This is a genomic window from Streptomyces sp. CNT372 (assembly GCF_000377145.1).
This window is the reverse complement of the sequence record NZ_KB897787.1, coordinates 1-57,102: the sequence shown is the minus strand read 5'-3', so window position 1 is coordinate 57,102 and position 57,102 is coordinate 1. Positions and strand designations below refer to the sequence as shown.

Below are 57,102 nucleotides of genomic sequence, written 5' to 3'. Positions count from 1 at the left end.
CCCGTGCCACCGCGGCCGGATACCGACCGGACGGTTGACAGAGCGCCCGGGGGCTGACTGCATGGTCCGACTCGCCCCGCCCGCAGTCCTGTTGGGAGGCACGTTGTTGTTCCGGACCCGCTTCCGGCCGCTCGCCCTGGCCGGGGTCGCCCTGGCCACCGTCGCGACCGCGCTCTCACCACCGGCCGCCGCCGACGGCCGTGACCGGCACCCCTCCGGTGGCGGGCTGTCCGCCGTCATCCGCTACACCGAGTACGGCGTCCCGCACATCCTGGCCCGCGGCTACGCCGAGCTGGGCTTCGGCACCGGCTGGGCACAGGCCGCCGACCAGGTGTGCGTGCTCGCGGAGGGGTTCGTGACGGTGCGCGGTGAGCGCTCGCGCCACTTCGGGCCGGACGGGCCGCCCGACGCCGCCCTGTCGTCGGCGAGCACGAATCTCGGCAGCGACCTGTACTTCCGGGGCGTGCGCGAGGCCCGGACGGTGGAGAGACTGCTCGCCACCCCGGCGCCCGCCGGGCCCGGCCGGGACGTGAAGGAGCTGATGCGCGGCTGGGCGGCCGGCTACAACGCCTGGCTGCGGCAGAACCGGATCACCGACCCCGCCTGCCGGCGCGCCGCGTGGGTGGGTCCGGTGACGGCGCTGGACGTCGCCCGGCGGGGGTACGCCGTCTCGGTGCTCGGCGGCCAGGGCCGGGCCGTCGACGGCATCACCGCCGCCCATCCGCCCACCGCCACCGCCCAGCCGCCCGCCGCCGCCACCGCGCCCGGCCCGCAGCGGAACACCGGCGCGGGCGCGGCTCCTGGGACCCGTGGGCCCGGGGAGCGGGCGTGGGCCGAGGCCGCCCGGAAGGCGTTCGACCCGGCGGAGGCCGACATGGGGTCGAACGCCGTCGCGTTCAGCGGGGAGGTGACGGCGAGCGGGCGGGGGCTGCTGCTGGGCAACCCGCACTACCCCTGGCACGGCGGCCGCCGCTTCTGGCAGTCGCAGCAGACCATTCCCGGTGAGCTGAACGTCTCGGGCGCCTCGCTGCTCGGGACGGTGGGCATCAGCATCGGCTTCAACGAGAGGGTCGCCTGGAGCCATACGGTGGCGACCGGTGTCCCGCTCAGCGTCCACCAGCTGACCCTGGACCCCGCCGACCCCACGGTGTACACGGTCGACGGCAAGCGGGAGCGGATGACCCGGCGGACCGTGACCGTGCCGGTGCAGGACGGGCCGCGTGTGACCCGGACCCAGTACTGGACCCGCTACGGCCCGGTCGTCACCTCCCTCGGCCCGGCCCTGCCGCTGCCGTGGTCCGCGACGACCGCGTACGCGCTGCACGACCCCAACGCGGCCAATCTGCGGGCCGCGGACACGGCTTTGGCGTTCTCCCGGGCGCGGTCCACGGGGGACATCGAGCGGGGGCTGCGCCGCACCCAGGGGCTGCCGTGGGTGAACACGATCGCGGCGGACGCGTCGGGCGGTTCGCTGTTCACGCAGTCGCAGGTGCTGCCCCGCATCACGGACGAGCTGGCCGCCCGGTGCTCGACGCCACTCGGGCGGCTCACCTACCCGCTCGCGGGGGTGGCGGTGCTGGACGGCGCCCGCGGGGAGTGCGCGCTCGGCCGGGACCGGGACGCGGTGCAGCCGGGCATCTTCGGCCCCTCGCGGATGCCGGTGCTCCGGGACGCCCCGTACGCGGAGAACTCCAACGACAGCGCGTGGCTGGCGAACGCCGACACGCCGGTGACCGGCTACGAGAGGGTCTTCGGGAACGTCGGCACACCGCGCTCGCTGCGGACGCGCGGTGCGGTCGAGGACGTGGCCGCGATGGCGGACCGGGGCGGGCTGACGGTACGGGACCTGACGCGGCAGCAGTTCGCCAACCGGGTGCCCGCGGCGGACCTGGCCCGCGCCGACACCGTCCGGGCCTGCCGTGACCTGCCCGGGCTCACCGATGCGTGCGGAGTGCTTCAGCGGTGGGACGGGCGGATGGACACCGGCAGCCGGGGCGCCCTGCTCTTCGACCGGTTCTGGCGCAAGCTCACGGCCTCGGTCCCGGCGGCGGAGCTGTGGCGCACGCCGTTCTCGGCGGCCGAGCCGGTGACCACGCCGAACACCCTGAACACGGCCGCGCCCGGCTTCGCGGCTGCGCTGACCGCCGCGGTCGGTGAACTCCGCGCCGCGGGGATCGCGTTGGACGCGCCGCTCGGGCGGCACCAGTCGGTGGAGCGGGGCGGGAAGACGTACCCCGTGCACGGCGGGACGGAGAGCCTGGGCGTCTGGAACAAGACCGAGGCGGTGTGGGACACGGGCCGGGGCGGGTACCGGGAGGTCGCGGCCGGGTCCAGCCACATCCAGGCGGTGGGCTGGGACGGCGGGCGCTGCCCGGTGGCGCGCACCCTGCTCACCTACGCGCAGTCCTCGAACCCGGCCTCGGACCACTACCGGGACCAGACCGCGCTGTACGCGGGTGAGCGCTGGGTGACCGCGCGGTTCTGCGAGCGGGACATCCTCTCCTCGCCGGCGCTGGAGGTGGTGCGCGTGCGCGAACGGCGCTGAGCCGGCCGGCAGCGGCGGGGGCGGGGTGCGGCGAGGCGCACCCCGCCCCCGTCGGCGTGCGCTGACGTTCCGTCACATCTGCTCGGGTGGTTGACAGTCCAGGGACTCGGCAAGAAAGTTTCACCTGTCGCGGAAGATCCGAAAGATTCTTTCAGGGAGGATTCCGTATGACCGAGGATTCCGGGGCTTCAGAGGACGTGGGGAGCAGGGCCATCAGCCGTCGAGGACTGGGACGCGGGGTGCTGGCGCTGGGCGGTGCGCTCACGCTCGCCTCCGTTCCCTTCGCCGACACCGTCGCCGAGGCGGCCGGCTCCTCCGGCGGCGCCGGGGGCGGTGGCCGTCCCCGGCCCACCCTGCGGCACGGTTCGCCGGAGCGGGCAGGCCTGCTCGCGCCCCATCTGGACCAGTTGGTGGCCGATGCCGAGACCTTTCTGCACCCCTCCCCCGACCACCCGTGGTACGCGGGCGCGGTGCTGCTCGCGGGCCGGGGCGGCACGGTGGCCCTGCACCGGGCGATCGGGCAGGCGCTGCGCTACTCGGCGTACGACGAGGTGACCGACACGGCCGTCGAGCTGCCGGCCGCGGAGCAGATCCCGATGCGCCGGGACACCGTCTTCGACCTGGCGTCGGTGTCCAAGCTGTTCACCTCGATCCTGGCGGTGCAGCAGATCGAGCGCGGGACGCTGGAGCTGGAGGCTCCCGTCGCCGCGTATCTGCCGGAGTTCGCCGGGGCGGGCAAGCAGGACGTCACCCTGCGGCAGCTGCTCACGCACACCTCCGGCTTCCGGTCCTGGATCCCGCTGTTCAAGGAGCCGACGCAGGAGGGCCGGCTGCGGCTGCTGTGGAACGAGGCCCCGGCGCACGCCCCGGGCACCCGCTATCTGTACTCGGATCTCAACCTGATCTCCCTCCAGCTGGTGCTGGAGAAGGTCACCGGCCGGCCGCTGGACGCACTGCTCCGGGACGAGATCACCGCTCCGCTCGGCATGGACCGCACCCGTTTCAACCCGCCCGCCGAGTGGCGGCCCCGGATCGCCGCCACCGAGGACGCCCGCCTGCCCTGGTCGGGTCTGGAACGCGGGCTGGTGTGGGGCGAGGTCCACGACGAGAACGCGTACAGCTTCGGCGGGGTCGCGGGGCACGCGGGGGTGTTCTCCTGCGCCTGGGACCTCGCGGTCCTGGCCCGGACCCTGCTCAACGGCGGTTCCTACGGCCGGGCGCGCATCCTCTCCGCCGCGTCCGTGGAGCTGATGTTCACCGACTTCAACACGGACTTCCCCGGCGATGAGCACGGCCTCGGCTTCGAGCTCTACCAGCACTGGTACATGGGCGCGATGGCCACTCCGCGCAGCGCCGGCCACACCGGGTTCACGGGCACCAGCATGGTCCTGGACCCGACGACCGACTCCTTCCTGATCGTGCTGGGCAACTCCGTGCACCCGGTGCGCTCCTGGCGTTCCGGCAGTGCGCCACGGGTGGCGGCGGCCGACCACATGGCACGGGCCGTGCCCGTCCGGCCGGTGCACGGGCGCACCGCGTGGTTCGCCGCGCCGAGAGGGCAGGCGGAGGCGACCCTGACCCTGCCGGCGCTCGGTCCGGACGCGGACCGGCTGCGCTGCTCACTGTGGTGGGACACCGAACCGGGCGCGGACGTCTGCTTCCTGGAGGTCTCGGCGGACGGCGGCGCGACCTGGCGCCCGGTGCCGTTCCACAGCACCGCGCCGGACGGCACCGGGCGGGACCACCCGGCCGGTACGGTCTCGGGCTGGTCGGGCCGCGTGTGGCACCGGGTCCGCGCAGGCCTCGGCCAACCGGGCATTCTCGGAGGGGGCCTCGGCGGAGCCGGCGTCGGCGGACGGGACGCGGCGCCCCTCGTGCTGCGCTGGCGGTACGCGACGGACCGGCGGTACGCGGGGCGCGGGGTGTACGTGGACGGGCTGCGGGTGGAGGACGCGCGGGGCCGGGCGCTCTTCGACGGGTCACGGCCCGGGGACGCGGCGCGGCTGACGGCGGCGGGCTGGACGGCGTCCCGGGACTGAGCGGGCACGGGCGGGACCGGGCCGGGGCTCCGGCCCGGCCCCGCGGATGCGTCAGTGGCCGAGGACCGCCATGGCCGCGTTGTGGCCGGGCACCCCGCTGACACCGCCACCGCGTGCCGCGCCCGCCCCGCACAGCAGCACGTTGGCGTGCGCGGTCTCCACGCCCCAGCGGCCGGTCTCCGTCGTGGCGTAGGGCCAGGACAGGTCGCGGTGGAAGATGTGCCCGCCGGGCAGGCGCAGTTCGCGTTCCAGGTCCAGCGGGGTCTTGGCCTCGATGCACGGCTCGCCGTTCTCGTCGAGGGCGAGGCAGTCGGCGATCGGCTCGTCGAGGTGGGAGTCGAGTTCGGCGAGCGTGGCCGCGAGCAGGGCGGACCGGGCCGACTCGTTGTCCTCGGCGAACAGCCGGGCGGGGGTGTGCAGCCCGAACAGGGTCAGGGTCTGGTGGCCCCGGGCCACCAGCTCCGGGCCGAGGATGGACGGGTCGGTCAGCGAGTGGCAGTAGATCTCCGACGGCGGGTGGGAGGGCAGCCGGCCGGCCGACGCCTCCCGGTGGGCCGCGGCCAGCTGCTCGTACCCCTCGGAGACATGGAAGGTGCCGGCGAAGGCGTCCGCCGGGTCGACCGAGCGGTCCCGCAGGCGCGGCAGGCGGCGCAGCAGCATGTTGACCTTGAGCTGCGCGCCCTCGGGCGGCTCCGGGGCCGGTTCGCCGAGGAGTTCCGCGAGCGCCTGCGGTGCGGCGCCGACCAGGACGTGCCGGGCGCCGACCGTGCCCTCGGCGTCGCCGGTGCGGAAGGTGACCTCGGCGCGGGTGCCGTCGGTCGCGATGCCGGTCACCTCGTGGCCGGTGGCCAGCTCGGCCCCGGCGGCACGGGCCGTGCCCGCGAGGGCGTCGGTCAGGGCGCCCATCCCGCCCACCGGCACGTCCCAGTCGCCGGTGCCGCCGCCGATGACGTGGTAGAGGAAGCAGCGGTTCTGGCGCAGGTCCGGATCATGGGCGTCGGCGAAGGTGCCGATCAGGGCGTCGGTGAGCACCACGCCGCGCACCAGGTCGTGGCGGAAGCGCTCTTCGACGGCCGTGCCGAGGGGTTCCTCGAACAGCATCCGCCAGGCACTCTCGTCACCGACCCGGGCCCGTAGTCCGTCACGGTCCGGCAGCGGCTCGGTGAGGGTCGGGAAGACGCGCTCGGCCACGCGGCGGGCCGTCCCGTAGAACTCCTCCCAGGCCGCGTACTCCCGGTCGCCGCCGGTCAGCCGGGCGAAGGAGTCCGCCGTGCCGGGGCCGCCGACGAGGAGGCCGCCGCTGCCGTGCGGGGTGTAGGAGGAGACCGTGCGCTTGCGCACGGCGAAGTCCAGGCCGAGGTCGCGGACGATCTTCCCGGGGAGGAGCGAGACGAGGTACGAGTACCGGGAGAGACGGGCGTCGACTCCGGCGAACGGCCGGGTGGAGACGGCGGCCCCGCCGGTGTTCTCCCGGCGCTCCAGCAGGAGCACGGACCGCCCGGCGCGGGCGAGATAGGCGGCGGAGACCAGGCCGTTGTGGCCGCCTCCGACGATGACGGCGTCGTACGTGGCGTGTGCGGGCATGGCGGGACCCTAGGGCATGCCGTCCGCTCCCGCCGGGCCCGCTCCCGCCGGCCGCGGTCCGCCGCGGCCGGGGGGCGTCGCGGCCGGGTGCGTCACGGCCGGGGCGGGGGCGGGGCGGCGCGGAGGGTGGCGACGTGGCGGTAGACGTCGACCGCCTCGGCGTGGCGGCCGAGCTGCTCCAGGCAGTGGGCCTCGTCGTTCCGGCTGGCGAGGGTGTCCGGGTGCCCGGGCCCGAGGACGCGTTCGCGCGCCGCCGCGACCTCCCGGTACAGGGCGTACGCGTCGTGCCAGCGGCCCAGCCAGCCGAGCCCGACGGCCACCTCCCGGCGGCTGACCAGGGTGTCCGGGTGCTCCGGGCCCAGGACCCGCTCCCGCAGCACGCTCACCTCGCGCGCCTGGGCCAGGGCCTCCTGCCAGCGGGCGAGCCGGCCGAGGTTGACGCCCAGGGTGTGCCGGGCGCGCAGGGTCTCCGGGTGCAGGGGGCCGTCGATCCGGGTGCGGTCGTCGACCAGTACCCGGAACAGGTCCAGGGCCTCGGCGCTGCGTCCCAGCCGGCCGAGGCTGATGCCCGTCTCGTAGCGGGCGGCGAGGGTGTCGGGGTGGTCGGGTCCCAGGGTGCCGGCGCGCGCGGCGGCGACATCGCGGTAGGCGCCGAGGGCCTCGGCCCAGCGGCCGAGGCGGCCGAGGGCGTGGGCGACCTCGTAGCGGGTGGCCAGAGTGTCGGGGTGGGCCGGGCCGAGGACCCGGGCGCGTGCCTCGGCGACCTGGTGCGCCATGCGGTGCGCCTCCTCGATCCGGCCCAGCCGGCCGAGGGTGAAGGCGAGGTTGTGGCGGCAGCGCAGGGTGTCGGGGTGGTCGGGCCCGGCGCCGCGCTCGCGCGCCGCGACGACCTGCTCGTACACCCGGTGGGCCTCCTCGTGGCGGCCCGTCTGGCCGAGTACGTAGGCGGTCTCCTGGCGGGCGGCGAGGGTGGCCGGGTGGTCCGGGCCGAGGGCCCGCTCCCGGCCGGCGACGACCTCGGCGAACTCGCCCAGGGCGGCGGCCGCCCGGCCGGTGCGGCTGAGGGCGACGCCGATCTCGTAGCGGCCGGCCAGGGTGTCGGGGTGGTCGGCGCCGAGGAGTACGGCGCGTTCGGCGACGACCGCGCGGTGCACCTCCTCCGCCTCGGCCCAGCGTCCGAGGCGGCCCAGGCTGACACCGGCGGCATGGCGGTTGGCGAGCGCGGCCAGCAGCTCCGGCGGTGGGGTGCCCCGGCCGGGCCCGTACGCGGCGGTGGCGGCGGGCGCGACGGCCGCCGCGGGGGTGCCGTGGCTGCCGTCCGGGGCCGGGATGCCGTGGTTTGCGGGGTTTCCGGGGGTGCTCCGCGTCAGAGCGGGGCCGTGGGAGCCGGTCGCGGCGGGGCCGGGGTGGGCCGTGCCGTCGCCGGGGGTGCCGGAGCCGCCGGCGGTCGCCGGGGCGGAGCGGCCCCCCGCGCCCGTGTCGCGGTCCCCCGCGCCCGTGTCCGGGCCGCCGCCGGCCCCGTGCGACGGCGTGGGCGCGCCCGCCCCGGCGACCGCGGCCGGGTGGTGCGCGGTGTGCCGGGCGTCGGGGCCCGGGGGCGGGAGTGAGCCGTCCTGGGTGGCGGGGCGGGGCAGGCCGGGGGCGGGCCCGGCGGGCGGACCGGTCCAGGGACCGGTCAGGACTGCCGCGCCCGCCGTGTCCACGGGGACCGCGCCGGATCCGCCGAGGGCCTTGGGCCCGCCCGTCATCCCCCGCGCCCAGGCGGGCAGTGCGCCGGACCCGTCCGGACCGGTGGCCCGCGGGCCGGGCACCGCCGGCCCGCCGCCCGCGCCGGACGGGCGGCCCTCGGCGATCCGGCGGCGCAGCACCCCGGCGTCGGCGGGCCGGTCCTCCGGCGTCTTGCCCAGCAGGTCGAGGACGGCCCGCTCCAGGTAGTCGGGGATCTCCCCGCGGAGGTCGCGCAGCGGCGCGGGCGGGGTGTCGCGGTGGCCGACCAGGATGGACCAGGTGTCCTCCAGGTCGAACGGCGGTGCGCCGGTGGCGAGTTCGTAGAGGACGCAGCCGAGCGAGTACAGGTCGCTGCGGTGGTCGACACAGCCGCCGCCGATCTGTTCGGGCGACATGTAGTGGGGCGTGCCCATGGCGATGCCGGTGCCGGTGAGCTTGGCGCTGAAGCCGATGTCCTCGCCGAGGCGCGCGATGCCGAAGTCGCAGATCTTCACCGTGCCGCCGGTCAGGCGCATGATGTTGGCAGGCTTCAGGTCGCGGTGCACGATGCCCTGTTCGTGTGTGTAGGCGAGGGCGCCGGCGAGCTGGTCGGCGATGTCGACGACGTCCTCGACGGGCAGCGGGCGCTGCTTCTGCTCCTCCATCAGCTGGCTGAGGTTCCGTCCCTCCAGCAGTTCCATCACCAGGTACAGGACGCCGTCGTCCTCGCCGAAGTCGTGGACCACGGTCACCCCGGGGTGCTGGAGGGCCGCGGCGACCCGGGCCTCACGACGGAACCGGGCGCGCAGGACGTCGCCGAAGGCCTGGTCGGGCTGACGGCCCATGGGCTTGAGGCACTTGACGGCGACGTGCCGCCCGAGGGACTCGTCGCGTGCCCGCCACACCTCGCCCATGCCCCCGCGCCCGATGAGATCGAGCAGCCGGTACCGGCCCTGGACCAGCCTGGTTTCCGCCATCTCCTGCCGCCGCCCCCGTCGCCGCCGTTCGCCCTCCCGTGACCGTCCAGTATGGCGGCCCTGCCCTCGCAGTCTGTACGGGGTCGGCCCGCGCGCCGAGCCCCGGGGCGCCATCGCCGTCCAAACGTGACCCGGCGGCGGGGCCGGAGTCTCCGCGCACGTCCCGGCGAAGGCGGCACGCGCGGCACGGCGGTACGCACGGCCCGCGCCGGAGGGCCGGCACGCCGACGCCCGCGCCCCGCTCGACGGCTGCTTCGCGGCGGACACGGCCGGGGAGATCACCGGCCGCCTCCTCGTCCCACGGCGGCGACGGCCCTGCCGGGGCGCGTGCGGGGGTCAGCCGGCGGAGCCGGCGGCGAGGGCGCGCGAGCGGGGTCGTGCCGGCGGGCCGGTGGACGCGAACGGGACGGCGGCCCGGGGCCCGGCCGTCACCAGCGGGGCGGTCCCGCCCGTCGCACGAGAGGCCCCCGGCGTCGGAAGCACCGTCACCGTGACCTCGGTGGCGGTCCCGTTCACCCTCACGGTGAGGGTGAACACGCCCCGGCGCAGGGCGGTGAGGCGGCCCGTGGACGGGTCGAAGGAGGCGACGTGGCGGCGGTGCGCGTCGGAGGGGCGCGGGCCGAGGTGGAGGGTGGGTGAGCCCGTCCAGTCGGTGCTGAGGGGCCAGTGGGCAGGGACCGCGCGGGCGCCCTGGAGGACGGTCGCGGTCACGGTGGCCGTGTCCCCGGGGCGCAGGGAGGGCGGCGCGTTGAGCCGGAGTCCGTCCGTGTGGGCGCGGGTCTGGACGGAAATCCAGTCGGGTCCGGGTCCCCACGGGGTGCGCCGGACCGCCGCCTGTTCCGCGGGGCTCACCCGGTCGACGCCCACGAGGGACCAGCCCGTGAAGCCGCCCTCCCCCGCCGGGCCGGCGGGGTTCTTTCCCGCGTTGCCGTTGATCAGGTACGGCACACCGTCCACCCGCGCCGCGTGGAAGACGCCCACATGGCTGCCGATCAGCGCGGCCCCCTTCCCCGTGGCGCGGCGGAACGCGGCGAGCCAGTCCTCGATCAGCGCCGCCTCCTTGCGGTCGCCGAGCCGGCTGCCCTTCTGGACGGTCGGGTCGCGCGGCGGTACGTGCTGCACGACCACGACCGAGGAGACGGTCCGGTCCCGGGCGGCCGCGTCCAGCTGGGTGCGCAGGGCGGCGATCTGGCCGATTCCGCCGCCGAGCAGGGTCAGCCGGGAGGTGTCCAGGGTGACGAACCGGGTGCCCCGGTGGTCGAACACCCGGTGCGCGGGCCCGAACTCGGCGGTGAAGTCGTCGATCCGGCCGCCCATCACCTCATGGTTGCCGGGCACATAGGTCCAGGGCACATGGTCGCCGAGTTCCTCGGTGAGGACCCGGCGGGCGAAGGCCAGGTCCTGCGGGGAGCCCTCGTCGACGAGATCGCCGTTGACGAGCAGCAGGTCCGGCCCGGCCGCCCGGATCTCGCGGAGGGTGCGGCGGGCCTGGCGCACGAGCTCGCTGCCGGGGTCGCGGGCGACGAACTGCGCGTCCGACATCACGGCGAAGCGCCAGTCCCGGTCACGGGTGGCGGCCCCGGACGTGATCAGCGCATCGGTGACGCGCGGCGGTTCGGGGACGGAGACGTCCGGCGGGACATCGGCGTCGAGCCCGTCGATCACGATGCGCCCGGTGTACTGGCGGGCGGGCGCGGTCTCGGCGAGGTAGAAGCGCTGCACGGCGACGGGGAAGGCCGCGCCCTCCGGCACCGGGAAGGTGATCCGCTGCCAGCCGGTCCAGGTGACGTACGGGCCGCGCAGCAGCTGGTCGGAGCCGGCGGCGTCCCTGAGGTGGAGCGTCGGCCAGGCGCCGTTGCCGTCGCCCTTGATCCACAGGGAGAAGGACTGGGGCCGGCCGGGCGCGGGGACCGGCGCGGGCGGAGCCGCGTAGGCGGCGCGGGTGGCGGTGGACCGGGTGAAGTCGTAGGTGAGTTCCAGTCCGGTGCCGGTGTGGCCGTCGGGGGTGGCGGCGAGGGCGCCGTCCGCGCGGGCGTGGCTGAAGCGCCACGCGGCGGCGTCGTCGAAGCCGCTGACGGTCTGTTCGGTGAGGCCGACGCTCACCCCGATCACGGTCCGGTGCCCGGCGACGGTCGCGGTGACGGTTCCGGCGGCGCCGGCGGCGGCCCGTGCCCGCACGGTGAACGAGCCCTGGCCGTCCGGTCGGACGTCGAAGAGGAGCCGGTCGTAGCCGAGACGGACGTCGTCCGGTTCGACGGGGGCGCTGTTGCCCTGGGCGTCGTGGCCGAGGACGCCGAAGGCGCCGGTCGCGCCGGTGCCGGCGAGGGCGACGCGCCGCGTGGTGGGCTCGATCCGGGCGAGGGGGCCGAGGACGGTGAGCCGGGTGCCGCCGCGGGCCGCGCCCCTTGCGGCGGTGATCTCGGTGCCGCCGCTGCGGCGGGCGCGGAAGACCCCGTCCTCGTCGACGCGTCCGACGGAAGGGGTGTGGACGCGCCAGCGGGGTGCGCCGGCGGCGGGGCCGTAGGTCTCGTCGTGGCCGGCGGCGGTGAGGCGGCGGGTGAGGCCGGGGAAGACGCGCTCGGGGTGGCCGCCGCGGACGGGGTCGGCGGTGGGTGCGGTGGCGGCGGGCATCGCGGTCTCCACGTGGTAGCCGCGCAGCCGGCCGCTTCCGTCGGGGGCGGTGAGGGCCAGGCCGTTGGGCACGGTCCGTTCGCTGCCGTCCGAGGGGCTGTTCTCGGTGCGGAGGGTGTCGGTGCCGGGGGCGCGGGCGAGGAGGGTGGAGGAGCCGCCGCCGTCGAGGTTGAGGGCGTTGTGGGCGCCGGCCTGCCGCATCATCCGGCCGAGTTCGGTGAGGGTGACCCCGCCGCTGTCGGCCTGGCGGCCGTCGACGGTGACGACGTGCATCCGCCGCCCGTCGGCGGAGAAACCGACGGCCGTGCGGGGCGCGGTGGCGTTGTTGCCGGTGCCCTCGTGGTCCTGCGGGACGCCGTCGACGACGAGGAGTTCGCGTCCGCCGACGGCGGTGCGGGGTACCGGGCCGCCGTCGGTGCGGGGCCGGTACCCCGTGGTGACGGGGTCGCCTGGGCGCAGGGCGAGGAGCGCGGTGGCGCCGGCCTCGCGGCCGGTCAGGACGGTCGCCCCGGCGGGGACCGGTCCGCTGCCGGGGCGGTCGGCGACGGAGACCACGCGGCCGTCGCGGACGAGGACTTCGGCGACGGGGGTCGCCCTGTCGACGGTGAGCGCGCGGTCCGCCTCGCCCCAGTCGGGGGTGTAGAGGCCGATGCCGCCGGGCGGGACGTTGGCCGCGTTGTAGCCGGCGAGGGGGCGGGTGACGCCGCCGGGCAGGGTGAGGGTGCCGTCGAAGTAGAGCCGGAGGACGCGTCCGGCGCCGCCGGGTCCGATGCCGACGGCCCGGTGGGCGCCGGGGGCGGGCGACTGGGTGAGGCGCCCGTCGCGGATGCCGGCGCCCTGGGGTGCGCCGGTCTCGTTGATGTCGAAGAAGTCGGCGTTGAACGCGGCGACGGTGCGCCGGCCCGGGCCGGGGTCGTGCGCCGCGGCGAGTTCGCCGACGGTGCGCCGGTCGCTGACCCTGCCGGAGGAGAGGTAGTCGGCCCGGACGCCGGCGCCGCCGAGGTCGACGGAGAGTTCGTCGACGCGCAGCCACTTGGCCGCCTCCAGCCGGTCGTAGGAGGTCAGGCGCACACCGGGGGCGACGGGCCGGCTGCTGCGGGCGGTCTCGACGCCGTCCGGCCCGGCGACGGGGGCGGAGACGGCACCCGGGTCACTGGCGGGCGGCGGGGCGACGGGCCGCAGGGCGTCGGCGGCGTCACGGGGCGGCGGACCGGGGACACCGGACGCGGTGGCGGGCCCGGCCCCCGCGACGAGCGCGGCCAGCGCGGCGAGCAGTACCGCGCCGTGTCTTGCCCTGCCGAGACCCAGGCCCACAACTACTCCCGTGACGAGGCTGCTTGAGCATCCGGTAAGCGCTGTCCGCGCACAGCATCGCGGCGCGGGGAGGACCGCGCCAGGGGGCGCGGGCGACGGACCGGAGAACACGTGCCGTCGATCGGGTGCCCCCGCCCCGCCATCCTGCGCGGCCCCACGCCCGGCCCACCGGCCCCACGCCGGTACGCGCCTGACGTTCCGTCACCTGCTCCAGCGGCACGGGGCACCAACCGAGGCCGGGCGCCGGTGCCGGCCCGGGGCACGCTGCCGCCTACGCCCCCGGCGGGGCCCCGGCCTCGGCCGCCCCCGGGGCACGGCAAGAGCCGAAGCCCGCCGCACCCCGGCCGGCACCACGCACTGCGCGCCGCGCGGAGCCGCTCGGCGAACTCCTCGGGCCGGAGCGGGCCGCACCGGGGCCGGGGCGCGCACAGCCCACCGCGCGGAACCGGACGCGACGCGCGCCGGAGCCGCGGCACACGGCGGCGCGCCTACCCGGCCCGGCGGGGGAGGTCTGCCGCCGCATGCCGGCGAACCCACCGGGGGCGGGTCGTCAGGGCACGGCCCTGGCCCATCAGCCCCGGTGCCGGGAGTACGCGGGACACGGCAGGCGCCGCGCCGGCCGCCGGGACGGCTGCGGGGCGGCCCTGCCCGACGGGCCACCGGCGCACCCGCCCGCACGGCGAAGGCCCGCCCGGCCGTTTTGGGACGGGCGCCCCCGGAGACGGCGGAGCGGCCGGCGCCCTCGGCACCGGCCGCTCCGCGGCTCTACGCGCGAGACGCGCGCAAGCGCGTCAGTTCTGCGTGCCGCGGCGCTTGCGCGCGGCCCACATGATGCCGCCGCCGGCGGCGAGAACCACCGCGGCCGCGCCCGCGATCAGCGGGGTGGAGCTGGAGGAACCGGTCTCGGCGAGGCCCGGGGAGGTCTCGCTCGGGGTCGGCGTGGGCGCCGGGGCCTCGGAGCTCGGGGTCTCGCTGGGCTTCTCGCTCGGCGCGGGGCTCGACTCGGTCGGCGTCGGGGCCGGCGTCGTCGTCGACTCGCTCGGCGTCGGGGCCGGCGTCGTCGTCGACTCGCTCGGGCTCGGCGTCGGCTCGGTCGGCTTCACGCACGGCGGAGCCGTCTTGGTCTCGTCGCGGTTGTACTGCTCGCCGTCCTGCGCCTTGATGACGATGCGGACCTGGCGCTCCTTGTCGACGTCCGGGAGGTCCAGCTTCGTCGCGAAGTTGTCCTCGAACTCCTTGGTCGGGAGCAGGTCCTTGCCGTCCACCGTCACGACCACCGTGTTCACGGTGTTCTTGCCGTAGTGCGTCAGGTTGATGTCGACCGTGTCGCAGGTGACCGACCAGTTGGGGTTGTGCGCCAGGGCCGGGCCGGCCGCCAGGCCGACGCCGAGCACACCGGCCGCGGCGGCCGCGACAAGGGCCGCCGAACGCCGGAGCGTTCCGTTGCTGTTTCTCACTTGGGTTCCTCCACGAAGACACGCCACCACTGCTGGCGGTGCGCGCACCCTACCGCCGCCGCGCGGCGCGCGGGCAGCCGCCCCAAACATCGCAGTCGGGTGAACGGCTGAAATCGCGTCACCGGCCCCGGCGTTCCCTGGCGCGCAGCCAGAGGGGAAGAACGATCCACAGCAGGGCGAACAGGAGGAACATGCCCACGACCATCCAGAAGGCGTCGCCGTTGTCGACGACGAGGCGGAGGATGAGCAGCAGCGCGGACACCACCGTGCACAGCATCAGTCCCAGGCCGAGGGCGGTGAGACGCGAGGCCCAGCCGACGGCGGCCGGTTTGATCCGCCTGCCGGTCACGATGCGGTGAATGGCCACCGGGCTCACGAGCACACCCGTCGTGGCGGCGCCCAGCAGGACGGTGACGGTGTAGATGGCCTGGTCGGTTCCCGACAGCTCGTCGAACCGGGGCTGAAAAGCCACGGCGAGGAGGAAGCCGAAGAGGATCTGGACACCGGTCTGGGCGACGCGCAGTTCCTGGAGCAGGTCGGTCCAGCGCCGGTCCGCCCGCTCGTCCTCCGTCTCGTCCCGCCCGAGGAACTGCTGTCCGTTCCCGTCCGGGCTCTGCCCGCCCCCGCCCGGTCTGTCCGGGCTCGTCGCGTCCGGCACGCCGTCGCCACGGGCGTCCGGTCCACCGCCGGCGCCGGCGGACCGGACGCGCGGTCCTCCGCCGGCGTCCGGTCCGCCGCCGTCACGCGGCTCCTCGCTCACGGTGCCACCATCGCCTCGGCGACAAGCAGCCGCACCGCCGCTGCGATCGACTCCGCGTCGATCCCGGCCGCATGGAGCTGCTCGGGCCCGGTCGCGGAGGCGGGCACCCCGCGGACTCCGAGCCGCACCAGCCGCGGCACCGGCCGCCCGTCGGCGAACGCCTCGGCCACCGCGTCCCCCAGGCCGCCCTCCAGCCGGTGGTCCTCCACGGTGACGAGACAGCCGGTGTCGTCGGCGGCCTCCTGGAGGGTGGCGGTGTCGACCGGCTTGACGGAGTACGCGTCGACGACGCGCACGGCGATGCCCTCCCGTTCGAGGATCCGCGCGGCTCCCAGCGCCTCGTGGACGGTGATGCCGGCCGCGACCAGAGTCGCGCGGTCCCGGTCGCCGGAGCGCAGCACCTTGGACCCGCCGACCGGGAACTCCTCCTCCGGTCCGTAGACGACCGGCGTGCCGGAGCGCGTGGTGCGCAGATAGCTGATGCCGGGGAGGTCGGCCATGGCGGCGACCAGCCGGGCGGTCTGCGGGGCGTCGCACGGGTAGAGCACGGTGCTGCCGGGGATCGCGCGGAACATCGCCAGGTCCTCCAGGCCCATCTGGGACGGCCCGTCCTCCCCGATCGAGACGCCGGCGTGGGAGCCGACGAGCCGGATCGAGGCGCGGCTGACCGCGGCCATCCGGACGATGTCGTGGGCACGGGTCAGGAAGGCGGCGAAGGAGCAGGCGAACGGGGTCCAGCCGCGCGCGGCCATGCCGACCGCGCCCGCGACGAGCTGCTGTTCCGCGATGTAGAACTCGAAGTAGCGCTCGGGGTGCTCCTTCTCGAAGAGCTCGGTGCGGGTGGAGTCCCCGACTTCGGCGTCCAGGGCGACGACGTCGGTGCGGGCGGTGCCGAGAGCGGCGAGCGCCCGCCCGTAGGCGTCGCGGGTGGCGACCTCCTCACCCTTCTCGAAGACGGGAAGCTCCGGACCGCCCCGCGGGGGCTCGGGCCGCCGTACGCGCACCTCGGGCGGCGGGGCGACGTCGACGGTCAGCTCGCGGGCGCCGCCGAGTTCCGCGATCGCGGCCGCCGCGTCGGGCAGCGGCTTGCCGTGCTTGCCCTCCTGATCCGCGACGGCGGCCACCCCGTGGCCCTTCTCGGTGCCGGCGAGGATCGCGGTGGGCCGGCCCGCGGTGGCGGCGGCGTCGCTCAGCGCGGCGTCCACCGCGGCGATGTCATGGCCGTCGACGCGCAGGGTGTGCCAGCCGAAGGCCTCCAGCCGGCGGGCGTAGGCGTCCAGGTCCCGGCCGAAGCGGGTGGGGCCGCGCTGGCCGAGCCGGTTGACGTCCACGATCAGGGTCAGGTTGTCCAGATGCTCGTACGCGGCCTGCTCCACGGCCTCCCAGACCGAGCCCTCCGCCATCTCGCTGTCGCCGGAGAGCACCCAGACCCGGTACGGGACCTGGTCCAGGCGCTTGCCGGCGAGCGCCATGCCGACGCCCACGGGCAGCCCCTGTCCGAGGGATCCGGTGGCCGTGTCGACCCAGGGCAGCCGGGGCGTGGGGTGGCCCTCCAGGCGGCTGTCGCGTTGGCGGAAGGTGAGCAGTTCGGCGTCGTCGATCGCGCCGGCGGCCTTGTACATGGCGTACAGCAGCGGGGAGGCGTGGCCCTTGGAGAGCACCAGCCGGTCGTTGCCGGGATGCTCGGGCCGGTCGAAGTCGTACCGCAGGTGGCGGGCGAGGAGCACGGCGCCGAGGTCGGCGGCCGACATGGACGAGGTCGGGTGCCCGGAGCCGGCCGCGTCGGCGGCGCGTACCGCGTCGACGCGCAGCTGCTGTCCGAGCTGTGCCAGGTGTTCGTGGTCGGCCGCTGATACTCGCATCGGTGCGCTCCCGGTTCCGTGTCGCAGGACGTGTGCGGGGGTCTCACGCGGCGGGCGCGGCGGGCCGGGGCCGCCGTGCGTGAGGGCGGCGGGGCAGGGCTGCCGAGCGGGTGCGTGAGCCCCTGGCCGGGTGCCCGGGGCGGGCCGGCCCAAACGCGGGGCGGCGGGCGGCAGCCGGCCGTCACACGCGGGGAGAGCGCCTCGCACGGGGTCGCCTCACACAGGCGGGGCGGGCGACGGCGCGGGCCCGCCGACGGCACGGACCCGGGCGGCGGCGCACAGCCCGCCGGTCCCGGTCCGTACCCGTCCATACCCGCCCGCGCCCGCCACCGCCCCCGCCGGCGGTCACCGGTACGGACGGTCGGGCCGCTCCTCCACCACCGGGGCCTGGCCCGGCACGACCACACGGCGCCGCTTGGCGATGCTCGTGAAGGTCGCCACGCCGATCAGGCCGACGGCCATCAGGATGATCCCGACCACGTCGAGGTTGGCACCCTCGACCTTCCAGTCCGTGCCGAACGTGAGAATGGCTCCCGCGGCGATCAGGATGATGCATCCGCCGATCCCCATCTCCTCCACCTTCTTCCGTCATACGTCGGTGCGGTGCGCGGTGGGTCCCGTACGCGCCGTGCACCCCGGCTACCCCTGGATGGCGTGGGCATGTCTTGACGGAAGGCGAATAGTGCACGGAGCGCGGTCGATCAAGTGCGGTCCGGAGAGGGCAAGGTCACAGCCCTGTCCTCTCCGCTCTTCGGTGCCGCTGTCCTAGCATCTGAGCATGACGGTCCTCCCCGATGACGGGTTCCCACTGGCCGCCGAATTCCCGGATGCGACGCACGAGCAGTGGCAGCGCCTCGTGGAAGGCGTGCTCCGCAAGTCCGGCAAGGACGCACAGGGTTCGGCCGCCGAGGACGCGCTGTCCACGGCTCTGGAGGACGGGATCACGACCCGTCCCCTGTACACGGCCGGTGACGGCCCGGCCTCCGCCGGTTTCCCCGGGTTCGCCCCGTACACCCGTGGCGGGCGCGCCGAGGGCGGCGCGCTCTCCGGCTGGGACGTGCGGCAGCGCCACGACCGGCCCGATCCCGTGCGGACCAACGAGGCGGTCCTCGCCGACCTGGAGAACGGCGTCACCTCCCTCTGGCTGACCGTGGGCGCGGCCGGGGTGCCGGTCGACGGCCTGGGTACGGCGCTGGACGGTGTGCTGCTGGACCTGGCGCCCGTCGTCCTGGACGCGGGTGCCGCATTCCGGAGCGCAGCCGAGGAACTGCTCGCCCTGTACGCGAAGCGGGGCGTCGAGCCCGGCGCGGCGCTGGGGAACCTGGGCGCGGACCCCTTCGGGCTGGCCGCCCGCACCGGTGACCACGACGGCCTGGCGCAACGGCTGGCCGACGCGGCGGCGCTCGCCGGCCGCTGCGCGGCGGGCTACCCGGGGCTGCGGGCCGTCACCGTCGACGCCCTGGTCCACCACGAGGCCGGGGCGACCCCGGCCCAGGAGCTCGGCTGCTCGCTGGCGACCGGGGTGGCCTGGCTGCGGGAGCTGACGGAGGCGGGGCTGACCGCCGGGGCGGCCTGCGCCCAGCTGGAGTTCCGGTACGCGGCGAGCGCCGACCAGTTCCTCACGATCGCGAAGCTGCGCGCCGCGCGCCGGCTGTGGGCGCGGGTCGCGGAGGTGTCCGGGGTGAGCGGCCCGGCGGCGGCGCAGCGCCAGCACGCGGTGACCTCACCGGTGATGATGACGCGCCGCGACCCCTGGGTGAACATGCTGCGCACCACGGTGGCCTCGCTGGCGGCCGGGGTGGGCGGCGCGGACGCGGTCACGGTGCTGCCGTTCGACCACGAGCTGGGCCTGCCGGACGCCTTCGCGCGCCGGATCGCCCGCAACACCTCGACCATCCTGCTGGAGGAGTCGCATCTGGGCCGGGTCGTCGACCCGGCGGGCGGCTCCTGGTACGTGGAGCGGCTGACCGAGGAGCTGGCGCAGGCGGGCTGGGCGTGGTTCCAGGAGATCGAGCGGGCCGGCGGTCTGGCCGCCGCGCTGCGCGAGGGCCTGATCGCCGAGCGGATCGGCGAGGCGTGGGAGAAGCGTTCCCGCCGGCTGGTGACCCGCCGGGAGCCGGTCACCGGGGTCAGCGAGTTCCCGCTGCTGTCCGAGGCGCCGGTGGAGCGCGACCCGGCGCCGGTGCGCCCGGGCGGCGGGCTGCCGGTGGTCCGGCGGGACGAGCGCTTCGAGGCGCTGCGGGCCCGCTCCGACGCCCATCTGGCGGCGACGGGCGAGCGGCCCAAGGTGTTCCTGGCGGCGCTCGGCCCGGCCTCCGCGCACACCGCGCGGGCAACCTTCGCGGCCAACCTGTTCCAGGCGGGCGGCGTCCAGCCGGTGCACGACCCGGTGACGGTGGACGCCGGGAACGCGGCGGACGCCTTCGCGGCGAGCGGTGCCCGGGTGGCGTGCCTCTGCTCCAGCGACGCGCTCTACGAGGAGCAGGCGGCGGCGGTGGCCGAGGCGCTGAAGGCGGCGGGCGCGCTGCGGGTGTTCCTCGCCGGGCGGCCGGGTGAACTGCGCAAGACGTACGAGAAGGCCGGAGTCGACGAGTTCGTCGTCGCGGGCGGCGACGCGGTCGCCGTGCTGGGTTCCGTCCTCGACCGGATCGGAGTGGCGTGATGGGCATCCCTGACTTCACGGGGATCGAGCTGGGGCCCGCCACGGCCGGCCCGGCGACCGAGGAGGAGTGGCGCGCGGCGGTCGAGTCGGCCACCGGCAAGGACGTCTCCGCGCTGGTGTGGGAGACGCCCGAGGGCATCCCGGTGAAGCCCCTCTACACCGGACGCGACCTGGCGGGCGTGGACTTCCTGGCCACGTACCCGGGGGTGGCGCCGTATCTGCGCGGCCCGTACCCGACGATGTACGTCAACCAGCCGTGGACGATCCGGCAGTACGCGGGCTTCTCCACCGCCGAGGAGTCGAACGCCTTCTACCGGCGCAATCTCGCGGCCGGCCAGAAGGGCCTCTCGGTCGCCTTCGACCTGCCGACGCACCGCGGCTACGACAGCGACCACCCCCGGGTAACCGGTGACGTCGGCATGGCCGGTGTGGCGATCGACTCGATCTACGACATGCGCCAGCTGTTCGACGGCATCCCGCTGGACCGGATGAGCGTGTCGATGACGATGAACGGCGCGGTGCTGCCGGTGCTGGCGCTGTACATCGTCGCGGCCGAGGAGCAGGGCGTGCCGCCGGAGAAACTGGCGGGGACCATCCAGAACGACATCCTCAAGGAGTTCATGGTCCGCAACACCTACATCTATCCGCCCGGCCCGTCCATGCGGATCATCTCGGACATCTTCGCGTACACCTCGCAGAGGATGCCGCGCTACAACTCCATCTCCATCTCGGGCTACCACATCCAGGAGGCCGGGGCGACGGCCGATCTGGAGCTGGCGTACACGCTGGCGGACGGCATGGAGTACCTGCGCGCCGGGATCGGGGCGGGGCTGGACGTGGACGCGTTCGCGCCCCGGCTGTCGTTCTTCTGGGCGATCGGCATGAACTTCTTCATGGAGGTCGCCAAGCTGCGGGCGGCGCGGCTGCTGTGGGCGAAGCTGGTGAAGGGCTTCGACCCGAAGAACGCCAAGTCCCTCTCCCTGCGCACCCATTCGCAGACCTCGGGCTGGTCCCTGACGGCTCAGGACGTGTTCAACAACGTCACCCGCACCTGTGTGGAGGCGATGGCGGCGACGCAGGGCCACACCCAGTCCCTGCACACCAACGCCCTCGACGAGGCGCTGGCCCTGCCGACGGACTTCTCCGCGCGCATCGCCCGCAACACCCAGCTCCTGCTCCAGCAGGAGTCGGGCACCGGACGGGTCATCGACCCGTGGGGCGGCAGCGCGTACGTGGAGCGGCTCACGCACGACCTGGCGCGCCGGGCCTGGCAGCACATCGAGGAGGTCGAGGCGGCGGGCGGCATGGCGCAGGCCATCGACGCGGGCATCCCGAAGCTGCGGGTGGAGGAGGCGGCAGCCCGTACCCAGGCGCGGATCGACTCGGGCCGGCAGCCGGTGATCGGCGTCAACAAGTACCGGGTGGACTCGGACGAGCAGATCGAGGTCCTGAAGGTCGAGAACTCGCAGGTGCGCGCCCAGCAGGTGGAGAAGCTGCGCCGGCTGCGGGCCGAGCGGGACGAGGCGGCGACGCAGGCGGCGCTGCGGGCGCTGACGGCCTCGGCCGAGGCGGGCCCCTCGGGCGGCGGTTCGCTGGACGGCAACCTGCTGGCGCTGGCCGTGGACGCGGCCCGCGCCAAGGCGACCGTCGGGGAGATCTCGGACGCCCTGGAGAAGGTGTACGGCCGGCACTCGGGCCAGATCCGTACGATCTCCGGTGTGTACCGCAACGAGGCAGGGGAGTCGCCGTCGGTGGACCGCACCCGCGCGCTGGTGGACGCGTTCGAGGAGGCCGAGGGCCGCAGGCCGCGCATCCTGGTGGCCAAGATGGGCCAGGACGGGCACGACCGCGGGCAGAAGGTCATCGCGACCGCCTTCGCCGACCTGGGTTTCGACGTGGACGTCGGCCCGCTGTTCCAGACCCCGGCCGAGGTGGCGCGGCAGGCGGTGGAGGCGGACGTGCACATCGTCGGCGTCTCCTCGCTGGCGGCGGGGCATCTGACGCTGGTGCCCGCGCTGCGCGAGGAACTGGCGGCGGAGGGCCGGGAGGACATCATGATCGTGGTGGGCGGGGTGATCCCCCCGCAGGACGTGCGGGCCCTGCACGACGCGGGCGCGGCGGCCGTGTTCCCGCCCGGCACGGTGATCCCCGACGCGGCGCGGGACCTGGTGCACACCCTCGCCCGTTCGCTCGGCCACGAGCTGGGCACCGCCGACGACCGCTGACACGCACGGCCGGGCCCGGCCCGCCGGACACTGGGGAGACATGCCGCCGAAGATCGACATCGACGCGTACGTCAAGGGCGTGCGGGACGGTTCGCGGGCGTACGTCGCCCGGTCCGTCACGCTCGTCGAGTCCACCCGGCCGGACCACCGGGTGCTCGCGCAGCAGCTCCTCACCGAGCTGCTGCCGTTCACCGGTTCGGCCCGCCGGGTGGGCATCAGCGGGGTGCCCGGGGTGGGCAAGTCCACCTTCATCGACGCGCTCGGGACGATGCTGACCGGCCTGGGGCACCGGGTGGCCGTCCTCGCGGTGGACCCGTCCTCCACCCGGACCGGCGGGTCCATCCTGGGCGACAAGACCCGGATGGACCGCCTGTCGGTGGACCCGGCGGCCTTCGTCCGCCCCTCCCCCAGCGCGGGCACCCTCGGCGGGGTGGCCAAGGCGACCCGCGAGACGATGATCGTGATGGAGGCGGCCGGGTACGACGTGGTCCTCGTCGAGACGGTGGGCGTGGGCCAGTCGGAGACCGCGGTCGCCGGCATGGTCGACTCCTTCCTGCTGCTGAGCCTGGCCCGCACAGGGGACCAGCTGCAGGGCATCAAGAAGGGCGTCCTGGAGCTGGCGGACGTCATCGCGGTCAACAAGGCGGACGGCCCGCACGAGCGGGACGCCCGGGCGGCGGCCCGTGAACTGGCGGGCGCGCTGCGGATGATGACGCCGGCGGACGCGGCCTGGACGCCCCCGGTGCTCTCGTGCAGTGCCCGGGAGGGCACGGGCCTCGACACGGTCTGGGAGCGGCTGGAGCAGCACCGGCATCTGCTGGACTCCACGGGCCGGCTGGCCGAGAAGCGCCGGGACCAGCAGATCGGCTGGACCCGGGCGATGGTCCGGGACTCGCTGCTGGACCGCCTGCACCGCCACCCGGGGGTCCGGGAGGTGGCGGCGGAGGCGGAGGCCGAGGTCCGGGCCGGGCGGCTGACGCCGACCCTGGCGGCCGAGCGGATCCTCGACGCGTTCACCCGCCAGGGCTGAGCCCGCACCCGGCGGGCCCGGACACGCTCCTGTGCCGGGACATGCCCCTGTGCCGGGACACGCTCCTGTGCGGGGCCGGACGGCCGGCGTTCCCCGGCGCACGGTGTCACGGGCAGCGGTCCGGGTACCCGTTCCGTTCCGGGCCGGCGCACCGCCGGCCGGACGGCCCCGAGACTCCGAGGAGCGGACCATGCTGATCGCATTCCTGACGGCCCACGAAGGCGTGGAGCAGGTGGAACTCACCGAGCCCTGGCAGGCGGTGAAGGACGCAGGCGACGAGCCGCGGCTGATCTCCACGCGACCGGGCACCGTCCAGGCCTTCGACCACCTCGACAAGGCCGGCACCTTCCCGGTCGACCAGGTGGTCGCGGACGCCTCCCCCGACGACTACGCCGCCCTGGTCCTGCCCGGCGGGGTGGCCAACCCGGACGCCCTGCGGATGGACGAGGACGCCGTCGCCTTCGTGAAGGCGTTCTTCGACACGGGCAAGCCGGTCGCGGCGATCTGTCACGCCCCGTGGGCCCTGGTGGAGGCGGGCGCGGTGCGTGGGCGGACCCTGACCTCCTGGCCGAGTGTGCGCACCGACATCACCAACGCGGGCGGCACCTGGGTGGACGAGGAGGCCGTGGTGTGCACCGCCGGCCCGAACACCCTGATCACCAGCCGCAAGCCGGACGACCTGAGGGCCTTCGCCAAGGCGTTCACCGCCGAGTTCGCGAAGGCGGGCGGCTGACGCCCCCGCGGCCCGCGAAAAGGGCCCGCGACGGAGCCCGCGTCCGGTCAGGGGGTCCGGCCGCGGGCTCCGTCGCGGGTGCGGCCGGCAGCCGGGGGCCGGTCGGGGTGCCGTCGCAGGTACTCCGCCTCCAGCTCGGCCATCCGCACGTCGTGCGCGGCCAGGGCCGCCGCGGAGCCGTACAGCAGTGTGTCGTGCCGGCTGCGGTGGATGGTCTCCAGTTCGCGCAGCAGATCGTGCTCGCCCAGCCTGGCGGGGTCGACTCCCCGGTGTGCCTGCTCGCTCTCGTTCACGGCGCCGGTCCCTTCTCGGTCCTGTCCTGTTCCTGTCCTGTCCCCCGGTTCGGTTCCCCGGTCCGGTCCGGAGCCACGGCCCCGGAGCGGGCGGGTGTGTCCCCTCGCCGCACGGGTACCCGGGCGGCCCGTACCCCGACCCTCCGGAGGACGTGATGCGTTCCTGTTACGAGCGTCGCGGCCATCGGCCCCGGGCGCAGTCCGGGCGCCGCCGCCCCGCCCGGGGAGGCGCCCCGTGACCGGGCGGGCCGGCACCCGCGCCGAGGAGCGGGAGGAGCTGCGCCGGCTGCTCTCCGAGCGGGGGCGCACCTACGCGGAGGAGGCCGGGATCACCCTCCGCGACAAGCCGCAGCCCCTGTACCGGCTGCTGGTCCTGGCCGACTTGCTCAGCGCCCCGATCCGCGCCGAGGCGGCCGTCGACTCGGCGCGCGAGCTGAGCGGGGCGGGGATGCGCAGTTGCCGGGCGATGACGGAGGCGAGCTGGCAGGAGCGGGTGGACGCGCTCGGCCGGGGCGGCTACCGGCGCTACGACGAGAGCACCGCAACCCGCCTCGGCGAGGCGGCGGACCTCCTCCTGGACGCCTACGGCGGCGATCTGCGCCGGCTGCGCGAGCGGGCCGACGGGGACGCGGACGCGCTGCGGGAGCTGCTCCGGGAGATCCCCGGGCTGGGTCCGACGGGTGTGGAGATCTTTCTGCGCGAGGTCCAGGCGGTGTGGCCGGAGGCCGGCCCGCTGCTGGACGGGAAGGCCCTGGACGGGGCCCGCCGGGCGGGTCTGCCCGGCGACGCCGACCGACTGCTGGCGGCCGCCCCGCGCGGCACCGAGCCGGCCCGGCTGGCGGCCGCCCTGGTCCGCACGGCCCTCGCGCCGCGGGAGCGGGGGAAGCGGGCGGCGTGAGGGGGATCGCGTGCCGGGAGGAGTGACCGGACCCCCGGGCGCCCGGTCACCCCTCCCGGCGGTCCCGCGGGACCTCCCACGACTCACCCGGCGGTCCCCCGGGGTGAGTCCCGCGACGGTCCGGGCCCGCGGACCGGGGGCTATGTGCCGAGTTCCCGCTTGAGTTCCGCCTTGTTCATCGAGGACCGGCCGTGGATGTTGCGGCGCTGGGCCTCCGCGTACAGCTGGTCGTAGGCCGGGCCCTCGGCCCCGCTGTGCGAACGCCGGCCCCCCGCCCCGGGACGAGGACATGTCCTGGGCGGACGTCTTGCTCGCCGTCCGGGACTCCCCCGCGCGGGCCCGTTCCTTGTTGACGGTGCGCGCCGCGATCTCCTCGGCGCGCCTCTCGCTCTCGCCGCGCTGTTCGGCGCTCTCCTTGATGTGCTCGTACTGGCGCTCTCGCTTGGGACTCGAACCACGGGGCATGCCGTGTCCGCTGCCGACCGGTACCGGGGCCGGGTGCGAGTGCGGCGGGCCGGTACCGGGGTCGGACCGCTACTTGGCGTGGCGGCCGTGGCGGCGGGTGCGGGTGGCTTCGCCATTCGCCTTCGCCGCCGCCTCCTCCTCCCGGCCCTGCTGGGCGAGGCGCCGGCCTTCCTGCTTCATCTGCTCGTTCTCCAGCACGATGCCGTCGGACTCCTCCATACGGCCCCGCAGCTGCTTCAGCTTGGCCTTGACCCAGCCCATCATGGTGCCTTCCTCTCCGCGGCCCGGTCTGCCGCCGGGTCGGGGGTCGGGTGCCGTGCCGTCCCGTCGGACCCGTCCGCGGGCGGGTCCGACGGGACGGTTGTCCGGCGCGGGTTCCCCGGTCCCCGGCGCCCACACGTGGGCACGCGGCATCCGGCCCCGCACTGGCCCCGTGCCCCCTCCACGAACTTCGCAAACTGACCTTTTACCCGCATAAGCGCATCAATCCTGGCACGCAGGGAAGGCCCTCATGGAGGCACACGCTGCGGTGAGCCACGCCCCGCCCCGGGGCCGCCGCCTGCCGCGCCCGTCGTCGAAAGAGGCCCCATGGTCACCACCGAGCGCACCCGCCCCGAGCCCGCAGGCCCGGTCGCCGCCCCGGCTCCGGAGTCCATGGCCGTCCCCTGCCCCGTGGACCTCTCCACCGTCGGCCCCGAGGACGCCCGGGCGCTGTCGGCGAGCCTCTTCCGACGCCTCGCGGCCCTGGAGGAGGGTTCCCCGGAGTACGCGTACGTCCGGAACACCCTGGTCGAGCTGAACCTGAACCTGGTCCGCTTCGCCGCGCGGCGCTTCGCCGGGCGCGCCGAGCCGATGGAGGACATCCTCCAGGTCGGCACGGTCGGGCTGATCAAGGCGATCAACCGCTTCGACGTGGACCGGGGCGCGGAGTTCACCTCCTTCGCCCTGCCGACCGTCGTCGGGGAGATCAAGCGGTACTTCCGGGACGCGAGCTGGTCGGTGCGGGTGCCGCGCCGGCTGCAGGAGCTGCGCATCGGCCTCGCCAAGTCGATGGAGGTCCTGGAACAGGAGCTGGGCCACCGGCCGAGCAACGCGGAACTGGCCGAGCGGCTGCACGTCAGCGAGGCCGAGGTGGTCGAGGGCGAGCGCGCCTCGAACGGCTACGCGGCTCAGTCCCTGGACGCGGGCAGCGACGAGGAGGGCGGCGCCGCGGGTCTCGCGCGGCGGCTCGGGGCGGAGGATCCCGCGTTCTCCATGGTCGAGGCGGTGGAGTCGCTCCGGCCGCTGATCGCCGGGCTGGGCGAGCGGGACAGGCTGGTCCTCTCTCTGCGGTTCTGCGGCGAACTCACCCAGTCGGAGATCGGCGAGCGGCTCGGCGTCTCCCAGATGCACGTCTCCCGGCTGCTGACCCGTATCCTCGCCGAACTGCGCGAGGGCCTCACGGCGGACGACGACACCTGAGCCACCCGGCCTCCGACTCACCCTGCGTCACGAGGCTGCCCCGACCACGGGGCCCGAGGCGCGGGGCCGCACCGCCGGGGGCCGGAGCGCCGTCACCTCGGGGCCCGCCGTCACTGCGGGGGCAGGACGACCTCCGCCCACACCACCTTGCCGTCGCCCCGGCGCTCCGCGCCCCAGCGGCGGGCCAGGCGTTCCATGACGATCAGCCCGTGCCCGCCCGGCACGGAGGGGCTGGCCCGCCGCCGGCGCCGGGGCAGCTCGGTGCTGGCGTCGGCGACCTCGATCCTCAGCCGCGCCCCGTCCCGGCGGAGCACCAGCTCCACGGGGCCACCGGCGTGCAGACAGGCGTTGGTGACGATCTCGGAGACCAGCAGCAGGACGTCCTCGGAGACCTCCGCGCCCTCGCCGCCCAGCGGCGCGGCGCCGTCGCGGGGCCAGCCCCAGTCGTCCAGCGCCTCATGGGTGAAGTCACGGCAGCGGCTCACCACCCCGCGGGTGCCGAAGAGGACCAGCCGGCGGGTCTGGGTGCGGCCGGGTGCGGGAGGCGGGGTGGTGGTCATGCGCCGGCCGCCGTCACGCCGTGGGCTCGTCCGCCAGGGCCTCGTCAAGACCGGCGTACAGGCGGAAGACGGAGTCGGCCCCCGTGATGCCGAACATGCGGGCGACCGGTGGGCGCAGCCCGGAGATCTCGATCCGGATGCCCGCCTCCCGGGCCTCCAGCCGGGCGTGCAGCAGCACGTTCAGTCCGGTGGAGTCGCAGAAGCCGAGCGAGGCGCAGTCGACGACCACACGGGCGGGCCGCGCGCCCACCGCCCGGCTCAGCTCCCGCCGCAGCGGGCCGGCCGTGTCGTGGTCGAGTTCCCCGGCGAGGGCGAGCACCTCGACGTCGCCGTGCCGCCGGTTGCGGACCCGCAGGCGGCCGTCGTGCCGCCGGTCCGGTTCCTGAGCGCTCCCGGCCCCTGCCCGGTCCATCGGCTGCCACCTTCCTCCGCGTCGGGCACGCCCCCCGGCCCGGCCCGGCCTGGTTCGGCGGGCGAGCGCGTAGGAGCACGGTCCCAGCGGGTACCCCGCGGGCCGTGCCGTACACCTGACCGCCGTTCCAGGCGCCCACTTCACCCGGATATAGGCCGTTACGAGAGATTTCTCCCGTACACGTTTCCCCCGCAACCTCCCGGGCAGCCGCGAGGTGAGCTTCCACAAAGGACATCCGGCCGGCCGTCGCGCCGGGCACCCCACCCGGCGGCGAACGGCAGCCGGCCGGCCCCGGACACGGCATCGCACCCTGCAGGAAGTCCCTCATCATGCGCCAGCACCCGCACGTCAAGCACTCGCACTCCGACGCCCCCGACACCGAGGCGGCCTTCCGGAGACTGGCGGAACTCGAGGACGGACCGGAGCGGCAGCGGCTCCGCCAGGAGGTCGTGGCCGCCTGGCTGCCGATGGCGGACCGGATCGCCGGGCGGTTCCGTGACCGGGGCGAGTCCCTGGAGGACCTGCGCCAGGTCGCGGCCCTCGGCCTGGTCAAGGCCGTGGACCGCTACGACCCCGCACGCGGCGCGTTCGAGAGCTTCGCGGTCCCGACCGTCGTCGGCGAGGTCAAGCGCCACTTCCGCGACCACATGTGGGCGCTGCACGTACCGCGACGGGTGCAGGATCTGCGCAACCGGGTCCGGGTCGCCCGCCGGGACCTGGTGGCCACCACCTCCGGACGCTCCCCCACGGTGGGCGAGGTGGCCGCGGCCGCCGGGCTGAGCGAGGAGGACACCCTGGTGGGCCTGGACGCGCTCGACAGCTTCACCGCGCTGTCCCTGGACGCCGTGGCGCCGGGAGCCGACGACGGCTACTCGCTCGGCGACACCCTCGGCTCGCCGGACCGGGCCATCGACATCCTGGTCGACCGGGAGTCGGTCAAGCCGGGTCTGCGCAGGCTGCCCGAACGCGAGCAGACCATCCTGTACATGCGCTTCTTCCGCGACATGACGCAGAGCAGCATCGCGCAGACCCTGGGCATCTCGCAGATGCACGTCTCCCGGCTGATCAGCAGGTGCTGCGACCGGCTGCGCAGCGAGGTCATGCGGGACGCGACCGTCTGAGGCCGCCCCGGGCCCCGTCCCCGGCCGGGCCCGCCGCCCTCCGTCCCCAGCCCCCCGACCCGGCCCGCGCGGGTGGATGCGGACGGGTTCCGGCTACTGGTCGGCACCGGCGCCGCGGGGCCGTTCCCGCAGCGGGGCGAGGCCGGCCCTCTCGCGCAGGGCGGAGAGCCTGGGGCGGCGGGCGCGTTCCTCGCGGGTGTGCCGGTCGAGTTCCTCCATGAGCCGGCGGGAGCGGTGGTCCAGGTCGAGTTCGTCGAGGATGCGGTCGATCTCGGTCAGCAGGGCGCCCTGGAGCTGCCACTGCCGGGGCGACTCGCGCACGCTGTCGAGAAGGAGGCCGGCCGCCCGTTCGCGGCTGGCGCGCGCGGCGGCGAGTTCGCCGGTCAGGCGCTCCTCGGCGGCGCCGGCGCTCTCGCTGTCGTTGTCGGTGACCAGCACGGCGAAGCTGACCAGGGTGTCGGCCACATGACCCAAGAGTTCCTGGAGGGCGAGGCCGACGTCGGGCGGGAAGAGGTCCTCGCCCTTGCGCTGCTTGGCGAGGTCGGTGACGGTCCGGGCGATCACCCGCAGGACCACGGCGCAGATCTCCAGGGTGTCCAGACCGGTGCGGAGCACGATCCGGTGCAGCAGGCCCTCCTTGACCCGCGGGTTCATCCGCAGGCTGTCCTCGGCCTGGCGCAGGGCGGCGTCGACCTCGGCGACGTCGTTGTCCACCCGGCGGGCCTCGTGCAGCTTCTCGGCGGCCCGTTCCACGGGGGTGGGACGGGTGAGCTCCTCGCCGATGGCCAGCAGCAGCCGGCGCATCCGGCGGGCCAGGTCCTCGATGGACTCCCCGGCGGAGCCCACCCAGACCGGGGGCACGAAGAGCACGTTGAACCCCAGGCCCACGGCGGCGCCGATCAGGGTCTCCAGGACGCGGTCCCAGGCGGTGTCCGCGACCTGCGTGACGCCGAGGACGAGCATCGCGCTGATCGCGACCTCGGGGACGAACTCGTCGACCCGGGCGAAGCGTCCGACGACCAGCGCGGACAGGATGATCAGGCCGAGGCTCCACCAGCTCAGCCCGACCAGCACGCTGAAGCCGATGGCGATGACCACCCCGACGACGACCGCGTTGACGCGGCGGATGCCGGTGGTGAGCGTCGAGTACAGGGTGACCTGGACGACCAGGAGGGCGGTCAGCGGCGCGGTGAGGGGCACGGGTTCGCGGCTCAGCCGGAGGGCCACCACATAGGCGATGGTGGCCGCCGCCGTCGACCGCAGGGTCTGTGTGACGACGGGGTCCCTGCGCCGGGCGAGGAGCCGGGCGAGGGCCCCGGGGGGCGCCGTCTTGCCGTCGGACACCTTCCGCCTCCTCATCGGTCCCACGCGCGTGTGCCCGCCCGGGGCGCGCTCATGTGCGCCCCGGGCGGGTTCCCGGCCGTCAGCAGCCGCCGGAGGCCGCCCGTTCGGCGAGGGGCTGCGCGCCCGCCAGGGGCGCGCTCGTGAGCGGCCGGCCGGCGGACCGCACGGAGCGGCGCACATAGGACTCGGCGGCGAGGACCGCCTCGCGGGCGGTGCGCTCGCACATGAGCACGCACAGCGTGTAGGCGGTGTCCTCGAACCTCCGCCGGGCGCGTTGGTCGTGCGGGGCGTCGACGAGGCGGTTCTCCTGGGCCCGGTAGCGGGCGATGAGCCTGGCGACGACGCTCGTGTCGGGCATCAGCATCGTGTGTCTCCCGGTTTCTGCGAACCCCCGGCACACGGCGGAACGATGTCCGTCCGGTGCCTCATTGTGATCCGTGACGGCGTCCGCCGCCACGCAAACGGTCACCGTCCGTCACCTGGCGGCGGACGGCGGTGCGGCGCGAACTCCGTTCAGGGGCCCACCAGCTGGGGGTCCGGGCCGGGCACGGCGTCGCCGAAGGAGGAGACGGTGAAGATCGCACCGTCGGGGTCGCGCAGGCTCGCCTCCCGGCCGCGCGCGGTGGAGCGCTCGCCGAGGAGGGTGGCGCCGTGCCGGCGGGCCGTGTGCGCGGTCTCCTCGACGTCCTTCACCGCGAAGTGGACGTGCCAGCGCGGGTGCAGCAGCGGGTTCGCGGAGGTGCCGTCGGCGCCGGAGGTCAGCTGGGCCAGGACCCGGCCGCCGTGGTGGAGCAGGACGGCGCCCTCGGAGTAGCTCACATCGCAGCAGCCGGCGCGGTCGGCGGCCCAGTCGAGGACCTCGCCGTAGAAGATGGCCGACTCGAAGGCGTCCCGGGACAGCAGGCGGATCCAGGCGGGGGCCTTGTCGCGCCAGGCGGGCCAGTCGCTGACCAGTTCGCCCTCCCAGACGCCGAACACGGCCCCGTCCCGGTCGGCGGCGAGCAGGCCGCGCCCGGTGGACAGGGACAGCGGGCCGACCGCCACGGTGCCGCTGCGCTCCCGGATACGGCCGGCGGTGACGTCCGCGTCGGGGACGGCGAAGTAGGGTGTCCAGGCGACGGCCACGGTCAGCCGGGGGGCGAGGGCACCGATACCGGCCACGGGCACGCCGTCGGCGAGGGCCACGCTGAACTCCTCCCCGAGGCGTCCCTTGCGGAACTCCCAGCCGAGTACAACGCCGTAGAAGTCCTGGGCGGCGGCGAGGTCGCGGGCCATCAGGCTCACCCAGCAGGGCGCGCCGTACATGGCCTCACTGCCGTCGGCCGGGGGCCGGGTCGTCTTGTCGTTCATCACCACGTCCGGCTGTCGGGGGTTCCGGGCCGCCGGGCGGTGCGCGGTGCGCGCCGCCCGGCGCCTGCCAGGGCCGCTGTCCGGACCATCCTCCTCCGGGCGGCGCGAACAGGCTAGCCGGTGGTCACCGTAGGTGACGGAACGCATCGTGCGTGTCGCCGCGCGGACCGCGGCGCGGTGTGCCCGGGGCCGGCGGGGGTAGACGCGCGGTATGACCGCAGCGAAGACCCCCCTCCTGGTGCTGGACGCCGCCGATTCCCGCCAACTCGCCGAGTTCTACGCGGCGTTGCTGGACGGGGAGATCCGCCCCGGGGCGGACCCGGACATGGTGGAGGTGCACGCCGGCGGCGGGGTGCGCCTGGCCGTGCGCCGGGACCACGGGTACGCCCCGCCGAGCTGGCCGCGCCCCCAGGACTCCCAGCAGTCCCATCTGTACCTCGTCGTCGCCGAGGGGGACCTCGACGAGGCGGAACGGGAGGCGGTGAGCCTCGGAGCCATGCCGGTGGACAGCGGCGGCGACCCGCGCGCGGCGGACAGCCGGGTCTACGCGGACCCGGCGGGCCACTCCTTCACCCTCCAGGTGCAGGCGCCGGCTCTGCGCTGACGGCGCGAGTACGGCACCCGCGCGCCCCGGCGAGTCCGGCACCTGCACGCCCCGGCGAGTCCGGCGGGCCCGGCGCCCGCACGCCCCGGGTTGGTCAGTTCCGGGCGAGGGCGCCCACCACCCGCCGTGCGGTGTCCGCGCTGGACTGGGGGTTCTGCCCGGTGATCAGGTTGCCGTCCTCGACGACGGTGCTGGACCAGGCCGGCCCGGTGACCACCTGGGCGCCCAGCTCCCGCAGCCGTGACTCCAGCAGGTACGGCGAGCGGTCGCCGAGGCCGCCCTGCTCCTCCTCCTCGTCGCTGAAGGCGGTGACCTCCCGGCCGGCGAAGGCGAAGGCGCCGTCGTCCGAGACGGCGCTCAGCAGCGCGGCGGCGCCGTGGCACAGGGTGGCCACGACCGCGCCCCGGCGGTCGGCCCCGGTGAGGAGCCGGCCGAGACAGGCGTCCCGGGCCAGGTCGGCGACGGGGCCGTGCCCGCCGGGCACGTAGACGGCGTCGTAGTCGTCCGCGTCGGCGGTGGCCAGGTCCAGGGGGGCGGCCAGTTCGCCGTCGATCGACTCCAGGTAGGCGGCGAACCGGCGGGCGTCGGCCTCCTCGACGCCCCCGCGGGCGTCGAGGCTGATCGGGTCCGCGGTCGGCCTCACTCCGCCCGGCGTGGCGATCACCACCTGGTGCCCGGCGCCGGTCAGCGCCTCGTGGGAGACGGCCACCTCCTCGGCCCAGTAGCCCGTGGGGTGGGCGGAGCCGTCGGCGAGCTCCAGGGAGTCGGCGCCCGAGACGACCATGAGGATCTTCGACATGACGGAAACGTCCTAACGGCAGAGAGACAGCGGCCGGCCCGGCCGCCGCAGGTGTACGGCTCCGGGGCCCGGACCCAGCTTTCACCCGTCTGCCCTCTCCGGCATCATGGAGGTCATCGGTCTTCTTATGGAACGGGTGTTGCGTGCCGGGGCTCGATCTGCTGGCGACCTTCCTGGAGATCTACCGGGCGGGTTCCCTCTCCGCCGCGGCGGAGCGGCTCGGGCTGAGCCAGCCGGCGGTCAGCGGGCAGCTCGCCAGGCTGGAGGAGGAGCTCGGGGAGACGCTGTTCCTGCGCTCCCGCCGGGGTGCGGTGCCCACGGCCCGCGCCGCCGACCTCGCCGCCCGGATCGGGACCCGTCTGGACGAGCTGCGAGCGGCCCTGGACCCCGCCGGCGGTGATATCGCGCAGGTGGGGACGGTGCGGCTGGGCGGGCCGGCCGAGCTGATGACGGTCCGGGTACTGCCCGCTCTCGCGCCGCTGTCCGCGCGCGGTCTGCGGCTGCGCGTCACCCTCGGGCTCGCCGGTGACCTGCTGGCCCGGCTATCGGCGGGCGATGTGGACCTGGTGGTCTCGGCGGTGCGCCCGATGGGGCAGGACGTCGCGGCGACACCACTGACGGACGAGGAGTTCGTCCTGGTGGGGCCGCCCGCGCTGGCCCGGACCGTGGACCGGGGGCGGCTGGCCGGCGATCCGGTGGACGCCCTGGCGCATCTGCCGCTGGTCGCCTACGCGGACGACCTGCCGATCGTGCGCCGCTACTGGCTGAGCGAGTTCGGCGCCCGCCCGCCGAACGGTGTCGCCGTCACCGTCCCCGACCTGCGGGGCGTCCTCGCCGCGGTGGTCGCGGGCGCGGGAGTGAGCGCCCTGCCCCGCTATCTGGCCGAGCCCGCCCTCGGCGCGGGCTCGGTGGAACTCCTCCACGAGCCGGCCGCCCCGCCCCTGAACACGCTCTACCTGGCGGTGCGCACGGGCGCCCTGGTGCACCCGCCCCTCGCCCTGGTCCACGATCATCTGCGGGTGCGGGCCCGGTCATGGGGAGCGCTGTAGGGCCTTCGTGGGGGCGGGGCGCTCCCGGTGGGCCGCCTCCGGGGTTCGCCAGGAGCGTCAGTCGCGCGCCTCGACCCTGGCGGCGGCGCGGTCCGTTTCCGCCGCGGGTTCCACGACGGGTTCAACGGCGGGCTCCACCGCGGGCTCCACTGCGGGTTCAACGGCGGGCGCGGGCGGCGCGGCGGAGGCGGCGCGGCGGCCCGTGAACCAGAGGCCGGCCGGCTCGGTGAAGCGGGCCGTGAGCGGGCCGACCACGACCAGGATCAGGACGTACGCGGTCGCCAGCGGGCCCAGCGAGGGTTCGATGCCGGCGGAGACGGCCAGACCCGCGATCACGATGGAGAACTCGCCGCGGGCGACCAGCGCGCCACCGGCCCGCCAGCGGCCTTTCGGTCCGACACCGGCCCGTTTGGCGGCCCAGTACCCGGTGGCGATCTTCGTCAGGGCGGTGACCACGGCCAGCGCGAGGGCGGGAAGCAGCACCGGCGGGATGCTCGCCGGGTCCGTGTGCAGGCCGAAGAAGACGAAGAACACGGCGGCGAACAGGTCCCGCAGCGGGCTGAGCAGGGTGTGGGCGCCCTCGGCGACCTCCCCGGAGAGGGCGATGCCGACGAGGAAGGCTCCGACGGCCGCCGAGACCTGGAGCTGCTGGGCGATGCCCGCGACCAGCAGGGTCAGGCCGAGGACGACCAGGAGCAGCTTCTCGGGGTCGTCGCTGCTGACGAAGCGCGAGATGAGGCGTCCGTAGCGGACGGCGACGAAGAGGACGGCTCCCGCGACGGCGAGGGCGATGGCCAGGGTGACGCTGCCCGCGGCCAGGCCCGCGCCGGCCAGCAGGGCGGTGATGATGGGCAGGTAGACGGCCATCGCCAGGTCCTCGAGGACGAGGATGCTGAGGATGACGGGGGTCTCCCGGTTGCCGAGGCGGCCGAGGTCGCCGAGCACCTTGGCGATCACACCCGAGGAGGAGATCCAGGTCACACCGGCGAGGATGACGGCGGCGACCGGGCCCCAGCCCATCAGCAGGGCCGCCGCCGCGCCGGGCAGGGCGTTGAGGCTGAAGTCGACGAGCCCGGCCGGGTACTGGGTCCTGAGGTTGGAGACCAGGTCGCTGGCGGTGTACTCCAGGCCGAGCATCAGCAGCAGGAGGATGACGCCGATCTCGGCGCCGATCGCCACGAACTCCTCGCTCGCGCCCAGCGGGAGGAGACCGCCCTCACCGAAGGCGAGACCGGCGAGCAGGTAGAGCGGGATCGGCGAGAAGCGCAGGCGTCCGGCGAACCTCCCCAGGAGCCCGAGCCCCAGGATGATCGCACCGAACTCGATCAGGAACAGAGCGGAGTGCACGTGTCACTCCTGCCCGAGGATCTCGGCGGCCGCGTCCACGCCCTCGCGGGTGCCGACGACGATGAACGTGTCACCGCCGGCCATGCGGTAGTCGGGGCCGGGCGACGGGACGGCCTCGGCGCGGCGCAGGACGGCGACGACGGAGGCGCCGGTCGCGGTGCGCAGGCGCATGTCGCCCATCACCCGCCCGTTCCACACCGAGTGGGCGGACAATTCGACGCGTTCGGCGACCAGACCGAGGTCGTTGGTGTGCAGGACGCTGGAACTGTGGTGGTCGGGCATCAGGGCGTCGATGAGCGAGGCGGCTTCGGCGCCCGTCAGACGCAGGGACTGGGCGCAGGCGTCGGGGTCGTCGGGCCGGTAGACGTTCACCGACCGGGTTCCGTCGCGGTGGGCGATCACCGAGAGATGGCGGTGCTCGCGTGTGGTGAGGTCGTACTGCACACCGATACCCGGCAGGGGCGTGGTGCTCATCCGTGGGGCGGACACGGCCCGTCCTCCTTGTTCGATCACGGTTCGTTCGCGTCGTGCGTCGCCGGCCGCGGTGCGTGGACCGGCGGGTGGCGCGGCCGGCCGGCACGTCGGCGCCGCGCGTCGCGACATGATGTCATCCCCCGCCGGTGGCGCGACACGGGTGTCCGCAGGGACGGTGCTCCCGCGCGGGCGGCCGGCGGAGCGGGCGGGGCCCCGCGGACGTCGCAGGTCACAGCCGCGGCACGAGGCGCGTGGCGGGCGGCCGCGAGGGGTGGTGCGGGCCGTCCGCCGGGACTCCCCGATTTGGTCTGGACCTTCTTCTTGCCGGGGCGTCGGCGGGCCGCCAAGCTGCGTTCATGGAACTGGAGTTGCGGCACCTCAGGACGATCAGGGCCATCGCCGAGGCGGGCAGTCTCACCAAGGCGGCCACCGCGCTGGGCCTGGCGCAGCCGGCCCTCAGTGCCCAGCTGCGCCGGATCGAGCGCTCCCTCGGCGGGGAGCTGTTCGAACGGGGGCGTTGCGGGGTGCGCGCCACGGCCCTGGGCGAACTGGTGCTGGGCCGGGCCCGGGTGGTGCTGCCCGCCGTCCATGAACTCCAGGAGGAGGCCGTCCGGTTCGCCCGCGCGGGCGGCGGCGGGCAGCGCAGCTTCCGGCTCGGCGGTACGCACGGGCCGCTCCTCGGCGGTCTGGTGGACCGGCTCGCCGGGGCCGAGCCGGAGGCGGGGATGGCGACCCACACCTCCTGGTCCGAGCGGGAGATCGCCGCCCAGGCGGTCGACGGGCGGCTCGACTACGCGCTGATCGGCACCTGCGGGGAGAGCGCGCCGCCCGAGGCGGGCCGGCTCGCGTGGACGGAGGTGGCCCGCGACCCGGTGTTCGTGATGCTGCCGACGGACCATCCGCTCGCCGCGCGCGAGGAGATCGCCCTCGCCGAACTGTCCGGCGAGGCGTGGGCGGACGTCCCGGGCGACGGCTGCTTCGGTGACTGCTTCGCCGCCGCGTGCGTCCGGGCGGGGTTCACCCCGGCCCGGGTCTACGAGACGGACACCGCCTCCTGCGTCCATCTGGTGCAGGTGGGACGGGCGGTGGGCCTGTGCCGGGCCACGTTCCCGGCGACGCCGGGGGTGGTGACCCGGGCGCTGGCCGGCACGCCTCTTGTCTGGCGCCACCTCCTCGGCTGGCACCCGGGCTCCCCGGCGGCGGCCGGGGCGCCGGAGGTCATCGCCCATGTCCGCGCGGCCCACCGCGAGGCGGCCGGGCGCAGCCCCAGCTACACCCGCTGGCTCGCCGCGGGCCGCTCCCCCGCCCTCCACGCGCCGGACACCTCCTAGTAGTGCTTTGTTAGCTGGTCTTGTCACCTTGGGTGTGTGGTAGTTCGCTGGTTGTATGAGGGCTGGGGAGCTTGCCGCGGTGCGGGGTCGGTTGGAGGAGTTCGCTTCGGAGGTGTTCACGCCGTTGGTGCGGCGGGACCAGCGGCAGAAGGGTGCTCTGTATCTGCGGGGCCTGCTGCTGGACGGTCGCAGGAAGTCGATGCAGCCGATGGCTGAACGGCTCGGGGTCGATCACCAGCAGTTACAGCAGTTCATGACGTCCTCGACCTGGCCGGTCGAGGACGTCCGGACCCGTCTGGCATGGCGGGCGGTGGCAGCGGTGCGACCGCAGGCGTGGGTGGTGGACGACACCGGCTTCCCGAAGGACGGCGTCTCCTCGCCGGGCGTGGCCCGCCAGTACTCCGGCACTCTGGGGAAGGTCGGCAACTGCCAGATCGGGGTCAGCATCCACGCCGCCTCGGACACGGCTTCATGTCCCTTGTCCTGGCGGCTGTTCCTGCCCACCGCCTGGGACGAGCCCGAAGCCGAAGCCCGCAGGCGGGCCTGCCGGATTCCCGAGACCGAGCACCACCGCCCCAAGTGGCAACTGGCGTTGGACATGCTCGACGACCTCGCCGCCACCGGCCTGCGGCCTGCCGTCCTCGTCGCGGACACCGGCTACGGCGCGAACGCCGGCTTCCGCCACGGTCTGGACGAACGCGGCCATGCCTGGGTGCTCCAGGTCAAGGGCGAGATGACCGCGCACGGTCAGGACGCGGTGCCGCACACGCCCGACTACGGCGGTCTCGGCCCCCGTCCGCTTCCCCGCTATCGGACCCGCCCGGCAGCCCTGCGCGAGCATGTGGTGGCTGCTGGACGCAGCAGCGGCCGGGCTGTGACCTGGCGCAAGGGCTCGAAGGCGGCGATGAACGCGCACTTCGTGCTCCTGCGGGTCCGTCTCGCCGGCCGTCGTCCGAAGCCGGCAGCTGACGGCACGATCCCTCTGGTCTGGTTGATCGCGCAGTGGCCCGAGGGCGAGGCGGAACCGGTGAAGTACTGGATCTCGAACTTACCCGCCGACATCCCGGCGAAGGATCTGGTCCGGCTGGCGAAGGTCCGGTGGCGGATCGAGCACGACTACCGGGAGCTGAAGACGGCTCTGGGTCTGGACCACTTCGAGGGCCGCTCGTTCACCGGTTGGCACCGGCACGTCACCCTCGTCACCGCCGCCCACCTGTTCCTGACCGAACAGCGGAGGTCCCCAAAAGTCCCTGCCAGGGCCTGACCCTCTACCAGGCCCTGGACCTCCTCCAACACCTCATCGCCACCTGGAACGGCACCTGCCCCACCTGCCGACAACCCGTCCCATGGCAGCCCTACGACACCACCTAACAAAGCACTACTAGGAGGTGCCGCGGGACGTCGGTGACACGCGGACCGGGGGCGACGTTTCCGGACGCGCGCCGGCCCCGCCGGGCGGGCGCGCCGGCCCCCATAACGCGGCGCAGGGGGCCGGTTGGGATCTGGGGCCCGCACGGGCGGGCTCCCTACGGTTTCGGGACACCTCCCACACCGAGACCGAGGGGACTCCCCATGTTCCACAGACCTGTCAGGGCGGCGTGTGCCGCGGCCGTGGCCGCGGGGGCGCTGGTGCTGGCCTCCCTCCAGGGGTACGCGGCGGCCCAGCCCTCCGCCGCGTCCCCGGGCGGCGGGACGTCCGCCGCCGGGACGCTCGCCGTGTCCGCCGCGCAGCCCGGGCTGAAGCGGGCCATGCAGCGCGACCTGGGACTGACCGCGGCCCAGGCCGAACGGCGGCTGGTCAACGAGGCGGAGGCGGGCGCGGCCGCGGCCCGTCTCCAGCAGCGCCTGGGCGCGTCGTTCGCCGGCGCCTGGGTGTCGGGGGCGGAGTCCGGGACCCTGACGGTGGCCACCACCCGGGCGGCCGACCACGCGGCCGTCCGCGCCGAGGGCGCGAAGCCGGTCGCGGCCGGGGCCTCGCTCGCCGAACTCGACCGCGCCAAGGCCGCCCTGGACCGTGCCGCGGCCCGCGCCGGCTCCCCCGCCGTCCCCGTCTGGTACGTGGACGTGCGCGAGAACACGGTCGTGGTCGGGGCGCGGAACACCGCCGCGGCCGAGGCCCTGATCGCGGCGAGCGGCGCCGACCGGGACCGGATACGGGTGGCCGCCACCGGGGAGAGCCCCCGTCCGCTGTACGACATCCGGGGCGGGGACGCCTACTACATGGGCGGCGGCGGGCGCTGCTCGGTCGGCTTCGCGGTCACCCGCGGCACCCAGCACGGCTTCGCGACGGCCGGTCACTGCGGCCGCGCGGGCACCGCGACCTCCGGGTTCAACCAGGTGGCCCAGGGCACCTTCCAGGCGTCCACCTTCCCCGGCCGCGACACGGCCTGGGTACTGACGAACAGCCAGTGGACGGCCACCCCGTACGTGAAGGGCGCGGGCGGCCAGAACGTGCAGGTGGCCGGGTCGGTGCAGCAGCCGGTCGGCGCCTCGGTCTGCCGGTCCGGGTCCACCACGGGCTGGCACTGCGGCACGATCCAGCAGCACAACACCAGCGTCACCTACCCGGAGGGCACCATCACCGGGGTGACGCGGACCTCGGTGTGCGCGGAGCCGGGCGACTCGGGCGGCTCCTACATCTCGGGCAGCCAGGCGCAGGGCGTCACCTCGGGCGGCTCGGGGAACTGCCGGACCGGCGGCACCACGTACCACCAGCCGATCAATCCGCTGCTCCAGGCATACGGACTGACCCTGCGCACGACCACGGACCCGGGTCCCGGTCCGGGCGAGCCGCCCGGGGAGCCGGGGGGCACCTGGGCGGCGGGGACGGTCTACGCGACCGGCGCCCAGGTCACCTACGGCGGCGCGACCTACCGCTGCCTCCAGGGACACCAGGCCCAGACGGGCTGGGAGCCGCCGAACGTCCCGGCGCTGTGGCAGCGTCTGTGACGGACGGGACCACGTGACCGGTGCGCGCGCCGCGGGCGAGGGGCCGCGGCGCGCGCTGCCGTCGCCGCTCCCCGGGGTCGTGGGCCCGGAAAGCGGCGGGCGGGGCCGCCGGACCGCCGGTACGGGCGGTCCGGCGGCTCACGCGTCCGCCCGGTCCGGGCCGGGGGGCCGGCCGGGACCGGGCTCCGGGTGCAGGAAGTGGACACCGGGGTGCGGGTGCATCAGGAAGTCGTGGTGGGAGATGTTCCAGGCGTAGGCGCCCGCGAGGGCGAACAGCACCCGGTCCCCCGCCCGAAGGCCCGGCAGGGGCACCCGGCGGGCGAGGACGTCCTTGGGGGTGCAGAGCTGCCCGGTGAGGGTGACGCGGCCGCTCCGGGCGGCGGGCCGGGGCCACGGGTGGGGCCAGTGGCCGACCGGGAGCACGGCACAGGGCTGGTCGTGCCCCTTGGTGGCCGGGGTGCGCAGATGGTGGGTGCCGCCGCGCAGCACGGCGAAGTCCTCGCCGTGGCTGTGCTTCACGTCCAGGACCTCGGTGGCGTACCAGCCGCAGTAGGCGGTCAGGGCGCGCCCCGGTTCGACGCGCAGCCGGAGTCCGGGGCGGTCGGCGAGGAGACGGGCGAGGCCCTGACCGTAGGCGTCCCAGTCGAAGAGGGCGCCGGGGCGGCCGTAGTCGACGGCCATACCGCCGCCGGTGTTGACCTCGTGCAGGGCGGTGCCGTGCCGGGCGGCCAGTTCCCCGGCCCAGGTGACGACGGACCGGGCGACGCGCAGGAGCTCGGGGGCTGCGGGGCCGCTGACCAGGTGGGCGTGGACGCCCCGCAGGCGGAGGCCGGGCGAGCGGGCGACCAGGGCGAGCGCCCGGTCGGCCTCGGCCGGGTCGATGCCGAACGGGGAGGGCCCGCCGCCCATGGCGAGGGCCCCGGTCGCAAAGGCCCCGGCGTCCAGGGGCAGGTTGAAGCGGAGCAGGACCTCGGCCTTGCGGCCGGGCGCGCCGTCCTCGGTGAGATGCGCCAGGGCGCGCAGTTCGGTGAGGCTCTCGACGTGGACGCGGTGGACCCCGGCGGCGAGCGCGGCGGCCAGGTCGGCGGGTGTCTTGCCGGGGCCGCCGAAGGCGAGGGGGTGGCCGGGCACGGCCCCGGCGACATGGGCGAGTTCGCCGGCCGAGGCGACCTCGTAGCCGTCGGTGTGCGGGGCGAGCGTGCGCAGGAGTTCCGGCTCCGGGTTGGCCTTTGCGGCGTAGTACAGCTCGACGCGCTCGGGCAGGGCGGCCCGGACGCGGGCCGCGTGGGCGTCCAGGGCGCCGAGGTCGTAGAGGTAGGCGGGCAGGGCGGCGGCGTCGAGGGCCAGGGCGTGGTCGCGGACGGCGGCCGGGGGCACGGGGCACGCCGGGGCGCCTTCGGGGCGGGGGGCGTCGGGGCGCGGGGTCACCGGGCGGCTCCGGGGGCGAGGGGGGCGAGGGGGGACGGCAGGTCGACATAGCCGGCCTCCCGGTCGGGGCCGCGGCCCCACCGGGTGAGCAGGTTGGTCTTGGCGGGCAGCGGCGCCCCGGCGAGCAGGGCCCCGAGGGCGGGCGGGGTGCCGTGCCCGGCCGCGTACGCGGTGAGGACCCGGCGGACCTCCTGCCACAGCGCGCGCTCGGTGTGGGGGTGCAGATCGGCGAGGGCGGCGAGGAGTTCGGCGATGTGATTGACGAACAGGCAGTAGGCGACGCGCCGCCAGCCCCGCGCCGGGTCGTAGGTGAGCGGTCCGGCGACCTCGGCGGGGAGGGCCGCGAGGGCGGCGGCGTGCGGGCCGGGGAGGAGCTTGGTGCCCTCCAGGTCGCGGAAGAGGACCCGCTCGGGCAGCCCCTCGGGGCCGGTGACCACCAGGACGTTCTGGAGGTGCGGTTCGAGGACGACGCCGTGGTCGAAGTAGGCGGCGAGGACGGGCGGGACGAGGAGGTCCAGATAGCGGCGCCACCAGTCGAGGGCGGCGGCGGGCGGGCGTCCGGTGAGCAGCCGGGAGACGTGGTGGGGTCCGGTGGGGTACTCGTCGGCGACGGCGGCGGCGAGCAGGGCGGTGCCTTCGTCGGGAAGGTGGGGGTCGAGGCCGTCGCGGACGATGACGCCGAGCCCTTCGAAGAGATCCCGGTCGGCCCGCCCGCCGGGGCCGGGGACGGCGGCGGAGCGGTAGGCGGGCTCGCGCAGCACGGCCGCGCCCGGGAAGCGGTCCGCGAGGTCGTCGAGGGCGGGGCGCAGCAGGCGGCTGAGGGCGACGGCGCCGCTGAGTTCGTAGTGGGCGTTCTTGCGGAGGCAGTTGGTGATGCGGACGTCCAGGCTGAACTTGAGGAAGGTGTCGCCGTCGTAGAGGGTGCGCACGGAGGCGGTGGGCACGAAGCGGCGGCGGCCGGTGCCCAGGTCGAGGATGTCGCCGCGGGCGAGCGCCCCGGCGAGGGCGGGCCGGGTGCGCAGCATGGCGTACTGCCAGGGATGGGCGGGCAGCAGCCGGTAGCCGGGCGGGGCCTCGCCGAGGCGGTCGAGGGGGGCGACGGCGCCGGGGCCGGCGCACTCCTCGGCGGTCAGCTCCTCGCGTACGGCGAGCAGGCGCAGGGGGAACGCGGCTCCGGACTCGGGGGCGTAGGCGGCCCAGGCGGCGGGGTCGGCGCCGTGCGCCTTGGGGGTGGGGTGGAAGCGGTGGCCGAGCGGCAGGGACTGCTCGGAGGCGAGATAGGCGGCGAGGCGTCCGGTGCCGTGGGTGCGGCGGGGCGCGGCGAGGGCGGTGGCGACGGCCCGGTGCCCGGCGGCGACCTGGCCGGTGAACTCCTCGTTGGCGACGCCGCTGCGCAGGGTGAGTTCGGCGCGGACGTGGTCGGCGAGGCGGCGCCAGCCGATGGGGGCCCAGGAGCCGTGCCGCTCCTCCTGGACGGGGCCGGTGAAGCGGTGGGCGCCGATCAGGGAGGTGCGCCGCAGGGCGACGCGCAGCCGGACGCCCCGGCGGGGCAGGCGCAGCAGCAGGTGTCCGCCGCCGGTGGCGGCCTGTCCGTCGGGTCCGGAGACCTCCCGGAGGAGGCAGTTGACGAGGGTGTGGGCGACGGCGTCGTCCGCGGTGGGGGGCGCGGCCGGGGTGGCGGCCCGGGGCGTGCCGGGGGTGCCGGGCGGGCGGGCCGGGGTGCGGGCGCCGGCGGGCACGGGCGGGCGGGGCCGGGCGCGCAGGGGGCCGGGAGTGGTGCTGGGCATCGTCGGTCATGCCTCTCGCGACGAGGGGTTGCGGTGGTGGTTCAGGTAGTTGGGGCCGGTGGTGTAGTGCTTGTTGATGTCACTCGCGCCCGAGCGGGCCTTGGTGAGCAGGGTGCCGGCGGTGACCATCGCCTTGACGGGCAGGTGCGGGGCGTGCAGGACGCGGGCGCGCAGCACCTCGCCGCCGTGTCCGTCGCCGAGCCGGGAGACGGCCTCGCGAAGCCGGTCGCGGACGAGGCCGAGCAGGGCACCCAGGGGTGCGCGGCCCGCCCGGGCGAGGCCGAAGGCGTAGGCACCCGCGCACAGATGGACGGTGACGGTGGTGAACAGGTCGGCCACCGGGGCGTCGGAGGTGCCGGTGATCCGGGGGTCGTCGAAGCCGGGGCGGGTGGCCTCCTCGGCCGCGTCGCCGAGGCGGTCGCGCAGCCGGGCGGTGTTGACGCGCGGGCCGTCGTTGTCCTTGAAGAGCAGGCGCAGCGGGTGGGGGCCCTCGGGGTCCAGGACCAGGGAGACGTTCTGCTGGTGGGACTCCAGGGCGATCCCGTAGCCGAAGAGGGCCGTCTGCCAGTCGAGCAGCAGGGTGAGCAGGGCGTCGAGGAGGGCGAGGGGGTCGCCGCCGTGGTGGCGGTCGGCGAGGTGGTCGATCACCAGCCGTCCGCCGGGGGCGGGGGCGAGGAGGGCGGCCAGGGGGACGGTCACGGCGGTGGCGGGCAGAGCCGGCAGGGTGCGGGCGAGGACGGCGAGGAGGGGGTGGCCGGCGTGGGCCCAGCGGGTCTCGTCGGCGAGCAGGACGGTGTCCCGGAAGCGGGGTTCGCGGGCGAGGACGGTCTCCAGCAGGCGCTGCCCGGCCGTCCCGTCGCGCAGGGTGCCGGGTTTGACGGTGCGCCGGTTGAGCAGGCCGAGGGTGGCGGTGGCGAGGGGCAGTTTGAGGTGGACGCGGGGGTCGGCGGCGAGGGCGACGGTCCGCATCGACAGGGTGGGTACGACCTGGCCCCAGGTGCCGTCCGCGAGGTGCGCCCGGCTGCCGGGGCCGAGGTCCGCGAGGGCTTCCCGGAGGGGCCCGGCGGCGGTGAGGGGGTGCACGGGCAGCACGGTGTGGGTGGCGTCCAGCCGCCCGGGCAGGCCGGCCTCGGAGGGGGTCGCGGGCCAGGGCCACGGCGTGCCCTCGCCGGCGGTGGTGACGGACCCGGCCGGGAGGGCGAGCAGCCGCAGCCCGAAGGCAGGGTGGAACTCTGGTGCGTGGGCGCGCAGTTCGGCGGGGCCGAGTCCGGCGCGGGCGCGGGAGGTGGGGTAGACGGGGTGGTCGGTGCGGGCGGCCAGGGTGTCGAAGGCGAGGGAGGCGGCGGGGCCGGTCCAGCCGGCGGGGTCGGGTCCGTACCGCGCGCTCAGTGCGGTCGCGGTCTCCGTCCCGGTGGCCCGGTGCAGCAGGGTCGCGGCGAGGGCCTCGCGGCATTCGGCGGCGTAGGCGAGGTAGCCGGGCCGGTCGGCGGGGTCGGCCAGGGCGGCGAGCGCGGCGAGGATCTCGTCGGCGCCGGTCAGGTCGGTGCCGTCGGCCTCGCGGCGGAGCAGCGGCAGCCGGGCGGTCCAGCTGCTCTGGAAGCCGTCCTCGCGCACCGGCAGCAGAAGTGCGCCGGGGCCCTGGGCGAGCCGGAGCCAGTGGCCGTCGGCGGCCCGGTGGAGGGTGCTCCGGCTGCGCAGACCGGCGACGTCCTCCCGCAGCAGGGCGCCGAGGACGCGCCGCAGCAGCTCCCCGGCGGGGCCGGCGGCCCCGGGGCCGGGGTCCGCGCTCACGGGGTGATCTCCCAGTGCTGGGCGGCGAGGAAGTCCTCCACGGCCCGGTCCACGGCGCGCTGGTCGTCACCGATGGCGCGGACCACGCCGAGGAAGTCCCGGTTGGTGCGCCGCACCTCGTGGTGGCTGCCCGGGGCGCGCAGCGGACGGTACGTCAGACGCACCTGCCCGACGTTCTGTTCGAGGGGGCCGGGGGCGGCGGTGAGGGTGCCGTCCCGTTCGGCGACGGGGTAGTCCATGCGGGCGGCCAGGCCGGTGCGGAGGCCGAGGTTGCCGGGCAGCGGGCGGCCGAGGTGCGGGGCGAGGATCAGCTCGAACAGGGGGATGCCCAGCAGTTCGGCGAGGAGGAGGTCGCAACGGTCGCCGATGGCCCGGTAGTTGACCTCCACCAGCCGGGCGCGCCCCTCGTGCACGGTGAACTCGGTGTGGCACGCCCCGAACCCCGCACCCAGGGCGTCGAGCTGGGCGAGGACCTGCGCGACGACCGGCTCGGGGTGGGCGGGGACCCACGTCAGGCTCTCCTCGATGAAGTGCGGCGGCGGGGAGAGCCGGGTGCGGAAGCCGCCGAGCACATGGCGCCGCCGCCCGTCGCCGAGGGTCTCCAGGGTGCACAGCTCCCCGGGCAGGTACTCCTCCACGACCAGCGCCTCCCCGGGGCGGCGGTCCCGTATACCGGCGCAGAGGGCGGCGAGTTCCCCGGCGTCCCCCGCCAGCGCGACGTCCTCACTGGCCACGCCCTCGCGGGGTTTGACCACGCACGGGAACGGCCAGTCCGGTTCCGCGGCGAGGAGTCCGGACGCATCCCGGCCCGGCGGCAGTTCGGCGGCGCGGACGGAGTCGAGCCCGGCGGCCGCCAGGGCGCGCCGCATCTGGGCCTTGTCCTTGGTCCGCAGGGCGGCTCGCCAGTCCTTGCCGGGCAGGCCGAACCAGTCGGCGGTGAGGGCGGCCTGCACCTGGAGGTGGTCGCTGTTGGTGAAGACCGCGTCCGGGGCCGGTCCGGTGCTCAGCCGGCTGATGACGGCCCGGAAGTCGCGCACCTCGCACGGCAGTACACGCGTCCCCGGGCAGGCGGCGAGGTGCGCGTCCGGCTGGTCGGTCAGCACGGTGACGTCGAGGCCCAGCCGGCGGGCGGCGGGGAGGAAGCCCTCGGTGACGGAGTCCGTGGGGTTGAGGGCGAGCAGGGAGAGCTGCATGGGGTTCCGTTTCCGCGACGGCGCCGTGCCCTGCGCGGCGCTCGGCTCCGCGCAGGGCGCCGGACGGCCCCCTGACGCGGGTCCGTTCCAGGTCATGACGGGTGAGCTTAGGTTAGGCAAGCCTAAAAGCACCAACTCGCCACACCTGCACCCCGGTTCACACGGACCACAGCCGGGAGCGAGTAAGGTGAGCCTTCCCTCGCCCCGGCGGCGGCCGTCGCCGGGCGTGTGCCGCGCTGCCGTGCCCGCGCTACCCGCCCCCGGCCCGCGGACCCCGCCCAGCCCTGCACGTCCCAAGGAGTTCCCGTGACCCCGGCCCCGGCGTCGGCGACCGTCCGACCCGCCGCGAGCTGCTCCGCCCTGCTCGCCTCGGCCTACCGCCGCCTCGGCGCGCTCTGCCCGGCGCTCGGCCTCACCGTCGCCGAACCGCCCGCGCCCGCCGGGCAGGGCTGGGCGGACGGCGCCGAACTGGTCCTGCGGCCGCCGCTGCTGGAGGCGCTGCTGGTCGCGGAGGCCGAGGGAATCCGCGAGCGCTACGGGGTCGGCCCCCGGCCGGATGTGGCCGCGACCCGCATCCTGCACGGGTGGCTGTGGTCCGTCTGCCTGCTCGTCAGCGGGCCCTGGTATCTGGAGCGCCGGGTTCCGCGGCTGCGCGCCGACGAAGTACGGGTCCATCTGTCCTCCGGCGCCTGGCAGGTGGTCCCGGGGGCGTTCACCTGTCTGCCCGGCGACCCGGCCGCGGGACTGCCCGGGGTTCGGACGGTCCCGGACGAGGACGCGCTGCGGGCGGAGGTGCGCGAGACGGCCGCCCGGCTGGCCCGCCCGCTGCTCGGGGCGCTCGGGCCGCGGCTGCGCCGGGGGCCGCGGGCGCTGTGGGGCATGGTCGGCGACGACCTGGTGTCCGGGGTCTGGTACCTCGGGCGGATGCTGGGCGAGGAGGAGGCCGCGGTGGGCGCCGCGGGCGAACTCCTCCCGGGCCGGGTGGGGCCGTTCCCCGGCGGCGCGGACTTCCGGACGCTGACCGGGCGCGGCGGCGCCCGCCATCCCACGCGCACCCGGCTGGGCTGCTGTCTGCACTACACGGTCCGCCCGCTGGAGGCGTGCGCGACCTGCCCGCGTACCTGCGACACGGAGCGCCTGCGGCGGCTGGAGGAGGAGGCCGCGGGGGGCTGAGCCGGAGGCCGGCCGGGGCGGCGCGCCACCGGGCCGGCTCCCGGCAGGCCGCCGGCCGGCCGAACGGCTCCCCCCGGACCGGCGGAGCGCCGAACGGCCCCCGGCAGCTCGTGGGTCCGCCGAACGGCCCCCGGCAGCCGGTCAGCCGGTCGCGCGGGCGATCAGCAGGGCGACGTCGTCGGGGGTGTCGGGCCGCCGCAGGGCCCTCAGCAGCCGGTCGCACGTCTCCCCCAGGGTCGCGTCCGCCGTGTGCAGCAGCCCGGTCAGGGTGCCGAGCCGGGTGTCGATGTCCTGGTCGCGGGTCTCCACGAGCCCGTCCGTGTAGAAGACCAGCACGTCCCCGGGATCGATGCCGACGGTGATGCTGCGCAGTCCCGTCCCGCCGACCGCGCCGACACCCAGCGGCGCGCCCGGCGGCAGGTCCAGCAGCCTCGGGGTGCCGCCCCGCCGCACCAGGACCGGCGGCAGATGCCCCGCGTTGGCGATGCAGACCTGCGCGCGGTGCGGGTCGTAGACGGCGTAGATGCAGGTCGCGATGTACGGGTCGAGACCGGCGGTGATCTCGTCGAGGTGGCGCAGCACCACGGCCGGGTCGAGGCCGAGGCGGGTCAGGGTCTGGGTGGCGGTGCGCAGCCGGCCCATCGCGGTGGCCGCGTTGATGCCGCTGCCCATCACGTCCCCGACGACCAGGGCCGTGCGCTCGCGGTCCATGGGGACGACGTCGAACCAGTCACCGCCGATCTCGCTCCCGGCGCGGGCCGGCTGGTACCGGGAGGCGGCTTCCAGCCCGACGAGGTGCTGGGGCATCGCGGGCAGCATGCTGCGCTGGAGGAGGAGCGCGGTCTCCCGCTGCTGCCGGTACCAGCGCGCGTTGTCGATGCAGACCGCGGCACGGGAGGCGAACTCGGTCGCCAGCAGGACGTCGTCCTCGCTGAACGGTTCCTGGTTGCGGGTCCGTTTGAGGTCGAGCGCGCCCAGGACCTCGCCGCGCGCGATCAGCGGGACGGCCAGGTAGGAGTGGACCCCGGCCCGGGCGAGGAGTCCGGCCGCCCGGTCGTCGCGGGCGATGTCACGGAGGTCGCCGGGGCCCAGCACGTCGATCCGCACCGGCTGGGCGGTCCGTACGCACCGGGTGACCAGGCGTCCGGCGCCGTAGCGGGCGAGTTCCCCGGGCCGGTCGGCCGCCTCGACGGCGACCGTGGGGTACGCGGCGGTGACGGCGAGCGCCCGGATGAGGACGTCCCCGTCACCCTCGTCCCGGTCCGGGCCAGCGCCGGGGGCGGCGAGGATCCGGTCCAGCACGTCCACGGCGGCCACGTCGGCGAGGCTGGGCACGGCGACGTCGGCCAGTTCGCGGGCGGTCTGCTCCAGGTCGAGGGTGGTGCCGATGCGCATGGACGCGTCGGCGACCAGGGCGAGGCGGTGGCGCGCCCGTTCGGCCTCGGTCGCCGCCCGGTGCCGGTCGGTGACGTCCACGACGGAGACGGCGACGCCGATGACCCGGCCGCCGGGGTCGTCCAGCCGGTACAGGGAGAGCGACCAGGCACGCTCCCCCGCCTCGGGCGGCAGCGGCCCGAGCACATGGCGGTCCACCAGCGGTTCCCCGGTCGCGAGGACGCTGCGCATGGCGGCCTCCAGGCGGTCGGCGTCGCCGAAGTGCAGGGTCTCGCGGATGCCCCGGCCGAGGAGTTCCCCGGCGGGCAGGCGGCCGATCCGCTCCAGGGCGGGGTTCACGGACACGTAGCGCAGGTCGGTGTCGAGGACCGCGAGGCCGATGGGCGACTGGTCGACGAGCCGGACCGAGAGGGCGAGGTCGCGCTCCACCCGGTGCAGGGTGGCCCGGTCGGTGGTCAGGCCGAGGGCGTAGTAGCCGCCGAGGTCGTCCTGGAGGCGCATGTTCCGCCACTCCAGGAGGCGGGTGGAGCCGTCCTTGTGGCGGACCCGGAAGACGCCCTCCCAGCCCTCGCCGCTCTCCATGACCCGGCGGAAGAGGTTCAGCACCAGGTGCAGGTGCTCGTCGGCGACGAGCAGTTGGGCGGCGTACCGGCCGAGGACCTCTTCGGTGGTCCAGCCGAGGAGGTCCTCCGCCTGCGGGCTCCACAGTACGATCCGGCCCTCGGCGTCCACGACCACGGCGGCGACGCCGAGGAGTTCCATCAGCCCGCCGGGCGGGGACAGGGCGAGGTCCGCGCCGCCGTCGTCGGCGAGGCTGCCGTCGTCGGCGAGACCCGCACGGAACACGTCAGCGCTGCCCACCGTGGCTCCTTCCGCTGTCACGGCTCGGGGCGCACCCGGCCGCTCGCGCCCTCTCGCCGGGATGACGGGTACCCCCATACTCCCCCGGCAGGGGCTCGGACCGCAGCCCTTCGGACGGAACCGGGCGCCCCGGAAACGCGCGGGGGCGGGTCGGGCGGCGGTACCGGGGCGAGCCGGGTGGGTCAGGCGGTGCTCGTGGGGCGAGCCAGGTGGGTCAGGCAGTGCTCGTGGGGCGGTAGGCGGCCAGCGCCCAGATCACGAAGACGTCGATCGCGATCATGATCACGGCCCAGACCGGCGCGTAGGGCAGGAACAGGAACTGGGTGATCAGGGAGAGGGAGGCGAGCAGGATGCCGGTGAGGCGGGCCCATTCCGCGCCCTTGAGGACACCCGCTCCGGTGACGGCCACCAGCACGCCGACGACCAGGTGGATCCAGCCCCAGCCGCTGAGGCTGATGCGGTACACGTAGTCGCCGACCCGGGTGTACCAGTCGTCCTCGGCGATCCCCGCGATGCCCTGGAGGACGGAGAGAATCCCGCCGCACAGCATCAGCACACCGGCGAACACGACTCCGCCGGCCACCCAGGCGCTGTCGGGGTCGGGGACGGGCGGCCTGGCGCCGACCGGGGGCGTTTCCTGTGTCATCGAGCGCTCCTTCCGGATGCGCGCACCGGGTGCGCGCGGGAGGTTCGAGCGTCCGGCCCGCCCGGGCCGGTGCGCCAACCGGGCGCGGCCGAACGGGGTGGGCCGGGCCTGGCGCCTCCCGGTCCGGGCGGGCCTTGCCGGGGGTGTCCCGGGGCGCGCCTCCCGGCCCGGGCGCGTCCCCCGCGGATGCCCCGGTCGGGTGCGCACCCGGGAGCGTCCCGGGGCGCGCGTGTCCTGGTGCGCGAGCGTCCCCCGGTGGCGTCCCGGCGCCCGGGTGCGGCCCGCCGACGTTCACCCGGTCCGCGCAGCACACCGGGCAGCGGGGCGGGCGGCGGGCGTTGACTGAAGGGTGCCCGGCGGTCCCCGAGCCGCCGGGCACCCCTGCGGGGGACGCCGAGCGCGGGAGGACCCATGGCGGAGGAGGCGACCGGCCTGCGGGAGCTCCTGCGCAGCCGCGGCTACGCCAAGCTGCTGGCGCTCTCGGTTCTGATGGGCGTCCCCATCGCCCTGGCCTGCTTCTTCTTCGTCAGCCTCCAGCACCAGCTCCAGCACTGGGTGTGGGAGTCCCTGCCCGAGGCGGCGGGCTACGAGGAGGCCCCCTGGTGGTGGCCGCTGCCCTGCCTCCTGCTCGCCGGACTGCTGCTGGCGCCCGTGGTCACCCGGGCGCCGGGGCGCGGCGGGCACATCCCGGTGAACGGGCTCGGTGGGCCGATGCTGGGCCCGCGCGAGCTGCCGGGGGTGGCGTTCGCGGCGCTGGCGACGCTGCCCCTGGGTGTGGTCCTCGGCCCCGAGGCGCCACTGATGGCGGTCGGCAGCGGGCTGGCCCTGCTCGCCCTGCGGCCCGCGCGCCGGGCCGCCGACCCGCGGGCCGCCCTGGTCGTCGGCACCACCGGGTCGACGGCCGCGATCTCCACGATCCTCGGCGGACCGGTGGTCGCCGCGGTGCTGGTGGTGGAGGCCGCGGGGCTCGCGGGCCCCCGGCTGGTGGTGCTGATCCTCCCCTGTCTGCTGGCCAGCGGTGTCGGGGCCCTGGTGTTCACCGGCTTCGGCGATTGGACGGGCCTGTCCAGCGGGGCGCTCTCCCTGCCGGACGTGCCGCCGCCGGCCGCGCCGGACGCGGGTGACTTCCTGTGGGGCGTCCCGCTTGCGGTGCTGATCGCCGTGGTCGTCACGGGCATGCACCGGGTCGGACGGCTGACAGCGGCCTGGACCGCCCGGCGCACGGCGGTGCGGACCGTGTGCTGCGGGGCCCTTGTCGGCGTGGTGCTGGCCGCGTACGGGCTGATCACGGGCCGGTCCCCCGAGGAGGCGGCGCTCTCGGGTCAGCAGGCCATCGCGGAGCTGGCCGCCGATCCGGGCGGCTGGCCGGTGGGCGCGCTGCTCGCACTGGTGCTGTGCAAGGGGCTCGCGTGGGGTCTGTGTCTCGGCAGTATGCGCGGCGGGCCGATCTTCCCGGCGCTGATGCTCGGCGCGGCGGCGGGGGTGGCGGCGTCGGGCCTGCCGGGGCTGGGGGTGACCCCGGCGCTCGCGCTGGGCCTGGCGGCGGCGGCCGCGGTGGCGACCCGGCTGCCGGTCACCAGTACGGTCCTGGCGGTGCTGCTGCTGGGCCCCGACGCACAGGACCAGATGCCGCTGATCGTGGTCTGCGCCGTGGTGGCGTTCGTGACGGCGGAGCTGCTGGAACGTGGACCGGACCCGACGGGTCCGGCGGGCGGGGCGGATCCTGCCGCGGGGGCTTCGGGGCCCGGTGCGACCGGCGCCGGCCCGGGCCCGGCCCAGGACGGAGCGGACGGGCCCCCGTTGCCCCGGCCGGGCGGGGGCGGGTCATGACCGGCGGGGGCTCGCACCGGGCCGGGCCGGAACGGGACCGGGCGGACGCGGGCCGGGGCCGGACCGGACTGCGAAGGCAGTTGTCGGGACGCGGCCTCGCCCTGCGGTGGACGCTGGGCCTCGCCGTGGTGGCGGTGATCACCGCCGGCTACTTCCTCGTCCCGCTGGAACACCTCGGCCCGGAACGCCCTGCCCTGAGCTGGGCGCTGTTCATCGCCGCGCTGGGCTCCGTCACGCTGCTCCTGCTGCTCCAGATCCGGGCCGTGATCCTGGAGAACGAGCGCGCCCGGGCGGGCATCGCCATCCCGCTGCTGATGTGCCTGTCTGTGGTCGTCTTCGCGGGCGGCTACCACACCCTGGCCCGCGCCGGAGGCGAGTTCGACGGCATCGAAACACGCCTGGACGCCCTCTACTTCACGGTGATCACCCTGGCCACGGTCGGCTACGGGGACATTGTCCCCACCGGGCAGACGGCCCGGGTGGTGACCATCGTCCAGATCCTCTACACCTTCGTCTTCCTGACCGCCGCGACGACGACCCTGTCCCGGCGGGTCCGCAGTGAGGTCGGCCGCCGCCTCGGCCACCGGCCCCCCGCGGACGGGGACGGGGACGGGGAGGAGCCTGCCGCGGACCGGGTCCGGTGAGGGCCGGCGACCGCGGGGGCGGCCGGGCCGTGCGTCAGGCGGCGCGGGCCAGGTCGCCGCGGGTGCCCTCGGTGAGGGCGGCCCGGTGCTCGCTCATCTCCTCGGCGCGGACCGCTTCCGCCCACTCCGCCAGGAGTTCCCGGTACCGCTCCCGCTCGCTGACGGTCAGCATGCCGCGGCACCACAGCGCACGGATCTCGGCGTTCACGACGGAGGCAGCCCGTGAGCCCGTACGGCGGTGTGGTGTCGAAAGCATGGTCGAACTGTAGTGGCGGGGTACGACAGCGAGGGTGGACCGCGGGCAGAGTGACCGGTTCTCGACCCCTCGTCGCCTCGGCCGCGCCCCGCGCCGCAGAGGCGCGGGAGAGGTGTAGGGCGGCGGCGCGTGGGCAACCGGGCAGCACAGGGGCCCCGCCCGACACGCCGCGAGACGCGACCGGAGAGTGGCCATGCGACCGCCGTCGTCCGCCGGAACACCCGTCCCGCCGACCGGACTTCCGCCTCCGCGCAGCGCGGAGGGCCCCGGCATCCTGTCCGCCGGGGACGAAGCCCCCGCAGGGGACGCCCGGGTGCACACGATGGGCGTGGAGGAGGAGTTCTTCCTCGTCGACCGCCGCAGCCGTGCCCCCGCGCCGCGGGCCCCGCAGGTGATCGCCCTGGCGGAACCCCTGCTCGGTGAACAGGTCCAGGCCGAGATGTACCCGTCCATGATCGAGACCTGCACCGTCCCGACCGCCTCCGCCGGCGCACTGCGCGATCAACTCGTCGCGCTGCGCGCCACCGTGGCCGCGGCGGCCGCCGACACGGACTGTCTGCTGCTGGCCTCTGGCACCCCCGTGGTCCCGTCGGCCGATCCGATGCCGGTGACCGCCACGCCCGCTACCGGCGGATGGCCCGGCACTTCGTCGACGTGGTGGGCGACGGCGCGGGCGCGACCTGCGGCTGCCACTTCCGTATCGGCACCTTCGGCCGCGACCGGGCGCTGATGCTGGCCGGTCGTGTGCGTCCCTGGCTCCCGGTGTTCGAGGCGCTGGCCGCAAACGCGCCGCTCAGCAGGGGCGAGGAGAGCGGTCTGGCCGGTGCGCGGGCGGCCGAATTCGGTCGCCGGCCGACGGCCGCACCCCCGCCGGTCCCCGGCCCGCGCGGCTACGAGGCGGTGGTGCGGTCGCTGGTCGCCGGCGGCGCCGCGCTCGACCGCAGGATGGTGTACTGGTACGCCCGCCCGTCCGAGCACGTCCCCACGCTGGAGATCCGGGTCGCGGACGTCAACGCCGACCTGGACTGCACGGTCCTCCTCGCGGTGCTGGCCCGCGGCCTGTGCGGGGCGCTCCTCGCCGAGGCCCGGGTGGGGCGGGCCGTGCCCGATATGCCGGCGGACCGGCTCCGGGAGGCGCACCGGCGGGCGGCCGCCGACGGGCTCGCCGGCCGGGGCGGGGACCCGGAGACCGGCGACGAGGCTCCGATGCGGTATCTGGTCGAACGCCTGGTCGCCCGGGCCGCCCCCGGACTGGCCGCGGCCGGTGACCTGGCTGCGGCGCACACGCTGCTGGACCGGTGCCTCTCCCTGGGCGGCGGCGCGGACCGCCAGCGGCGCCACTTCCGGCGCACCGGCAGCCTGCGCGCCGTGGTGGACCGCACGGCGGCCCTCACCGTGCGGTCGGCGGAGGCCGTACGTGAGGCCCGTGCCGTGGGCCCGGCTGTGGCCCACGGCCCCACCCCTGCCCCGGAATCCGGGGCCGCGTCGGAGGCCGGGCCCTCGCCGGAAGCGGCGGGCTGACGCAGTGTGCGCACAGCCCATGTGCCCCGGATCCATGTGCCCCGGACCCATGTGCGCGGAGCCCATGTGCCCCAGACCCATGTGCGCGGAGCGCACGTGTGCGCCCCACATGTGAAGTCCGCATAGAAAAACCGCAGTTGTACAGCGGCGCCGACCGGGTAACCGGAGCGCAAGCATCCGTGAGGTGGTGAAAGCCAATGAGCGACATCCGTCGGGATGTCCCGGACGAGCCGGTCGGAGAGCTCGTCGGCCGGGCGTCGCAGCAGATCTCGCAACTCGTCCGCGAAGAACTGCTGCTGGCCCGGGCGGAGATGACCGAGAAGGGCAAGCGACTCGGCGTCGGCGGCGGGCTGTTCTCCGCCGCCGGTCTGACCGCCCTGCTCGGGGTCCAGGCACTGGTGGCCACGGCGGTCATCGCCCTGGCCCTCGTCCTGCCCTGGTGGGCCGCGGCGCTGATCGTGACGGCGGTGCTGTTCCTGACAGCGGCCGTCCTCGGCGCCGCGGGGAGAAGGAACGTCCGCGCGGCCACCCCGCCGAAGCCGGAGGAGGCCCTGCGCGGTGTGCGGCGCGACGTAAACGAGATCAAGGAAAGGGCACATCGATGAGCACCCCTTCGCACAGCAGCAACACGGAGCCCGGCGCCCCGTCCAGCGAGGAGCTGCGGAAGCAGGTGGAGCACACCCGGGAGGAACTCGGCCGCACCGTCGAGGCGCTCGCCGCGAAGGCGGACGTGAAGAGCCGGGTCAAGCAGTCCGCGTCCGAGGCGAAGGTGAAGGCCGCGGACAGGGCCGTGCGGGCCAAGGAGGAGACCGCCCGCCGGGCGGGCGAGGTCAGGGAGCAGGCCACCCGCAAGGCGGCCGCGGCGAAGGAGCAGGCCGCCCACACGGCGTCCGGGGCCAAGGAGCAGGCGGCGCACACGGCGGCGCTCGCCAAGGAGCAGGCGGCGCACAAGGCGGTCGAGGCCAAGGGGAAGGCGACGGCCGCCGCGGCGGCCGTCGGCGACACGGTGCGCGAGAAGACACCGCCGGCCGTCCAGGACACCGCCCAGCAGGCGGCCGAGACCACCCGGCGCAACCCGAAGGTGATAGCCGGGGCCGCAGCCCTCGTGGTCGCCGTGGTGGCCCTGGTCCGGCGGAGGAGGAACCGGTGAGGACGTCGAAGCTCCTCTACAAGCCGGTCGGCTTCGCCCTCGGCGCGGCGACCGGAGCGGTGGCGGGTGCCGTCTTCGGCCAGGTGTGGAAGCGGGTCGGCGGCGACAGCGAGGCCCCACGCGCGACCGACCAGGACCGCGGCTGGGGCGAGGTGCTCCTCGCGGCCACTCTGCAGGGCGCGATCTTCGCCTGCGTCAAGGCGGCGGTGGACCGCGGCGGCGCGGTCGCCGTCCGGCGCGTCACCGGCACCTGGCCGGACTGACGCCGCCGGACACCTGCGCCACGCCTGCCGTGCGCGACGGCCCGGACCCCCGGCACAGGGGCCCGGGCCGTCGTGCGTCCCGCGTTCGCTCATGCCCGGGCCGCCGGGCCGTAGGGAGCCCGTCAGGATGCGCGGATCCGGCGTCAGAAGCGCGTCAGCCGGGTCGTCCCGGCGCATCGAAGCATCTCCGGCGCCACGCCGGAACCTCGCGGGCACGGGGAACGTGTCAGGATCCGGTGCGCGGTCCTGCGATTCGACCGCTGAGGAAGGATGCCGATGAGCGACAGGGACAGGGGACGGATGGAGACACCCGCGGAGCGGCTGAGCACCGGGCCCGGGCCGGTGGAGTACCGGTGGGAGCGGCGGGGCGGCGGTCCCGTGGTCCTGCTCTTCCACGGCGGACACATGCGCGCGGGACTTTCGCTGGGTGAGGAGCCGTACCGGTCCGCGGGTTGTTCGCTGCTGGTTCCCTCCCGTCCCGGGTACGGGGGGACACCGTTGTCCGCGGGTGCCTCACCCGATGCGTTCGCCGACACGGTGGCCGGCCTCTGCACGGAGCTGGGCATCACGGAGGTAGCGGCGTGTGTGGGGATCTCGGCGGGTGGTCCGACGGCTGTGGCGATGGCCGCCCGGCACCCGGACCTCGTGCGGCGCGTGGTCCTGGAGTCCGCCGTCGGCCCTCTCCCCTGGCCCGGTCGCCCCACCGCCGCGGCGGCCCGCCTGGTGTTCTCTCCGCGCACCGAGGCGGTGACCTGGCGTGTGACCGCGGCTCTGCTGCGCAGGTCCCCCGGGATCGGACTCCGTCTCCTGCTGCGTGACCTGACGACAGAAAGGCCGGCGGATGTCCTCGCGGATCTCGGCGCGGACGAGCTCTCGGAACTGGTCGCGCTGCTGTCCGCGATGCGGTCCGGCGCGGGCTTCGCGAACGATCTGGACCAGCTGCGCCGGGCACGCCCCCTGACCTTGCCCGGTGTCGTCCAGCCGGTGCTGGTCGTTGCCTCGCCGCGGGACGGTTCGGTGCCCTTCGCACACGCGGAGGCCCTGGTGCGGGCGCTGCCGCGCGCGGAGCTGGTGGTCAGCCGTGCGCCGAGTCACTTCGTGTGGTTCGGTGCCGACCGCGCGCGGGTCGCGGGGCGGGTGGGGCGCTTCGTCGTTCCGTCGGGGGGTGGTTGATGTGGTGG

At 75.6% G+C, this 57,102-nt stretch carries 45 protein-coding genes and 2 pseudogenes; 22 read left to right on the top strand and 25 right to left on the bottom strand.

The window, feature by feature from the left end; genetic code table 11:
- The first annotated feature begins 61 nt into the window (after window positions 1-61).
- Window positions 62-2,545, top strand: a complete 2,484-nt coding sequence (locus C593_RS0122785; protein ID WP_051093754.1) for a penicillin acylase family protein — start codon at window positions 62-64, stop codon at window positions 2,543-2,545.
- A gap of 167 nt (window positions 2,546-2,712) precedes the next feature.
- Entirely contained in the window at window positions 2,713-4,584 is a 1,872-nt protein-coding gene (locus tag C593_RS0122780; RefSeq protein ID WP_037746778.1) for a serine hydrolase domain-containing protein, read from the top strand.
- Between the two features lie 51 nt (window positions 4,585-4,635).
- Here the strand turns inward: C593_RS0122780 and C593_RS0122775 are convergent, their stop codons facing one another.
- The 7 genes from C593_RS0122775 to C593_RS0122745 form a co-directional block, all read right to left on the bottom strand.
- Entirely contained in the window at window positions 4,636-6,168 is a 1,533-nt protein-coding gene (locus C593_RS0122775) for a phytoene desaturase family protein (protein WP_018849635.1), read from the bottom strand.
- A gap of 92 nt (window positions 6,169-6,260) precedes the next feature.
- Entirely contained in the window at window positions 6,261-8,852 is a 2,592-nt protein-coding gene (locus C593_RS0122770; protein ID WP_018849634.1) for a serine/threonine-protein kinase, read from the bottom strand.
- A gap of 336 nt (window positions 8,853-9,188) precedes the next feature.
- Complete coding sequence (locus tag C593_RS0122765; protein WP_018849633.1) at window positions 9,189-12,797, bottom strand: phosphodiester glycosidase family protein; 3,609 nt, start codon at window positions 12,795-12,797, stop codon at window positions 9,189-9,191.
- Window positions 12,798-13,588: 791 nt separating this feature from the next.
- Window positions 13,589-14,254 carry an LAETG motif-containing sortase-dependent surface protein gene (locus C593_RS0122760; protein ID WP_018849632.1) on the bottom strand — a complete coding sequence of 222 codons (666 nt, stop codon included), beginning with the start codon at window positions 14,252-14,254 and terminating at the stop codon, window positions 13,589-13,591.
- 118 nt (window positions 14,255-14,372) lie between these two features.
- Entirely contained in the window at window positions 14,373-14,912 is a 540-nt protein-coding gene (locus C593_RS30260) for a DUF6328 family protein (protein WP_051093756.1), read from the bottom strand.
- A 98-nt stretch (window positions 14,913-15,010) separates the two neighbouring features.
- Entirely contained in the window at window positions 15,011-16,876 is a 1,866-nt protein-coding gene (locus tag C593_RS0122750) for a transketolase (protein ID WP_037746775.1), read from the bottom strand.
- 345 nt (window positions 16,877-17,221) lie between these two features.
- Window positions 17,222-17,446 carry a hypothetical protein gene (locus C593_RS0122745; protein ID WP_026277981.1) on the bottom strand — a complete coding sequence of 75 codons (225 nt, stop codon included), beginning with the start codon at window positions 17,444-17,446 and terminating at the stop codon, window positions 17,222-17,224.
- Window positions 17,447-17,654: 208 nt separating this feature from the next.
- On the opposite strand from C593_RS0122745, the gene mutA reads away from it, so the two are divergent.
- The 4 genes from mutA to C593_RS0122725 all read left to right on the top strand — a co-directional run bounded on the left by mutA (window position 17,655) and on the right by C593_RS0122725 (window position 23,526).
- Window positions 17,655-19,538, top strand: a complete 1,884-nt coding sequence (mutA, locus tag C593_RS0122740) for a methylmalonyl-CoA mutase small subunit (protein WP_018849627.1) — start codon at window positions 17,655-17,657, stop codon at window positions 19,536-19,538.
- Window positions 19,538-21,763 (top strand): methylmalonyl-CoA mutase, encoded by a 2,226-nt coding sequence (gene scpA / locus C593_RS0122735; RefSeq protein WP_018849626.1) that lies wholly within the window; start codon window positions 19,538-19,540, stop codon window positions 21,761-21,763. The genes mutA and scpA overlap by 1 nt, the downstream gene beginning before the upstream one ends.
- A 40-nt stretch (window positions 21,764-21,803) precedes the next feature.
- A complete protein-coding gene (meaB, locus tag C593_RS0122730) occupies window positions 21,804-22,793 on the top strand; it encodes a methylmalonyl Co-A mutase-associated GTPase MeaB (protein ID WP_018849625.1) in 990 nt (329 codons plus the stop codon).
- A 190-nt stretch (window positions 22,794-22,983) separates the two neighbouring features.
- On the top strand, window positions 22,984-23,526 hold the full coding sequence (locus C593_RS0122725) for a type 1 glutamine amidotransferase domain-containing protein (RefSeq protein WP_018849624.1): 543 nt from the start codon (window positions 22,984-22,986) through the stop codon (window positions 23,524-23,526).
- A 47-nt stretch (window positions 23,527-23,573) separates the two neighbouring features.
- Here C593_RS0122725 and C593_RS0122720 read toward each other — a convergent pair whose 3' ends face one another.
- Entirely contained in the window at window positions 23,574-23,819 is a 246-nt protein-coding gene (locus tag C593_RS0122720) for a DUF6158 family protein (protein ID WP_018849623.1), read from the bottom strand.
- 235 nt (window positions 23,820-24,054) lie between these two features.
- Here C593_RS0122720 and C593_RS0122715 point away from each other — a divergent pair, with 235 nt between their 5' ends.
- On the top strand, window positions 24,055-24,717 hold the full coding sequence (locus C593_RS0122715; RefSeq protein WP_018849622.1) for a hypothetical protein: 663 nt from the start codon (window positions 24,055-24,057) through the stop codon (window positions 24,715-24,717).
- 140 nt (window positions 24,718-24,857) lie between these two features.
- Here the strand turns inward: C593_RS0122715 and C593_RS33905 are convergent.
- A pseudogene (locus C593_RS33905) lies at window positions 24,858-25,182 on the bottom strand (plasmid stabilization protein).
- A 69-nt stretch (window positions 25,183-25,251) separates the two neighbouring features.
- Window positions 25,252-25,446 carry a hypothetical protein gene (locus C593_RS0122710; protein ID WP_018849621.1) on the bottom strand — a complete coding sequence of 65 codons (195 nt, stop codon included), beginning with the start codon at window positions 25,444-25,446 and terminating at the stop codon, window positions 25,252-25,254.
- A gap of 324 nt (window positions 25,447-25,770) precedes the next feature.
- Here C593_RS0122710 and C593_RS0122705 point away from each other — a divergent pair, with 324 nt between their 5' ends.
- Entirely contained in the window at window positions 25,771-26,643 is an 873-nt protein-coding gene (locus tag C593_RS0122705) for a SigB/SigF/SigG family RNA polymerase sigma factor (protein WP_018849620.1), read from the top strand.
- A gap of 110 nt (window positions 26,644-26,753) precedes the next feature.
- Here C593_RS0122705 and C593_RS0122700 read toward each other — a convergent pair whose 3' ends face one another.
- Together C593_RS0122700 and C593_RS0122695 are read right to left on the bottom strand one after the other, a co-directional pair.
- Window positions 26,754-27,203 carry an ATP-binding protein gene (locus tag C593_RS0122700; RefSeq protein ID WP_018849619.1) on the bottom strand — a complete coding sequence of 150 codons (450 nt, stop codon included), beginning with the start codon at window positions 27,201-27,203 and terminating at the stop codon, window positions 26,754-26,756.
- A 13-nt stretch (window positions 27,204-27,216) separates the two neighbouring features.
- A complete protein-coding gene (locus tag C593_RS0122695; RefSeq protein WP_018849618.1) occupies window positions 27,217-27,615 on the bottom strand; it encodes an STAS domain-containing protein in 399 nt (132 codons plus the stop codon).
- A gap of 329 nt (window positions 27,616-27,944) precedes the next feature.
- On the opposite strand from C593_RS0122695, the gene C593_RS0122690 reads away from it, so the two are divergent.
- On the top strand, window positions 27,945-28,736 hold the full coding sequence (locus C593_RS0122690) for a SigB/SigF/SigG family RNA polymerase sigma factor (protein ID WP_018849617.1): 792 nt from the start codon (window positions 27,945-27,947) through the stop codon (window positions 28,734-28,736).
- Between the two features lie 93 nt (window positions 28,737-28,829).
- Here the strand turns inward: C593_RS0122690 and C593_RS30255 are convergent, their stop codons facing one another.
- The 3 genes from C593_RS30255 to C593_RS0122675 all read right to left on the bottom strand — a co-directional run bounded on the left by C593_RS30255 (window position 28,830) and on the right by C593_RS0122675 (window position 31,430).
- Window positions 28,830-30,095 (bottom strand): aromatic acid exporter family protein, encoded by a 1,266-nt coding sequence (locus C593_RS30255; protein WP_051093753.1) that lies wholly within the window; start codon window positions 30,093-30,095, stop codon window positions 28,830-28,832.
- A gap of 64 nt (window positions 30,096-30,159) precedes the next feature.
- Entirely contained in the window at window positions 30,160-30,444 is a 285-nt protein-coding gene (locus C593_RS0122680; RefSeq protein ID WP_018849615.1) for a DUF5133 domain-containing protein, read from the bottom strand.
- A gap of 149 nt (window positions 30,445-30,593) precedes the next feature.
- Entirely contained in the window at window positions 30,594-31,430 is an 837-nt protein-coding gene (locus C593_RS0122675; protein WP_018849614.1) for a VOC family protein, read from the bottom strand.
- Between the two features lie 211 nt (window positions 31,431-31,641).
- Here C593_RS0122675 and C593_RS0122670 point away from each other — a divergent pair, with 211 nt between their 5' ends.
- Window positions 31,642-32,034 (top strand): VOC family protein, encoded by a 393-nt coding sequence (locus tag C593_RS0122670; protein WP_018849613.1) that lies wholly within the window; start codon window positions 31,642-31,644, stop codon window positions 32,032-32,034.
- A 94-nt stretch (window positions 32,035-32,128) separates the two neighbouring features.
- On the opposite strand, the gene C593_RS0122665 is transcribed toward C593_RS0122670, so the two are convergent.
- Window positions 32,129-32,833 (bottom strand): type 1 glutamine amidotransferase domain-containing protein, encoded by a 705-nt coding sequence (locus tag C593_RS0122665; protein ID WP_018849612.1) that lies wholly within the window; start codon window positions 32,831-32,833, stop codon window positions 32,129-32,131.
- A gap of 143 nt (window positions 32,834-32,976) precedes the next feature.
- Between C593_RS0122665 and C593_RS0122660 the strand changes: the two genes are divergently transcribed.
- Window positions 32,977-33,882, top strand: a complete 906-nt coding sequence (locus C593_RS0122660) for a LysR family transcriptional regulator (RefSeq protein ID WP_018849611.1) — start codon at window positions 32,977-32,979, stop codon at window positions 33,880-33,882.
- A gap of 57 nt (window positions 33,883-33,939) precedes the next feature.
- On the opposite strand, the gene C593_RS0122655 is transcribed toward C593_RS0122660, so the two are convergent.
- Entirely contained in the window at window positions 33,940-35,229 is a 1,290-nt protein-coding gene (locus tag C593_RS0122655; RefSeq protein WP_018849610.1) for a cation:proton antiporter, read from the bottom strand.
- A 3-nt stretch (window positions 35,230-35,232) separates the two neighbouring features.
- Window positions 35,233-35,718, bottom strand: coding sequence for a cation:proton antiporter regulatory subunit (locus C593_RS0122650; RefSeq protein WP_026277979.1), 486 nt, complete (start codon window positions 35,716-35,718; stop codon window positions 35,233-35,235).
- A 341-nt stretch (window positions 35,719-36,059) separates the two neighbouring features.
- Here C593_RS0122650 and C593_RS0122645 point away from each other — a divergent pair, with 341 nt between their 5' ends.
- From C593_RS0122645 to C593_RS0122635, 3 genes are all read left to right on the top strand, one after another.
- Entirely contained in the window at window positions 36,060-37,034 is a 975-nt protein-coding gene (locus tag C593_RS0122645; RefSeq protein ID WP_078521802.1) for a LysR family transcriptional regulator, read from the top strand.
- A 55-nt stretch (window positions 37,035-37,089) separates the two neighbouring features.
- Window positions 37,090-38,298, top strand: coding sequence for an IS701 family transposase (locus C593_RS0122640; RefSeq protein WP_106434731.1), 1,209 nt, complete (start codon window positions 37,090-37,092; stop codon window positions 38,296-38,298).
- Window positions 38,299-38,606: 308 nt separating this feature from the next.
- On the top strand, window positions 38,607-39,983 hold the full coding sequence (locus C593_RS0122635) for an alpha-lytic protease prodomain-containing protein (protein ID WP_026277977.1): 1,377 nt from the start codon (window positions 38,607-38,609) through the stop codon (window positions 39,981-39,983).
- A gap of 138 nt (window positions 39,984-40,121) precedes the next feature.
- On the opposite strand, the gene C593_RS33440 is transcribed toward C593_RS0122635, so the two are convergent.
- The 4 genes from C593_RS33440 to C593_RS0122615 are packed head-to-tail and all read right to left on the bottom strand — an operon-like array spanning window position 40,122 to window position 46,182.
- Complete coding sequence (locus C593_RS33440; protein ID WP_018849605.1) at window positions 40,122-41,411, bottom strand: type III PLP-dependent enzyme; 1,290 nt, start codon at window positions 41,409-41,411, stop codon at window positions 40,122-40,124.
- A complete protein-coding gene (locus C593_RS33435; protein ID WP_018849604.1) occupies window positions 41,408-43,198 on the bottom strand; it encodes an IucA/IucC family protein in 1,791 nt (596 codons plus the stop codon). Before C593_RS33435 ends, C593_RS33440 begins: the two co-directional genes overlap by 4 nt.
- Window positions 43,199-43,204: 6 nt before the next feature.
- Window positions 43,205-44,989: an IucA/IucC family protein gene (locus C593_RS30250; RefSeq protein ID WP_018849603.1), complete on the bottom strand. Its 1,785-nt coding sequence runs from the start codon at window positions 44,987-44,989 to the stop codon at window positions 43,205-43,207.
- A complete protein-coding gene (locus C593_RS0122615) occupies window positions 44,986-46,182 on the bottom strand; it encodes a hypothetical protein (protein WP_018849602.1) in 1,197 nt (398 codons plus the stop codon). The genes C593_RS30250 and C593_RS0122615 overlap by 4 nt, the downstream gene beginning before the upstream one ends.
- Window positions 46,183-46,488: 306 nt before the next feature.
- Between C593_RS0122615 and C593_RS0122610 the strand changes: the two genes are divergently transcribed.
- Entirely contained in the window at window positions 46,489-47,355 is an 867-nt protein-coding gene (locus tag C593_RS0122610; RefSeq protein WP_018849601.1) for a (2Fe-2S)-binding protein, read from the top strand.
- A gap of 141 nt (window positions 47,356-47,496) precedes the next feature.
- Here C593_RS0122610 and C593_RS0122605 read toward each other — a convergent pair whose 3' ends face one another.
- Together C593_RS0122605 and C593_RS0122600 are read right to left on the bottom strand one after the other, a co-directional pair.
- The gene (locus C593_RS0122605; RefSeq protein WP_486591173.1) at window positions 47,497-49,512 is read right to left on the bottom strand and encodes a SpoIIE family protein phosphatase; all 2,016 of its coding nucleotides are present in this window, start codon (window positions 49,510-49,512) and stop codon (window positions 47,497-47,499) included.
- Window positions 49,513-49,825: 313 nt separating this feature from the next.
- Window positions 49,826-50,257: a DUF7144 family membrane protein gene (locus tag C593_RS0122600; protein ID WP_018849599.1), complete on the bottom strand. Its 432-nt coding sequence runs from the start codon at window positions 50,255-50,257 to the stop codon at window positions 49,826-49,828.
- A 411-nt stretch (window positions 50,258-50,668) separates the two neighbouring features.
- Between C593_RS0122600 and C593_RS0122595 the strand changes: the two genes are divergently transcribed.
- Window positions 50,669-52,087, top strand: a complete 1,419-nt coding sequence (locus C593_RS0122595; RefSeq protein WP_018849598.1) for a chloride channel protein — start codon at window positions 50,669-50,671, stop codon at window positions 52,085-52,087.
- The gene (locus tag C593_RS30245) at window positions 52,084-52,731 is read left to right on the top strand and encodes a potassium channel family protein (RefSeq protein WP_018849597.1); all 648 of its coding nucleotides are present in this window, start codon (window positions 52,084-52,086) and stop codon (window positions 52,729-52,731) included. The genes C593_RS0122595 and C593_RS30245 overlap by 4 nt, the downstream gene beginning before the upstream one ends.
- Before the next feature lie 34 nt (window positions 52,732-52,765).
- On the opposite strand, the gene C593_RS31950 is transcribed toward C593_RS30245, so the two are convergent.
- Complete coding sequence (locus tag C593_RS31950) at window positions 52,766-52,987, bottom strand: hypothetical protein (RefSeq protein WP_078521794.1); 222 nt, start codon at window positions 52,985-52,987, stop codon at window positions 52,766-52,768.
- A 193-nt stretch (window positions 52,988-53,180) separates the two neighbouring features.
- Here C593_RS31950 and C593_RS30240 point away from each other — a divergent pair.
- From C593_RS30240 to C593_RS0122560, 5 genes and pseudogenes are all read left to right on the top strand, one after another.
- Window positions 53,181-54,508, top strand: a pseudogene (locus C593_RS30240) (carboxylate-amine ligase).
- Between the two features lie 197 nt (window positions 54,509-54,705).
- Entirely contained in the window at window positions 54,706-55,113 is a 408-nt protein-coding gene (locus C593_RS0122575) for a phage holin family protein (RefSeq protein WP_018849594.1), read from the top strand.
- Window positions 55,110-55,658: a DUF3618 domain-containing protein gene (locus C593_RS0122570; RefSeq protein WP_018849593.1), complete on the top strand. Its 549-nt coding sequence runs from the start codon at window positions 55,110-55,112 to the stop codon at window positions 55,656-55,658. Before C593_RS0122575 ends, C593_RS0122570 begins: the two co-directional genes overlap by 4 nt.
- The gene (locus C593_RS0122565) at window positions 55,655-55,921 is read left to right on the top strand and encodes a DUF4235 domain-containing protein (protein ID WP_018849592.1); all 267 of its coding nucleotides are present in this window, start codon (window positions 55,655-55,657) and stop codon (window positions 55,919-55,921) included. The genes C593_RS0122570 and C593_RS0122565 overlap by 4 nt, the downstream gene beginning before the upstream one ends.
- A gap of 276 nt (window positions 55,922-56,197) precedes the next feature.
- Window positions 56,198-57,094, top strand: a complete 897-nt coding sequence (locus tag C593_RS0122560; protein WP_486591170.1) for an alpha/beta fold hydrolase — start codon at window positions 56,198-56,200, stop codon at window positions 57,092-57,094.
- The last annotated feature ends 8 nt before the right edge of the window (window positions 57,095-57,102 follow it).

Excerpts from the sequence above, each read along its gene's own strand:
- C593_RS0122745 (WP_026277981.1), bottom strand. The coding sequence starts at position 17,446 with ATGGGGATCGGCGGATGCATCATCCTGATCGCCGCGGGAGCCATTCTC.
- C593_RS31950 (WP_078521794.1), bottom strand. The coding sequence starts at position 52,987 with ATGCTTTCGACACCACACCGCCGTACGGGCTCACGGGCTGCCTCCGTC.
- C593_RS0122700 (WP_018849619.1), bottom strand. The coding sequence starts at position 27,203 with ATGACCACCACCCCGCCTCCCGCACCCGGCCGCACCCAGACCCGCCGG.
- C593_RS30255 (WP_051093753.1), bottom strand. The coding sequence starts at position 30,095 with ATGAGGAGGCGGAAGGTGTCCGACGGCAAGACGGCGCCCCCCGGGGCC.
- C593_RS0122600 (WP_018849599.1), bottom strand. The coding sequence starts at position 50,257 with ATGACACAGGAAACGCCCCCGGTCGGCGCCAGGCCGCCCGTCCCCGAC.
- C593_RS0122695 (WP_018849618.1), bottom strand. The coding sequence starts at position 27,615 with ATGGACCGGGCAGGGGCCGGGAGCGCTCAGGAACCGGACCGGCGGCAC.
- C593_RS0122560 (WP_486591170.1), top strand. The coding sequence starts at position 56,198 with ATGAGCGACAGGGACAGGGGACGGATGGAGACACCCGCGGAGCGGCTG.
- C593_RS0122670 (WP_018849613.1), top strand. The coding sequence starts at position 31,642 with ATGACCGCAGCGAAGACCCCCCTCCTGGTGCTGGACGCCGCCGATTCC.
- C593_RS30245 (WP_018849597.1), top strand. The coding sequence starts at position 52,084 with ATGACCGGCGGGGGCTCGCACCGGGCCGGGCCGGAACGGGACCGGGCG.
- C593_RS0122775 (WP_018849635.1), bottom strand. The coding sequence starts at position 6,168 with ATGCCCGCACACGCCACGTACGACGCCGTCATCGTCGGAGGCGGCCAC.
- C593_RS0122605 (WP_486591173.1), bottom strand. The coding sequence starts at position 49,512 with ATGGAACTCCTCGGCGTCGCCGCCGTGGTCGTGGACGCCGAGGGCCGG.
- C593_RS0122725 (WP_018849624.1), top strand. The coding sequence starts at position 22,984 with ATGCTGATCGCATTCCTGACGGCCCACGAAGGCGTGGAGCAGGTGGAA.
- C593_RS0122575 (WP_018849594.1), top strand. The coding sequence starts at position 54,706 with ATGAGCGACATCCGTCGGGATGTCCCGGACGAGCCGGTCGGAGAGCTC.
- C593_RS0122680 (WP_018849615.1), bottom strand. The coding sequence starts at position 30,444 with ATGCTGATGCCCGACACGAGCGTCGTCGCCAGGCTCATCGCCCGCTAC.
- C593_RS0122780 (WP_037746778.1), top strand. The coding sequence starts at position 2,713 with ATGACCGAGGATTCCGGGGCTTCAGAGGACGTGGGGAGCAGGGCCATC.
- scpA (WP_018849626.1), top strand. The coding sequence starts at position 19,538 with ATGGGCATCCCTGACTTCACGGGGATCGAGCTGGGGCCCGCCACGGCC.
- C593_RS0122665 (WP_018849612.1), bottom strand. The coding sequence starts at position 32,833 with ATGTCGAAGATCCTCATGGTCGTCTCGGGCGCCGACTCCCTGGAGCTC.
- C593_RS0122640 (WP_106434731.1), top strand. The coding sequence starts at position 37,090 with ATGAGGGCTGGGGAGCTTGCCGCGGTGCGGGGTCGGTTGGAGGAGTTC.
- C593_RS0122690 (WP_018849617.1), top strand. The coding sequence starts at position 27,945 with ATGCGCCAGCACCCGCACGTCAAGCACTCGCACTCCGACGCCCCCGAC.
- C593_RS0122770 (WP_018849634.1), bottom strand. The coding sequence starts at position 8,852 with ATGGCGGAAACCAGGCTGGTCCAGGGCCGGTACCGGCTGCTCGATCTC.
- C593_RS0122595 (WP_018849598.1), top strand. The coding sequence starts at position 50,669 with ATGGCGGAGGAGGCGACCGGCCTGCGGGAGCTCCTGCGCAGCCGCGGC.
- C593_RS0122645 (WP_078521802.1), top strand. The coding sequence starts at position 36,060 with ATGGAACTGGAGTTGCGGCACCTCAGGACGATCAGGGCCATCGCCGAG.
- meaB (WP_018849625.1), top strand. The coding sequence starts at position 21,804 with ATGCCGCCGAAGATCGACATCGACGCGTACGTCAAGGGCGTGCGGGAC.
- C593_RS33435 (WP_018849604.1), bottom strand. The coding sequence starts at position 43,198 with ATGCCCAGCACCACTCCCGGCCCCCTGCGCGCCCGGCCCCGCCCGCCC.
- C593_RS0122705 (WP_018849620.1), top strand. The coding sequence starts at position 25,771 with ATGGTCACCACCGAGCGCACCCGCCCCGAGCCCGCAGGCCCGGTCGCC.
- C593_RS0122615 (WP_018849602.1), bottom strand. The coding sequence starts at position 46,182 with ATGCAGCTCTCCCTGCTCGCCCTCAACCCCACGGACTCCGTCACCGAG.
- C593_RS0122635 (WP_026277977.1), top strand. The coding sequence starts at position 38,607 with ATGTTCCACAGACCTGTCAGGGCGGCGTGTGCCGCGGCCGTGGCCGCG.
- C593_RS0122710 (WP_018849621.1), bottom strand. The coding sequence starts at position 25,446 with ATGATGGGCTGGGTCAAGGCCAAGCTGAAGCAGCTGCGGGGCCGTATG.
- C593_RS0122675 (WP_018849614.1), bottom strand. The coding sequence starts at position 31,430 with ATGAACGACAAGACGACCCGGCCCCCGGCCGACGGCAGTGAGGCCATG.
- C593_RS0122570 (WP_018849593.1), top strand. The coding sequence starts at position 55,110 with ATGAGCACCCCTTCGCACAGCAGCAACACGGAGCCCGGCGCCCCGTCC.
- C593_RS0122750 (WP_037746775.1), bottom strand. The coding sequence starts at position 16,876 with ATGCGAGTATCAGCGGCCGACCACGAACACCTGGCACAGCTCGGACAG.
- C593_RS0122785 (WP_051093754.1), top strand. The coding sequence starts at position 62 with ATGGTCCGACTCGCCCCGCCCGCAGTCCTGTTGGGAGGCACGTTGTTG.
- mutA (WP_018849627.1), top strand. The coding sequence starts at position 17,655 with ATGACGGTCCTCCCCGATGACGGGTTCCCACTGGCCGCCGAATTCCCG.